Here is a 57,671-nt window from a genome sequence, read left to right on the forward strand (position 1 = left end):
GAATTGCCCATTTTATTGTTTTTTTATGGGGTAAAATTATTTTTTGCATGCCATCAAACCATTATATAGTCTGGGCCTTGGAACAAAGCAATTAACTCAATTATAGGCAAATAGATAATTTTTTTAGAGTTAAGGTGTGAGCATTCCACTGGAAAATTTTTAGAAAATAGTATAAACTAGTATAAATAGTATAAGTAATATAAAAATAATGGGGGTAAAATTTAATGAAATTTTTTCTTGACACTGCTAATGTTGATGAAATTCGTGAAGCGGCCGCTACGGGGATTATTTGTGGCATTACCACAAACCCGACTTTAATAGCCAAAGAAGGCAGGGATTTTAAAGAAACTATTATAGAAATCACTTCAATAGTTGACGGTCCTATCAGTGCTGAAGTAGTAAGCCTTGAAGCAGAGGGTATGGTCAAGGAAGCTGAGGAGATAGCTGCTTGGCATCCTAATATTGTTATAAAAATACCCATGACATGGGAGGGACTCAAAGCAGTAAGCATACTTAGCAAAAAAAACATCAAGACAAATGTAACACTGGTGTTTAATCCAAACCAGGCTCTAGCAGCGGCACGAGCTGGAGCTACATATGTAAGCCCTTTTGTAGGAAGATTTACCGATATAACTCAAGACGGAATTGCTTTGGTTTCAGATATTGCCGAGATATTCAGCTTGCACGATATTTCAACACAAATTATAGCGGCTAGCATCAGAACACCTATGGATGTATTTGAGTCAGCCAGAGCCGGTGCAGACATTGCTACTGTTCCGTATAAAGTGCTTATGCAGATGATAAAACATCCACTGACAGATATCGGCATTGAGAGATTTTTAGCTGATTGGGAAAGTGTTCCAAAGAAATAAAATTATTTTAATACATTGTAAGAGGAACGGTCCAAAACATTATATATTTGTGTTGGACTGTTTCTTTAATTTATTTAACTCTCGCTTTCTAATTCTGAACGTTTAGTATTATTTTACTATCATATAATAACTTAATATGGTATAATAATTCACGTAGTACGAGCTGTAATACGGTGATAAATACAAGTTAGCTGAAGCTATTAACGGGATTTTAATAATATATTAAAACTGATTTAGATATGTTTAACTCATAAGAAAAGAAGGAGGCAATCTATGAAAAAATATGAAGTTACGGTAACAGCTATCGGTGAAATGGCGCAAAAGTTCTTTAGTCAAAAGATAATTGTGTTGTTTTCAAAAAAAGAGATGCCGTTGGAAATGCAAGATATTTCTATAATGCATAGCGGCGGAGAGCTATCAGAGGATGTTAAAACAGGTGACAGGCTTTACCTTGGAAAGAGGGCCTACATTGTTACAGCTGTTGGAGAAAAAGTTAATAATAATTTAAGGTTAATGGGTCATGCATGCCTTAAATTTGACGGCAAGTCAGTATCGGAAATGCCGGGAGATATCCATTTAAAGGGTGATGGACCACTGGCTATCGATATAGGCGAGAAAATCATCATTGAAAATGCACAGTAATCCGTATAAGACATAAGGAGTATATAACTATGTTAAATATAAATACAAGACTTAGAAAGCTTGATGAAAGCGGAGAAAAAATCAATGTCGGCCTTGTTGGTGTTGGTCAAATGGGTCGTGGAATCGTAACTCAGGTATTAAAAATGAAAGGCATGAATATACCTATTATAGCAAACAGAACCGTAGACAAAGCAAAAGAAGCTTTTTGCGCCGCAGGTATTGATTGTAAAGATATCTGCGTGACAAACACTGTGTCTGAAGCTGAAAAAGCTATAAAAGGCGGTAAATATGTGGTAACTGAGGATTTTGAAGTTGTGGCAAAGGTTTTACCGGTGGATGTAGTGATTGAAGCTACAGGTGTGCCGGAGATAGGCGCTCATGCCGCTTTAAAAGCAATATATAACGGGAAACACGTTGTTATGCTAAATGTCGAAACAGATGTGACAGTGGGACCATTGCTTAAGCAAATGGCAGATAGTGCAGGGGTTGTATACACTGTGTCTGCAGGAGATGAACCCGGTGCTATCAAAGAGCTTTATGACTTTGCGGATGCTGTGGGTTTTAATATAGTTGCCGTAGGCAAAGGTAAAAACAATCCGATAAATAGAGAGGCAAACCCTGATACAATGAGGCAAAAAGCCGATGCAAAGGGTATAAATCCGCGAATGCTCACGTCTTTTGTTGATGCCACAAATACAATGATTGAGTTGACTGCGGTATCTAATTCTACGGGTTTTGTTCCATCTCAGAGAGGCTTAATCGGGCCTTGTGCTACCTTAAAAGATATTCCAAAACTTTTTAGTTTAAAGGAGCAAGGCGGATTACTAGACAAGTATGGTGTAGTAGATTATGCATTGGGTATAGCTCCCGGAGTTTTTGTAGTTATTAATTCAGACTATCCGGTAACAAAGGAGATTATGTCTTATATTTCAATGGGGGAAGGGCCAAATTATGTTTTATACAGGCCATACCATTTAGTGTGTATTGAAACACCGCTTTCGGCGGCTAGGGCATTTTTGTATGGTGAACCAACAATTGCTCCGGCAGGTGCACCGATTTCGGAAACGGTTGCGGTAGCCAAGAAGGATTTAAAAGCAGGAGAGTCTTTGGACGGAATTGGCGGATACACGGTTTATGGTATTATTGATACGGCAGAAAATGCGCGCAAGCAAAATGCTCTTCCTATTGGCTTGATAAACGATAAGACAGTTCTTAAAACCGATGTAAAAAAGGGAGAAACCATATGTTATGATATGGTAAATTTAGATGATGACTCAATTGTTTTGCAGTTAAGAAGGATACAGGATAAATTTTTCAAAAATTAAGTTACAACTATAAAGATCAAAAAAGCAGTGAAACGAGGTGTATAAAATGACCTCAAAAATGAAAGCCGAACTTTTTTGTCTGCATTGCAACAAGGATACTCCACATACGGTTATATATGCAGGAAATACCTTAAAAAGTATAAAATGTTCAAACTGCGGCAGCGAAATTGAAATAAGGCGAGATAAACTCATTGAAAATTATGCTGTAGATTTTATAGAGCGTATTTTTACAAAACCGTACCGAATGACTCGAGAACTGGAACAAGACTTGACCAAGTTCATATTGTCGCTACCCATTAGGATAATAACAAAACCTTATCGAATTGCAAAAGAGATGGGTGAAATAATTAAAGAAGAGCAGGATTGACAATAGGAGGTTAATATATGATAAAAGGAATTGCAGCATCACCTGGAATCGAAATAGGAAAGGCGCATGTCATAAAACCTCAAGAGGTTGTGATAAATACCGCATCCATTATAAAAGAAGCTGTAGATGAGGAAATAAAGAAGCTAGAAGAGGCTATTTGCGCTTCAAAGTTGCAGCTTGAGCAAATTAAGCAAAAGACGGAAAAAGAATTGAGTCAAGATAAGGCTGAAATTTTTGATGCTCACCTTATGATACTTGAAGATCCGGTTTTTTTAGATGAGATAAAATCTAAAATAAAAACTGAGTTGATTACTGCAGACAATGCAACAGCCCAAGTTGTAAAAAAGTATATAGAGACTTTTGAAGATATGGAAAATGCATATATGAAAGAAAGGTCCGTTGATATCAAGGATGTTGGATCAAGAATAATAAGAAATGTTTTAGGTGTTACTGCCGACAGTTTTAGTTTTACTGAAAAGGTTATTATTATAGCAAAAGACTTAACGCCTTCTGATACGGCTCAAATGGACAAGGATAAGGTTTTAGCTTTTGCAACTGACATGGGTGGCCGCACATCTCATACGGCTATAATGGCAAGATCCCTTGAAATACCTGCGGTAGTCGGCTTGAAAAATATAACGGACAAAGTTAAAGAAGGAGATATTGTTGTTATAGACGGCAATTACGGAATTGTCTATATAAATCCTGATGATTCTATTTTACAGAAATATAAAAAGCTAAAACAGGATTACTTGGAGTATCGTAAGCAATTAAAAGAGCTGAAAGAGCTTCCTGCCGAAACCAGCGATAAATTGCGGAGGGTGGAAATTTCGGCAAATATTGGAACACCGAAAGATGTCAAAAGTGCCATTGAAAATGGAGCAGAAGGTGTTGGCCTTTATCGTACGGAGTTTTTATACATGGATCGTGAAACACTTCCGACAGAGGAAGAACAATTTAACGCATATAGAGAAGTAATTGAAAAAATGGCTCCAAGGCCAATTATTATAAGAACACTGGACATTGGCGGAGACAAGAAACTAACATATCTTGACATGCCTGAAGAACTCAATCCATTTTTAGGCTGGCGAGCTATTCGCATGTGTTTGGATAGACCTAGCATACTTAAGACTCAGCTTAGAGCAATTCTAAGGGCTAGCGCTTATGGAAATGCTAAAATTATGTATCCCATGGTATCTGGCACCGAAGAAGTCCGTAGGGCTAATGCGATTTTAAATGAAGCAAAGCAAGAACTGAAAGCCGAAGGAATACCTTTTGATGAAAATCTAGAAGTCGGTATAATGGTAGAAATACCATCAGCGGCGATTACGGCTGATATTCTGGCCAAGGAAGTGGATTTTTTCAGTATCGGAACTAATGATTTAATCCAGTATACCCTGGCAGTAGACCGCATGAATGAACATATATCATATTTATATGAGCCTCTTCATCCGGCAGTGCTAAGACTTATTAAAAATGTCATTGATGCTTCACATAAAGCAGGTAAATGGACCGGCATGTGCGGGGAAATGGCGGGGGACACCTCGGCAACTGCTATTCTTTTAGGCATGGGATTGGATGAGTTCTCTATGAGTGCATCCTCAATACCGCAAGTTAAGAAAATAATTCGATCTCTCACGTATGATGAGGCCAAACAAATTGCTGAAAAGGCATTATCGATGAATGAAGCGGACGAGATAAGGAACATGGTGAATAAAGCCTTAGAAAAGATTATATAATAAAAAAGTAAAGGTTCATCATAAAACTAATTGGAAAGTATTTTACGATGAACCTTTTTATGTTTATACATAATTTAAAACGAGCATGTATAATGGTATAACTAAGAGAATTGCCAAAGTTGTGAGTGTAATCATTATTGCTACATATTCACTATCGGCTCCATATGCTTTTGAAATTATAGCCGTATTTGTCATAACTGGCATAGCTGCCTGTATAACAAAAACATCTCTCATAAGCTTTGGGATATGAAATACATTAGATAAAAGAAGAATGGTGAACGGTGCAATTATAAAACGCCCTATTAGCAGTGCGGCCATTTCTTTATCAAATCTTATATTGCGTATATTTACGGCGCTGATTGTGATTCCTATAAAAATCATAGACAGAGGCGTTGTAAGGTTACCTAAATTTTTAAGAGTATCCATAAGAAAATCGGGAAGATTAATATTTAATAAAATCAACATTAGAGCTGTTAACAAACCTATAAGCGGTGGTGAAAGAATTTTTCTTACTGTGTCTATAGAAAAAACAATCTTAGTAGGTGTATTCGTGCTGTTTACTGTTCCGTCTTTTTTTATTTCAGAAACACCCAGTGTCCAAAAAAAGAAAGAGTTAACCACATAATAAAAAAGTACATATGGCAGGCTTTTTTCACCAAATAAGGCCATATTTATTGGCAGCCCCATAAATATGGTATTTGAATTAAAAAACATGGAACGAAAGGCCCCGCGCCTGCTAGGATTAATATTGAGGATATGTGCAATCAAAATACTCATTAAATAACACAAAAGCATAGATAATGAAGGGACTATAAGTGCATTACCTGCCGTTAAAATATCATCTTTTCCAAAGTTGCTCATCATATTATATATCATAAGAGCGGGTAAGGATATATTGACAACCAGCTTTACCAAAAGGTTGGGACAGTCCCCCTCAAACCAGTGCCTAGAGTTTAAAAAAGCTCCCAGCAAAACCATAAGCATTATACTTAAAATACTTTCACTTGCTTTTATTATAGCCAAAAAACATCCTCCTATAAGTTTCTTCTTTTTAACCACATAACAAAGCCGATGATGAGCATTAGGAGTGGTATAAATATTACAGTAGTGTAGAAAATCTTATTCACCATTTCTCCTGTCAAATTTACAAAGGGCGGTTCAGTGGTTTTGGCGGGAATACTTAGTACATTCGAAGTTTGAAGCAGCCAATTTACACTGCTTGCGGCAAAATCTAGGTTTCCAGCAAGACCTATTGATTGAGAACCTAAAAAAGCAATATTTCCAACCACAACGGCTACAGGTTCACCGAGTTCTAAATCGGGAGCTGTTATCATATTTGGTTCTAAAGGTGCTTGCCTTGCTGCCTCTGTTGTTTTAGATATTGCATAAGCCAAATGTAGCGGCCCGGGAATATCATTTTCATCTAATGAAGCTTGAACTTTTTCAAGCTCTGTTTCTCCAAAAGCTTTTTGGCTAGTAATTAAGAGTGAATTTACTTGAAGCTTTTCAGGAACTTGCTGTAAAACCTCAAAGCTGCGGGCATATGGAAACACAACCGAAAGTTTCTTTTCTAAAAGCACATCTGTTACATCATGCTTTTCCACCATAGGCACTGGTGTAAGGGGATCCGAATAAAAAGATCTTTCTGAATCAGCGACTATATCATCATGCATTTTTAAGCCTAAAGTGGCCAGCAAACTCTTCCAACCATCCAGTGGCACTTTTGGGTCAGTCGGGCTGAAAAAGATTAACATCTTACCGCCGGATTTTATATAATCCTCAAGCAAATCCCTCTCTTTAGCTATCAGGTCTTTTTGTGGACCGGCTGCGATGATTAGGTTCGCATCTTCCGGAATTCTGCCTTCCACAGGTAATTCAAGTTGCTTGGAGGTGTATCCCTCGCCTTTCAAAAACGAATTAAACCTGTCCAGAACAGATATAGGACTAGCTTCACCATGACCTGAAAGAAAGTAAATTACGGCGTGTGTTTGTTCTTTAAGGTTAAGGATAGCTCGAGTTACAGCTTGCTCGCCGTTAAAGTCCATTGAATATTGATTTGTACCTGGCGAATAAAGGTTGTATTGACTTATGACTTGCTTGTGCTTTGCATCTTCAACAACAATAGTGTTATATTCTTGGATATTATATTTTTTTGCAAGTGCAGGTTCTTTTTGTGGATCAAAAAAACTAACGTCAATTTTTGAAGAAGCAAAATCATATCCTTTTAAAAGATTTTTTATATCACTACCCGTACTGCTATTTTCGGCGATAAAAGCGGTAATTTTTATCTTCTCATTTAACTGATCTATAACTTCCATAGTCTTTTGGGAAAGCGTAAATCGACGTGATTGTGTAAGATCCCAACGATAGTGGTATTGAGCTGCTGCGATATTGATGCCGACCAATGCAGCTATCAGAAAAACTACAACAAATGTATATGAAAACCTTTTATATGTCATCTAATCTTTCCTCCTAGGACCATACTCGACTTGATACGCTATACATGGATAAAATCAGCGATACCAGTATTATGCTCATAAAATACACGATGTGCGTTGTATCGATAACGCCTCGTAAAAAATCCATATAGTGTTCAGAAATTGAAAGCGTTTTAAAAAATGAACCCAGCGGTCCGGAGATACTGTCGGAAAGCCAGCTTGATATCCATAAAAGCAGTAAAATACCGAAACCGGATATACTTGCTATTACTTGACTTTTGGTAAAAGAAGAACATAAAATGCCAATTGAAAGGTATGCGGCAACAAGTAAAAAGAAGCCTAAATAGGTAGCAAGAATAACACCCTTGTCAGGAGTTGAAAGAGTAAGTAAAATTCCGGGATAGATAAAAGTCAGTGCTGTTATAAAAAGAAAAAAGCCTAATGCAGCCAAATACTTACCTATAATTAACTGCGGTACAGTGATAGGTGATGTTAATAAAAACTCCATCGTGCCATCCTGTTCTTCTCCGGCTAAAAGTTTCATTGTAAGGGCGGGAGCTGCAAATATTAAGATTACTGCAAGATTCATAAAGACACCGGAAATATCTGCTATTCGAGTCGTAAAAAGCGTTACTGAAAAGAAATAACCACCTAAAGCAAGGATGACAGCACTGATAACATATGCTAGAGGTGAATAAAAAAAACCTTTTATTTCTTTTTTGAAAATAGATATTACCGCGTTCATTTTAGTTTGCCTCCTTTTGTGATGCAGCAGTGGGTTCTTCGGTTACAAGTTCTAAGAAGATTTCTTCAAGAGACATAAAAGATGATTTCATTTCCAATATAGGAAAATTACCTTCTGACATTGCATAAAAAAGCGATTCCCTTATATCTTTATCTAATTCGGACTGAACAGTATATTCGCATAAATTTTCTTTTAAAACTTTGCTTACTGTAATGTTTTTAATACCTGAAAGACTCTCCAATGTGGTACAAATTTTATCTTGAGGGCCTTTTATTTGCAGTACGATTTCCTGATGTCCCATTAAAGATTTACCTAAATTTTGTGGCGTATTTTCTACTATTAAATTTCCCTTATTGATTATTGCAACTCTGTGACACAGACTGCTTACTTCCGGCAGTATATGAGAACTTAAAATCACTGTTCGTTTTCCGGAAAGCTCTTGTATAAGCTGCCGTATTTCTATTATTTGCTGAGGGTCAAGACCTACTGTGGGTTCATCCAGTATCAAAACCTGAGGATTGGCTACTAAGGCCTGAGCTAAACCCACTCGCTGACGATATCCGCGGGACAGATGACCTATGAGGCGTTTTTTAACATCGGAAATTCCGACTTCTTCAATGACTCTATTGACATGATGAGCTTTATCTTTGCCCTTTAAGCCTCTTAATTCCGCAGCAAAATTAATATAATCATAAACCGTCATATCTTTATAAAGCGGAGGATTTTCAGGCAAATATCCTATATACCTTTTTGCGGTAACAGGTTCTTTTACTACATCAAACCCGGCCACTTTTACAGACCCCGATGTGGGTAGCAGGTATCCGGCAATTATTCTCATGGTTGTAGATTTGCCGGCTCCGTTCGGACCTAGCAGGCCAAGAACCTCTCCACTTCTTACAAATAGGGATATATTATTAATTGCGGTTTTATTGCCATACTTTTTTGTTACATTAAAAAGTTCAATCAAATCAATGGCACCTCACTCTAATGATTTGGAATAATATTTTCCTGCCAGGACAATCTAAAACCGAGGTGAGTTTATGACTAAAAAAAATGAAATTCCTAACCTTACTGAGAAACTTAAAATAGAAGCAGCTATGGAGTTGGGTCTTTTAGAAAAAGCTCAGCTTTTAGGCTGGGACAAATTAACTGCTCAAGAAACTGGTAAAATTGGAGCATTAGTTAAAAAAATGCTAAAACACAATCTAAATTATACCACAGAATGAATCAATTTCAAACCTTGTACATCAAGGTTTGGTGCATTATTAAAGCGTTTTGATTAAAACCACGGGAAAAACTTTAACCGCAATTAATCTCGTGGTTTTTATCTTTGCATAATGCCCACGACATTATTGTGTTAAAAGTTAAGCAACAGGGAGCGATAGTAAGCTATCTTAAGATTATCGTTTGTACAGTATTAATCGAAGGTTATAAAAGATTATGTTAAAATGCCACCATGTGATATAATTAATAATTATAAAATTTTATGCATAATAATTCATTAGCATTGAGCATGTTTCACATTAAATGTGGGATTATTTAATGCCTGCGCTTGCATAAAAATACATTTTTAAGAATACATACGAGGAGTGACAAATTTGGCTAAAAGAAAACCGTACTTTTATGAAGCTTTTATTTCTATTGCAGGATTGATTGTTATCATGGGCATATCTTTGGTTAAATTTAGCGCAGATCCGCATATCCCGATGCTGCTAGGTTCTGCCATAGCCGGTATCGTAGCTGTTAAGGTGGGGTATGATTGGAAGTATATTGAGCAGGGAATGATTGAAGGCATAACACAGGCGCTGCAATCTATTATTATTTTAACCATTATAGGTGTGCTAATAGGTATATGGATTCAGGCAGGTGTGGTTCCCTCCATGATTTACTATGGTTTTAATATTTTATCACCAAAAATATTCCTATTAGCCGCGTTATTGATATGCTCTATTACGTCTTTGGCTACAGGTACTTCATGGGGAACGGTAGGTACCGTGGGGATAGCTTTGATGGGAATAGGCCAAGGCCTTGGCATTCCTGCTCCTGTAGCTGCAGGTGCTATTATTTCCGGAGCTTATTTTGGCGATAAGATGTCGCCGCTTTCAGATACTACAAATTTAGCGCCGGCGGTGGCAGGCACCGATGTTTTTACACATGTCAGGCATATGTTATATACAACTGGCGTAACTTACGTCATCGTTATTATATTATATCTGGTGCTCGGCTTTAAATTTGGAAGCGGTGAAATGACTTTTTCTACCATAAATGAAATCAAAGAAGGCTTGGAAGCACAGTTCTTTATTAGTCCATTACTTTTAATTCCGCCATTAGTTGTTATAACCTGTGTTGCACTGAAAGCTCCTGCTATTCCAAGCATAACCTTTGGTGTGATATTAGGTGCTGTGGAAGCGGCAATATTTCAAAAAGCTGATTTGGGAATGATTATAACTGCCGGTTACTCCGGATATGTAAGCGAAACTGGCAGTCAGTTAATTGATGAGCTTTTGACTGCAGGCGGTATGACAGCTATGATGTACTCAGTTTCGTTAACTATTGCTGCTATGATGTTCGGAGGAATTCTGGAAAAAACCGGGCAAATGGAAGCTCTAATGAAACCTGTACTCAAACGACTGAAAAGTGATGGGAGTTTAATAGCCGCAACCATAGCATCATGTATAGCAACTAACATGATGCTGCCGGAACAATATATCTCCATAGTGGTTCCGGGCAGAATGTATGCAGATGCCTATAGAGAGCGAGGCTTGCACCCCAAAAACCTGTCAAGAGCTTTAGAAGATGGAGGAACAATAACATCAGTATTAGTGCCGTGGAATACTTGCGGAGCTTTCATGAAGAGCATCTTGGGAATTTCGGCAGTAGCCTATGGACCATGGGCATTTTTAAATTATATTAATCCTATTGTTTCAATTATTTATGGATTTACCGGATTTACCATAGAAAAAATTGATAAAGCTTAATAAGTAACAGTATAGCAAGCAAAATTCTTAATATTTAGCGTATAAAAAGATATAAAAGTGAATCATAAAGTGAAATAGCAGTCAATAATTGCCAGCAACATTGACTGCTATTTGTTTTGATAAGTAAAATAAAGTATAATTAGGTAGGTGATATACATATGCACATTTCACAGTATGCAAATCAAATGATATATTCTTACGGCTACTTTGGCCTTTTTATTATCCTCCTACTTGAGGGTTTAGGCCTTCCCTTGCCTATCCAATTTGCATTTATGGCGACTGCTTACCTTATCCATATCAATATTATGTCTACATTACCGGTAATTGCTACTGCTACCATGGGCAATTTGACAGGTAATATTTTAGCATATTTTTTAGGTCAGTATGGTGGAAAACCAATTTTTAAAAGTATAAATCGCTTTCTCGGGATAAATGATGAAGATATTAGCAAGATTAAAAAGTGGTTTGATAAATATGGAAGCATCACAAATATGGTTAGTCGCTGGATAGGGATTACAAGAACTCCTGCAATATGGGCGGCCGGCCTTTTTAGAATAAATTTTTTTTCATATACTTTATTTTCATTTATTGGCGATTTGCTGTGGACAATTTTTTGGGTGTTATTATTTGACAAGATTCAATCAAACTTAAATCGGTTTTTGAATTTAAGGTTAGAATATAAGGTCTTAGGAATATTATTGATTTTTTCCGTTTTCTATATGTCTTGGCATTGGTTTTTAAGAGCATTTAGGAGTAAAAGAGAAAAAGCATGAACATTTAATAGGCTTGAGTTTACACAAAAATAAAATCGCATGAGTTTATGAACTATATTAACTGTAACTTTTTATTAACTATTTATATAATAAGGCTAAAGCCATTGAAACTTAAGGAGTTCGCAAAAAAATGCGGAACATCAAGTTCATAATACCTTGTGAAAACAAATTATTGAGTATATAATAATACTAATTAAGGGATAGAAATAAAATATATAAATATATGTTTTGACAGGTGCCGCGAGGTTAAAAGGGAATCAGGTGAAAGCCCTGAACGGTCCCGCCACTGTAATCGGGGATAAACTGCTATACCACTGAGAAATTGGGAAGGTGCAGGGAATATGAACCGAGAGTCAGGAAACCTGCCTGTTGATGAAGTACAAGCCTTCGGAAGAAAGGGTGGGTGTACTGCGTGATGAAATAACAGCCCGGTCTTTTAAAAAAAGAAGGCCAGGCTATTTTAATTGTATAAAAAAAAGGAAAGGATAAAAAGGATGAAAAATCAGTTTAAAATTATAACAAAAACTTTGATTATTATACTTATTACCTTATGCATAGTAGGCTGCAAAAATGAATCAAAAATATCGGAATCTAATCCCCAAAACCATAAAACAAATACAGCATTTCCTATTACTTTGACAGACCAGATGGGAAGAGAGGTAACAATTGAAAAACTGCCTGAAAGAATAATATCGCTTGCACCAAGCAATACAGAAATATTATTTACTTTGGGCCTTGAAGATAGAATTGTAGGTGTTACCGATTTTTGTGATTATCCGGAGGCAGCAAAAAGCAAAGAAAAGATTGGCGGTTTTTCAGAGCCTAATATCGAGAAAATAATATCACTACAACCCGATTTGATACTTGCTACCAGTATGCACCAAAAACCTGTAGAAGAATTGGAGAAATTGAATGTTCCATCGGTAGTTCTTGACCCAAAAGACTTTGAAGATGTATTTACCAGTATAGAAATCATCGGAAAGGCCACAGGTCAAGATGATAAAGCAGCGGCTATAGTTGGTGATTTGAAGGCGAGAGTGAAAGATGTAGATGATAAGGTTATAAAACTTACAGAAGATGAGCGGCCGAAGGTTTATTATGAGATATGGCCGTCGCCAATTACTACCGCGGGGCCTGGAACATTTGTCAATGATATAATACAAAGAGCTGGCGGCGAAAATATAGCAAAAGATGCAAAAAAAGCTTACCCACAATACAGCCAAGAGATGATTGTAGCAAAAAATCCTGATATAATCATTTTCTCTCACCACGGTTCCAGTAATCAGTCTGCAGAAGATATACTCAATCGTCAAGGCTGGGAAAGTATTGAAGCGATAAAAAATAATAAAGTCTTTTATGTTGAAGAAAATTTAGTTCAAAGAGCTACTCCAAGGCTTGTAGATGGTTTGGAACAGCTTGCTATGATGATGCATCCGGAGCTGTTTAAATGATGATTAAAACAGCATTTAAAGCTGTTGACTATTCTACTTTGTCAGCTCTATTTATTTCAGGGGAGAGAATGTTGTGAACAACCACTCTTTAAAAAACACTAAACCCTATACAATATTTATTTTCGTAGCAGCAGCAACGGTATTAGGAGCTATATTTGCTTTGGGGGTAGGGACCGTAAGCATTTCGCCGAGTAAAGTTTTTAAGATAATTGCTAATCGATTGCCATTCTTGGCAGGTTATGTATCTAAAAATTGGACTGTTACCGATGAAACAATTATATTACAACTCCGTCTTCCTAGAATTATTTTGGCTTTTCTGGTAGGAGCTGAACTTTCTGCAGCTGGTGTAATATATCAAGGTGTTTTCCGAAATCCCATGGCAGATCCTTATATTATAGGTGCTTCATCAGGAGCTTCATTAGGGGCTTCACTGGGCATATTATTCTTTCCGGGCATGAAAATCCTAGGGATAGGGTCAATACCATTTTTTGCTTTTGTTGGTGCGGCAGGGACAATATTCTTAGTTTACAGTCTTGCCAGTGTTGGTGGCCGCACTTATTCTTTTACGCTATTACTTTCCGGCGTAGCTGTAAGCAGTTTTATTTCTGCGATAGTTTCTTTTTTTATGTATTTTAGTAATGAAAAACTTCACCAGATATATTTTTGGCTAATGGGAAGCTTTTCTTCCCAAGGATGGAGCGAAGTTTATCTGAATTTCCCCTACGGCATTATCGGATTTGCTTTGGCATATTGGAACTTAAGAGAATTAAACATACTGCAGTTAGGAGAGGAAACTGCATTTTTTACCGGTGTAGATACGGAAAGGGTCAAAAAAATGGCTCTGGCCTCAGCTTCACTACTTACGGCATCAGCAGTAGCTGTCAGTGGTGTAATAGGATTCGTGGGGCTGATTATTCCACATATAACCCGGGTTATCATCGGACCGGATTATAAGCACTTATTTCCTCTTTCGGCTCTTGTAGGCGGTATGTATTTAATGTTGGCAGATACCTTATCCAGGGTTATAATCGCACCGACGGAGTTGCCGGTGGGGATATTGACAGCACTGTTTGGCGGACCATTTTTCATTTATTTGCTTTTTCAGAAGAAAAACAAGGATTATAGGATTTAAAAAAGATAAGGAGAAAAAAGATGAAATCTATTTTTATAACAGGAGGAGCCAGAAGTGGGAAAAGCAGATTTGCTGAAAAAGAGGCTTTAAAGAGAGGTAATAAAGTTATATATATAGCCACAGCTCAAGCTCTAGACGAAGAAATGGCTCACAGGATAAGTATTCATAAAAAACGAAGACCTGACAACTGGTTGACTGTTGAGGAACCTCTATACTTGTCCAAGGTGCTTGATGAAATAGGAACTGACAAAAAATATAATGATTATGATACAATTTTAATCGACTGCATGGCTCTTTTGGTTTCAAACTGGCTTCCTTTAGAAAGTGCAGAGGATACAAAGTCTTGGGATAGGCTTAGGGCTAACCTTTTAGACGAAATCAAAGCCATGATTGAAAAGATGAGGGCAATACATAAGAACATTATTATTGTATCCAACGAAGTCGGTCTTGGTTTAGTGCCTGAATACCCATTAGGCCGATTGTACAGGGATTTGCTTGGGGAAGTAAATCAAATAGTGGCGGCTGCAGTTGATGAAGCAGTGTTTATGGTTTCCGGATTGCCGATAAAATTGAAATAGGGATTTGTAAAGGGGTGAAACGTTTGTGGGGTAAAGCTATCTGTCCTGCCAGTTGTGGGGAAATTGTAGAGGGAACAATAGATGAACGTGATTTTTTAGTAACTTGCCCCATAGCACTTTATACTGAGGTATCGGTTCACTTGGATAGAAATATGATTAAACATATTGATTGCAGCGAGTTTGAACATACCAAAGCAATTCAAGCCGTGGAAAAAACTCTGACATATTTTGGGATTAAAAAATTAAAAGCCGAAATATTGATAAATACCGATATACCTTGTGGGGTAGGACTTTCATCAAGCACAGCGGATATTACGGCTGCCTGCATTGCAACGGCTCAAGCTTTGGGCAAGAGTATATCCGATGATGCTATAGCCAATATAGCACTTTCTATTGAGCCCAGTGATGGAATAATGTACCCAGGTGTAATGATGTTTGACCATATACATGGGACGGTTAGGAAAAGATTGGGTCATATGCCGGAAATGGATGTATATATAATTGATACTGGAGAACAGGTGGATACCCAGCAATTTAACAATATAAAAGATTTAAAACAAAAAAACAAGCAGAAAGAACCGATGGTCAAGCAGGCTCTGGAACTTACTTTTAAAGCTTTTGAAGAAGGCAATCTAAAGCTTTTGGGAGAGGCCATGAAAATTAGCGCTTTTGCGCACCAGTCAATACTCTTTAAGCCTCATTTATCTGATATTGTTCAGCTTGGAGACAGATATGGTGCAATTGGAGTTAATATAGCACACAGCGGATCTATTGTAGGCATTTTTTTTGAAAAAGGTTATATTATATGCCGAGATTTTTGGAAAGAAATAGGCGATATAATGCTTAAATATAATAAAACATATCGAATCATACGAACTTGCACGGATAATAATGGACCTAGAATTAGTGAAAATTGTTTCAGTGCTTAACAACTTAGTTTTAGGAGAGAAGAAAATGCAGGAAAAACCGATACACGGAGGAAATGTATATAAGGCAGCGAAGGAACTTAATATACCTTATGAGCAGATACTGGACTTTAGCGCCAATATCAACCCGTTGGGGTTTGCACCAATAGTGGAAGAAATTATTATGGAGCATATAAAGGATATCATATATTATCCGGATGTAGAGCAAAATGAATTAAAGGAAGCAGCAGCGAGCTACTATAATACCAGCCCCAAAAATCTGATGCCGGGCAACGGTTCTGTGGAAATTATAAATATAGTTCTTGAAGCCTTAAGACCATCTAAAACAATAATTCCTTCACCTACCTTTTCAGAATATGCCCTATCGTGTGAGAGCAGAAATATTGAAACGGTATTTGTAAATATGAGAACAAATGACTTCAGGTTTGACCTAGAATTATTTGATAATATAAAAGGCAAGATAACCCAAAATTCCTTGTTTATTATATGCAATCCTAATAATCCCACAGGCAAACTCGTTCGAAAAGAAGATTTAGCGGTAATACTGCGGGAATTACAAAATAAAAAATCTTACCTTATGCTTGATGAGGCTTTTATGGATTTTGTCGATAAAGATGAGAGTATGGTAAGTTATATTGAAGAACATGATAACTTAATTATCCTAAAATCTGTCACTAAGTTCTTTGCATTGGCCGGCCTGCGTTTGGGTTTTGTATTAGCAAATCAAAAACTTATAAAAAGATTTTATGATTTAAAAGATCCATGGAATATTAATACTTTTGCAGGATTTGTTGGAAGCAAAGTAATGAGCGATAAACCATACATAGATAGGACCCGCCAATATATTTTGCTAGAAAAAAGAAGGCTTTGGGGAAATTTAAAAGACATACCAGGCCTTGAACCATTATTTCCTGAAGCAAACTTTGTTTTTGTTAAAATAACCAAAGATGAAAAAGTATCCACATTAGCTGAAAAACTTAAGAAAAAAGGGATTTTAATACGTGACTGCTCAAATTACATGTTTTTAGATGACAGTTTTTTCAGGGTGGCAGTAAAAAGCCGAGAAGATAACGATGTTCTTATTTCAGCATTGAAAGAAATAATGAATCCGTAAATTAAGAAGGGTAAATTCATGAGTATGAGTATAATTATTTTATTAGCATTTTTATTAGATATGATTCTTGGTGATCCGGTAAGGCCGACACATCCGGTAGTAATAATAGGAAAACTAATAGATAGTTTTGAAAAAAACCTTAGAAAATTGTTTAAGACTTCAAGAGGTCTTAAAACTGCAGGAGTAATCCTCTGGTTTGCTACTGTTTTGTTGGTATATATAGCAACTTACTGTATAATTAAAACAACCTACAAATTTAATCCATGGTTTGGGTATGTGACTAACATATGGCTTATATATACCACTTTATCCGTTCGCAACTTAGCAGACGAGGCTATGGGCATATACCATGAAATAAGGAAAAGCAATATAGGCAGTGCCCGTAAACGTCTTTCATTCATAGTTGGCAGAGATACAGCCGATATGCCTGTAAATGAAATATGTCGTGCAACCATTGAGACAGTGGCAGAAAATACAATAGATGGGATTATATCTCCATTGCTATATGCATTTATTGGAGGAGCACCTTTAGCTATGGCTTATAAAGCTGTAAACACGCTAGATTCCATGGTTGGATATAAGAATGAAAAATATGAATTCTTAGGATGGTTTTCGGCCCATATGGATGATTTAGCAAACTTTATCCCCGCCAGAATAGGTGGTATTTTAATGCTGATGGCCGCAACTGTGATAAGGCTCGATATTAAGAGGGGAATAAAAACTGTTCTTGCAGATGCAAAAAAACATAAAAGTCCTAACAGCGGTATTCCTGAAGCCATAACTGCAGGGGTGCTCGGAATTCGGCTCGGTGGGTGGAATTCCTATGGCGGTGAGATGAGTTTTAGGGAATACATGGGTGAAAAACTAAGAGAAATTGAGGCTGAGGATATAAAAACCACAGTGAAGTTAAGTTTTATTACGGCAATTATTGCATTGATTATAGGGGAAATAATACTTGATATTATTTAACAGTTCTGAGATTAATTTATGCATATGCAAGACATTTATTATAACGAAAGCATTTTTCGCCATTCCGAGGGAGCAAAGCGACAGAGGAATCTTAACAAGATCTTTTAAGCAAAGCCTTCAGGATGACAATAAAATGGAGCTTTCATAACAATGACAAGAACTAATAAAAAATGCATTTTCACACAGCCTGGCGGGCACTTGACAAGATGCAGAATTATTTGTAAACACCATATAAATGCCAGCTGATATTAGGCGCAAAAAGGAAGAAGTCAGATTATTTGAAAGGAGAGCCGTTTTACAGATATGGGATTTTATGTAGCAATTTTATTTCTAACACGCATACCCTTTCCACAGATAGAATTGGATGAAGGCAAGATTGGATCATCCTTACCCTTTTTTCCATGTGCAGGTGCGGTCATCGGAGGAATTTTGAGTTTGATATACATATTAGGGCAAAAGGTATTACCACATGAAGTTGTAGCAGGGCTTATAGTGGTTATAAGTATTATTATAACCGGTGGTATGCACTTAGACGGATTTGCCGATACGATGGATGCGCTTTTTTGCTATGGTGATCGCGAAAAGAAGCTTGCTGTGATGAAAGACAGTCGTATTGGAGCTTACGGAGTTATAGGCATTGTTTCGGTAATATTGCTAAAATATGTCTTTGTTGCTTCTTTGCCTCAGGCTTATTTGATGCAATCGCTAATTGGTTTTCCGGTTTTAAGTCGTTGGATGATGACTTTTTCTATTGTTTTTTATCCCTATATACGGGAAAAAGGTTTGGGAAAAGCATTTACAAGCCAAAAAAATTCGGCATTTATAATAGCAAGCATTGCAACAATAACCATTATGTACATAATGTTGGGCTTGAAGAGCCTGATTGTGATTATAGGAGTCTTTATGGCAGGCTTGCTTTTTATTTTATATCTTACAAGGCAGTTTGGAGGTATGACCGGAGATACATATGGTGCGACAAATGAGTTTTGTGAGATAATAGCTTTACTAATGTTTATCATACTATCTTATGGAATTAGGTGATATTTTGGCGAGATTTTTTCTGGTAAGACATGGTGAAACCATTTGGAATAAGCAGCGCAAATATCAAGGACAATCAGATATTCCGCTGACTGATGAAGGTAAGATTCAAGCAGAGTTACTTTCGGACAGACTTAAGCATGAGAAATTGGATGTGGCATATGCCAGCGACCTTGGCAGAACAATGGAAACCGCTAAAATCATAGCAGAGCAACACAATATTGAAGTGATACCGACCGAACTAATGCGAGAACTGAGCTTTGGAATTTGGGAAGGCCTTACCTATGAGGATATATTGCAGAAATGGCCGCAGGAATATCGAAGCTGGATTGATAATCCCTATTATGAGAAACCCCCGGAAGGAGAAACATTATCACAGCTATGTGAAAGGGTTTCAAGGTTTTTAATGAAAGCAGCAAAGGCTTATCCTGATGGCCGGATACTTGTAGTAAGCCACGCAGGTCCAATCAGAGCAGTACTTTCAGTTCTATTAAATCTCAAGCAGAGTTTTTTCTGGAAATTTAAAATAAGCAATACCTCGCTTACCGTCATCGAGTATGACGGTCTAAAAGAGCTTTCGGACAGCGATGCCTTTATCGTTACTGTAAATGACACATACCACTTGGATAATAAAAGAAATTAAAGGGGTTGTCGTAAGACCTATATATAAATAAAAGCCATGCATATAAGATAGTTTTTCGCTATATTAATTGCATGGCTTTAGGTTTTATTCGGGCTTTTATGCATTATGCAATGGCCACTTTAACTTTCCCTGTTTAATGCGAGTAAATTGCAAAAGGTTTATCAGCATTGCTAACAAATCAATAAAACTTAAACCTGCTGCACTTCTTTGACTTCCGGTATTTCTTCTTTTAATGCCTCTTCAATACCGTTTTTCAAGGTCATGGTTGCAAACGGGCATCCGCCGCATGCACCGGTAAGCCTTACTTTAACTATACCGGCAACTTCATCTACATCGACCAATTCTACATCTCCGCCATCAGCCTGCAAGGACGGACGAATTTTATTTAAAACAACTTCTACCTTTTCTTTCAAAAGATACAACTCCCTTCAACTTCATCTTATTTAAAATCATTCCCATTATATCAGATAATATTTTAGTATTCAATGAAAAAATACAACTTCCAATTTGTTTTATCAATATCACATGTTTTTTGTGATTGCAGAGAATAAACACAATATATTCCTTTAGCATGATAAAAGGCCTTTCCACTGTGAGTTGATAAATGATATAATTAATTATAAAAGTTTTGGCATATGTTTATGGAGGATTATCATGAAGGCAGTTATTTTTGGTGGTGGAGATATTGAAAACTATGAAAAAGTCAAGAAATATTTAAGCTGTTGTAGTATAGTTATATGTGCCGACAGTGGTGCCCGCCATGCTTTTAACATGGGGGTTGTACCGGATTTATTGGTAGGAGATATGGACTCAATTAGTCCCGCTGATATGGAAAAAGTGCAAAAATGGGGCGTTAAAAAGCAAAACTTTCCTTCGGAAAAAGACTTTACTGATACAGAATTAGCTGTATGTGAGGCTTTAAAACTTGGCGCCGATGAAGCTTTACTCTTGGGCGGCCTTGGCAATCGGCCGGATCACAGCCTTGCCAATATATTTTTGATGGTAAGCTTTAAGCAACAGGGGCTTGAGCTGAAACTGGCAGACGGAAACTGGGAAATGTTTTTAATAGATGAACCTGTTGAAATAGAGGGAAAAGAGGGGGATATCTTATCCCTTGTTCCGATAACTCCTAAAGTAACGGGTGTTACGACCGAGGGATTATACTACCCGCTAAAAGGCGAAACACTTCTCATGGGACCGGCACGCGGAATCAGCAATGTATTTTTGGGAAGTGCCGCCAAAGTTGAAATAGAGCAGGGGTTGCTGTTGGCAGTGAAGTGTACAAAAGACGATCTTTAGAACGGAGGAGAAATATGGCTAAGTCTAGGGTAGTTGAATTGGACTTTATGCGAGCAGCAGCTATCTTAATGGTATTAGTGCTCCATGTTACGGCGGCTTATGTGGCATACAGTCCGGTAAACAGCAATGCTTTTCATCTGGGGCTTATATTAAATCAATGGTCGCGAATTTGTCTGCCTTTATTTGTTTTTGTTTCGGGTTTTGGGCTTTTCTACGGATACGGTCAGAAGAAACTTGACTTGAAGGATTTTTACTTAAGGAGATTTAAAACTGTATTTGTTCCATATCTTGTCTGGAGTTTCGTGTACATGATTTTAAGGGATGTGTTCAATCCATCCTTTTCTTTTATCGGTTTACCCTTTAAAGAAGCACTTTTATCATATATCAATTGGACATTTAAAGAAAATATACATACACCAATATGGTTTGTATTGATGATCGTACAATTATATTTTATATTTCCTGTTCTTCTAAGTCTGATGGCAAGAATAAGGAAACCCCTGCAATTTATAGCGGTAAATTTCTTGCTATATTTTTCTATAATTACATATTGCCGTTTTTTTATGACCATGAGCGGAATACACATAATCGACTGGCTTCAGAAATACTATTCTGTAAATTTTGTAGGGTGGTATTTTTATTTTATTCTTGGCGGGGTTGTAGCTCAAAACTGGAGTATTGCAAAAGAAATACATTTGAATAAATTACTAACCGCATTATTATATGTCATAACCACATTCTTAGTCATAATAGAAGCATACCTTGGATTTATAAAATACGGACAATCACATCTTGAAGCATATACTTCTATGAGGCCTACAGTTTTGATTAATTCAATGGCGGCGATACCCGCAATATATCTTCTTGCCCAAAAATTAATGAAGCAGGATAAACTTGCAACGCTTTTTAACAGCATATCACGGTATTCATATGGTATTTTCTTTGTACATCCTCAAATTTTAACAGTAGTAAAAAAAGTTGTCGGTAAATTTTATGGAACATATACAACGCGCGTTTTTCAGCTGATTTTAGTATTTGTTCTTACAACAGTATGTTCATATATCTTCTGCTATATTGTAGATAGGACGCCATTTAGAATGCTTCTATTAGGTTTAAGCAAGAAGAAATAAATTTACCATGCTCTATACCGCTTGCCTGCATTATACGCAAGGCTGCCATTTTTATATACGAGCCAATTACCGGTGGTTACGAATACACCTGTTTCTCGATTGCCCCAAATTTCAGGGTAAGTGCCTCCATCAGCACCTACCACGATACCTCCGGTAACAGAAGAAAGTTTTTGAGAAAAACTTCCTAAATCACATCCAAATAATAAAATTTGTGAATCGGTAATAAATCGGATTTCTCCTTTATAGATTCTATCGGCTAAGTCGCTTAAATAAGCGGCTCTTTTTGTATCACTAGGTCCTGGTTCGTCATAAAACCCGCTCCAGTTAGACATGATAATACCGCGAGGATAAGAATGGCTGAAGATTTTTAGCAAATATATGGATTTCTGATATTGGCATAAATCAGCCAGCATATTTAGAAACTCGTGCCCTGTACTGGGCTTAATTATTAAATGGCCTGTCATTTCTGCCCGGTAGTCAAAAGCTGCTTCGTTTCCATATCCTTGTGCCGACACAGATACGGCAATATTCATACTTTTGATCCTCCCTGAGAAAAACTTTAGATACATTCAGTATATTCGAGTAGGTAATTAATGGTTCAAGAATGGTTAAAACTTTTTACTTGATGTAGCCGTCTATATAGTGTAGACCAAAACGAGATACGTATCTTGAAAAAAAGAGAGGAGAAACTCGCGCGAATGAGTAAAACCGACTTGGAAGAACAAATTGCAGAACATGTAATTGAATTTAAAGACAGGTATTACAGACTGGCTTATAGTTATGTTAGAAACGCTGACGATGCGTTAGATATTATTCAAGAGTCCATATATAAAGCTTTTTCATCGTTAGACTCATTGAAAAATCCAAGTTACATAAAGACTTGGTTTTATAGGATTGTAGTAAACACTTCGCTAGACTTTTTGCGAAAGAGAAAGAAGGAGATTGTAGTTAGTGAAGTCTTTTTATCTGCCAATGATGAAAGCGAATATGACAGTTACGAAGATTTTGATTTAAAGGCTGCATTAGATGATTTACCGCCAAATTACCGCAGCATAATCATTTTGCGATATTTTGAAGACTTAAAGCTGCAAGAGATTGCCGAAATCTTAAATGAAAATGTAAACACTGTAAAAACTCGCTTGTATGCAGGTCTTAAAAAACTGCGCATTAAAATGAATGATGAAAATTGGGAGGTTTCAAAATGAAAAACAATAGTTTAGAGAAACTAAAAAAAGAATATATGGATATTCCTATTCCACAAGAGCTTGACTTTGTAGTTAAAAAAGCCTTAAAGGAGAGCCGTTCAAATAGTACTACTATGGCGGCAAAAGGGAGATTGAGGAAAGCCGCTGTCGTGGCAGCATCTACAGCAGCTTGTGTAGCTGTGCTTACAATTGGTGTTAATATGAGTCCTGCTTTTGCCAAAACCCTTTCAAAAGTCCCTATTGTCAGCAGTATTGTGAAGGTGCTTACTTTTAGGGAGTATACCGTAGATGATGGCACATTTAATGCCAACATAAAGGTGCCTGAAATCAGTGGTTTAAAAGATGGAAAATTGCAAAGCAGCTTAAATGAGAAGTATCTTAAGGAAAATGAAAAATTATATGAGCAATTTATAGCTGATATGGAAGATATGAAGCAAAATGGTGGAGGGCATCTAGGTGTAGACAGCGGATATGTTGTAAAAACAGATACTGACAGGATTCTATCCATAGGCCGTTATGTTGTAAACATAGTAGGATCGTCATCAACAACCTTTAAATACGATACCATAGATAAGAAAAATGAAGTTTTAATAACCCTGCCAAGTTTATTTAAAGATGATAGCTATGTCGATATTATAAGCGAGAATATCAAGGAGCAAATGAAGAGTCGGCATGAGGCTGATGATAGTATGATTTACTGGGTCGAAGGTGTTGAAGATGAAGGCCTTGTAGAATTGTTTGAAAAAATATCAAAGGAACAAAATTTCTATATCAACAGTGATGGCAAACTCGTTATTTGCTTTGACAAATATGATGTAGCCCCCGGATGTATGGGAATTCAAGAATTTGTTATACCAACAGAGATAATATCAGATATCTTGGTAAGCAATGAGTATATTAAATAGCCGGTATTAAGTAAAAATATAATGTGGTTACAAATAGGTTTAGGACTGTAAAAGCCTAAAATAATTTCGGCTATGCCATTTAAAAAAACAAGAGCTTTTCACCTGTCAAGATATTCTCGGACAAAGAGCCTATTTTATATATAATTGTGCAAGGCTCTTGTTTTTTATTATATTTTTTAAACAAAGAGAGCACTAAATTATCTCAAATAAATTGTACACATTCATAATGGTTTATGTATAAGAATGTTTACCTGCTTTTTCTAGTGTGGTATTATTAATGTAATTAAGGCTGACGAGGAGTGATTTTGTGAAATATGAGCTTCGAGGAGATACATTACCTGTAGTGATTTTTACTCTAGATGAAGGTGAAAGCATCTTTACCGAATCCGGTGGTATGTCGTGGATGAGTGACGGGTTTGAAATGAAAACAAATATGGAAGGTGGACTTTTTGGAGGAATAGCAAGGAAACTGGCAGGAGAGAGCCTTTTTATGACCACATATACTCTCAATAAAAGTTCAGGAACCATAGCTTTTTCATCGTCCTTTCCCGGAAAAATCGTCCCAATTCATCTTGATACAGGAGAATCCCTGATATGTCAAAAAACCTCTTTTCTTTGTGCCGAGCGAAGTGTAAAACTGGAAATACATTTAAAGAAGAAATTAGGTGCCGGCCTCTTTGGAGGCGAAGGTTTTATACTGCAAAGAGTGACAGGGCCGGGATGGGTTTTTCTTGAAATAGACGGCGAAGCGGTGGAATACCAACTAGATCCCGGCGAAAAAATGAAAGTAGATACAGGGCATGTAGCCATATTTGAACCCAGTGTAAATTTTGACATTGAAACGGTTAAGGGCTTTACAAATGTAGTTTTTGGAGGAGAAGGCCTGTTTTTAACGACTCTAAAAGGTCCCGGAAAGATATGGCTGCAATCCATGCCCATTGGTAATTTGGCATCAAGGATTATACCTTTTATTCCCAGTTCGGATAAATAACCGCATAATTTAACCCCTTAAATCAGCCGCCAGTTTGTGAGCGTAGAGTCCTTCGAGCTCGGCAAGTTTTGATGCTACCGGTGCCAGTTCTTGGGCTCCTTCCTTCGTGATTTTCTGGTAGCTTACTACCTTTAAGAAGGTGCCCACCCATACACCGCCGGTATACCTGGCTGCTCTCATAGTAGGAAGAATATGATTAGTTCCTGAAACATAATCTCCAAAGACTTCTGCAGCCCAATTACCGATGAATAAAGACCCGTAATTGCTAAGTTGTGGAATTATGGTATCGGGATTCGACATATGTAATTCCAGATGTTCCGGCGCTATTTTGTTGGATAAATGAGCAGCTTCCTCAAAACAATCCACAAGGAAAATTTCTCCATTATCTTCCCAAGCCTTGCGGGCTACTGAGGCAGTGGGAAGTTGTCCTAAAAAACCTTCTAAGTATTTTAAAACACTTTGAATAAGCTTCTCATCAGTGGATACTAGGATACCTCTGGCTTGCGGATCATGTTCTGACTGTGCCAACAGGTCAGCCGCTATGAATTCGGGATTTGCCGTATCATCGGCTATTATCAGTACTTCACTAGGCCCTGCGATGAAATCTATTCCGACATTGCCGCTGACCTGGCGTTTTGCTTCGGTTACCCATTGATTTCCGGGGCCTACGATAATATCGGCAGGAGCAACGCTTTCCGTACCAAATGCCAATGCTCCGATGGCATGGGCACCACCCATGCAGTATATCTCACAAGCTCCGGCTATATCCATGGCTACTAGTGTAGCAGGGTGAATAGTGCCACTGGAACGATCAGGCGGCGAGCAAGCTACAATCCTTTTTACTCCGGCTACACGGGCAGGTATAATCGACATCAATGCCGAAGATGGAAGAGGGTATCTTCCGCCGGGCACATAAGAGGCTGATGAAGAAATAGGAAGAATATGATGACCGAGAGTGACACCCGGAGATAATTCAACTTCGCGAGGTAATATTGACTCCTTTTGAAACTGAGCGAATTGTTCAATCCGTTCTGCAGCTTTTTTCATAGCTTGAATGTCTTTAGGGTCGAGATTTTTATAGGCGGATTGAATCTGTTCGGATGATATTTTAAGATTGCCGCCTTCAAATCCGTCAAATTTTTGACAGAAGTTAAATAAGGCTATATCACCCTTTTTTCGTATTTCAGAAAGGATGTTTGATACCTTTTCCCTAACTTGCAGATTATCTTCAAAATTGGTTTGAGAATTTGACTGTTTTATCGGTTTTATGCTCATGTGCTTTCCTCCTAGAAACTTCTTATACATAGAATCCCTGCCGCAAACTTGGCTTGGTTGGTATTACAGCACTATATATCTAAGCTCATTTATTTTATATGAAAAGAATATCATGTGTGCACAATATTTTCAATTATATTTAGGAGTTTGTGTAGGAGAATCACCTGCAAAATATCGATTAATGCCGTTTTCAATACATTGCGCAATCTTTTTCTGGTATGTAGAATCTTGTAATCTTTCACGGTCTCGAGGGTTTGATAAAAAACCGACTTCAACCAAAACAGCAGGCATGGGGCTTTCTCTTAGTATAAATAAATCTTTAGGAAGGGCTTCTCTAATATTTTCCGAATCTAATTTTTTTAACTCTTCCTGAATGAGCAAAGCCAGTAACTTGCTTTCAGGTTTTCTGGGATTGTAAAAACACTGGGCACCAAAATATTGAGGTTCGGGAAATTTGTTTACATGGATGCTCACCAAAATATCCGCATTGGCTTTTACTGCAAGGTCTATCCGACGCTGAAGGTCTTTGCTATTAGTCTGGTTCTCCATAGTTTCTTTGTCACGAGTTAAAACCACATTAAAATTTTGTTTTTTCAAGAGTTCTTTAAGCTGCAGAGCAATTGCCAGATTTATGGGGCTTTCAGTAACTCCAGTTTCCTCATGGACCGCACCTTTATCTATGGTGCCATGTCCCGGGTCAATGGCTACAGTCTGACCTGCAATGAACAATTTAAATGCAGGCAATGATCGTGTTATAAAAATATTGTAGCTAAGCCCCATGATAATAATGACAAAAATAAGTGTTGCGACACGAAACTTTTGGTTTGCAAACAAGTGATTCACCCACCTTTATTTCTTTGTTATCTATTTTTTAAAAACAACTATTTAGCTTATTCCCGATTATACTATAAAAACCCTACCGTTAAATTTTTATTCAAATATTATAAATTTAGAAGTATTGAATAGCTGCTGAAAGAAATATTTAAAATAATAGCAAAGCTAATTTTAAATATATATAAATTGCAGTCAAATATTATGAAAATTTAGATGTGTATTAAAACAGAAAAATGAGGTATTGTTATATTTGCCAATAATGGGTAAAATATAGACAAACCTGTTCAATAGAATTTCAAATAGAATAGGGGAGATGTATGTGCCTTTAAATGAACAATTGTTGGAATTTATGAAGGAAAAAGCGTATAAACCTATGACCGAAGGGGAACTTATTTCAGCATTGAATATTGATAGAAGTGAAATAGACCTCCTTATAAAAACCCTTGATTATATGGAAAAAACCGGAATGGTGGTAAAAAACCGCAGGGGAAGATATGGTGTTCCGGAAAAAATGAATTTGATAGTAGGTCAATTGGAATGCCATCCTGGAGGATTCGCTTTTTTAGTGCCTAATAACACAGAACAGGAAGATATTTATATCAGTCGCGAAGATATGAATGGTGCAATGCACGGTGACTTGGTCTTGGTTCGGCCTAAAATACCGGCAGACAGGACTTTGAAAACACAGGGCGAGGTCATCCGCATCTTAAAACGAGCTAATAAAAAAATTGTTGGGACTGTAGAAAAAGGTAAGCAATTTTCTTTTGTAATACCAGATGATAAAAGATTATTCTACGATGTATTTATTCCAAAAGAAAAAGCGAAAGGTGCAAAAACAGGGCATAAGGTTGTTGCCCAGATTACGGAGTGGCCGGGTAAGCGTAGAAATCCAGCAGGAGAGATAGTAGAAATATTAGGTCATCAAGACGAACCCGGTATTGATGTTTTATCTATAATAAAGAAGTACGACCTTCCTCTAGAATTTCCGCCAAAGGTTATGAAACAGTTAGAACAAATTCCTGATGAAGTAAGAGAGCAAGATTTAAGAGGCAGAAAGGATTTTAGAAACTTAAAAACTGTGACCATTGATGGTGAAGATGCTAAAGATTTGGATGATGCGGTTTCTATTGAAAAAACTAATGATGGTTATAGACTGGGAGTTCACATTGCTGATGTGAGTTATTACGTAAAGGAAAAAAGCCCTTTGGATACAGAGGCTTTGAAAAGAGGTTGCAGCGTTTATTTGGTAGATAGAGTAATTCCTATGCTGCCACCAAAACTTTCCAATGGTATATGTAGTCTTAATCCTCAAGTAGACCGACTTACCATGAGTGTAATAATTGATTTTGACGAAAATGCCGATGTTAAGAGTTACAAAATAACGCCAGGAGTTATTAAAACCTGTGAAAGAATGACATATACTCAAGTAAATAAAATTTTGGAAGAAAAAGATCCGGAAGTTGTGAAACGATTTGATTACTTGGTAGATGACTTAACTTTAATGGAGCAGTTAGCAGAAAAATTAACACAGAAACGATTTGCAAGAGGAAGTCTAGATTTTGATTTAGATGAAACTAAGGTTATTCTTGATGATCAGGGGCGGCCAATCGATGTAGTAAAAGAAGAGAGACGAATATCAAACCGCATTATAGAAGAATTTATGATTGCAGCTAATGAAATAGTGGCAGAGCATATGTTCTGGCTGAAAGTACCTTTTATTTACAGAGTTCATGAAGTACCGGATGATGAAAAAATTATTGCTCTACGAGAATTTCTCTACAATCTCGGCTACACCATAAAAGGAACGAACAACATAAAACCCAAATCTCTACAGCAAATCTTGGAAAAGGCAAAAGGTAAGCCTGAACAACGTTTGATAAATACAATGCTGCTGAGATCTTTGAAACGAGCCCAATATAGTGAGATGAATTTAGGCCATTTTGGTCTTGCATCACCTTATTATACTCATTTTACTGCTCCCATACGGCGCTACCCGGATCTTGCAATACACAGGATTTTACGGGAACAACAAGAAAATAAACTTGATTTAAAGCGTCAGAAAAAGCTAGGTAAACTTGTAGAAAAAATAGCTAAAATATCTTCTGAGCGTGAGCGTATCGCTGAGGAAGCAGAAAGAGAATCCGTTAATTTGAAAATTGCTGAATATATGTCTACAAAAATTGGACAGGTGTATGATGATGCTATTATTTCCGGAGTTACACCTTTTGGTATTTTCGTTGAACTGGACAACACCATAGAAGGCCTTGTGCACGTAAGCAATATTGAAGACGATTACTATCATTTTAATGAAAAAACCATGATATTATACGGTGAACGGACAGGCAGAACTTTTCGAATAGGTGATATTGTGAAAGTCAAGGTGTACAAAGTAAATGTCGCTGAAAGGCAAATAGATTTTGTGCTAGCAGACTGATAAGAGAAAGGGAAATTATAACAGAAAGATATATAAATGCAATAGTAGCAAGTGACATATTTAGTGCAATATAATAAGCAATTGTGTAAAGAAATCAGACAGGCAGAAGGTTTGGGTCCTGCCGTTTCAGCTAAAAACTTACAGCATCGGGAAACCGGTGCTTTTATTATACAAAAAGACAGGCTTTTGATTACGGCCTGTCTTGAATGCCGACTTTTTTTTAAGCGTTGTTTGCGATACTCAAACTTTTTTATAATTAATTAAGTCTTAACAAGCTTTTTTTATTTACAAAGCTAAGATATAAAACAAACTCAATTCAGAAGTAGATGGTGGTATGGATGAAGTAAAGGTAAAAGCAAAACAAGATTATATAGATTAGTCAACCCAGAAGTTAAATAATGGCCAACTAAACCATAAAAGCATTTCATTTTATACCGAAGTTGATGCTCTTTTATTGTGAAAAATAGGTGACAAAAAATTACACCAGCCTAGAAAGGGGTATCTTTGTCTTAAAATGTAAAAATAAGGGTACACGCATTTAAGAATCAACCGGCAGGATTTGTCAATTTCTTTGTTGTATTATAAAATAAGAGCGAAAAAACAAGGGAGGACAATCTTATGTTAAAAAGATCAATCAATTTGGCATTTGTTGTCATACTTTTGTCAATCTTTGTCATGACCGTAGCCGATATACGACGAGCTTTTAAAATGGGAGCTTCCCTTTAAAGGATACAGTGATGACAGGATAAAGGACAGCGCTATTACCAGAGGACAGGTTGCAAGAGTTGCTGCGGCAAAGAATGGATTTAACCTTAACGAACGTCAGGCAATTTACTACATGTATGAAAACGACCTGTCAAGCGGCATGATACCCGGCAGGCTCACCTTTGAGTCCTATGAAGTGGATAAACCTCTCCAGCGTGATCAGGTAACCCAGTTCATAAAACTTTTAAACAACAAGGGTATAACCACCTTCATGGGCAAGCCTTCCGAAAAAGGGGGTACTGCGGCAAACGAGATAGTTGGAATAGTAGATGTTCCCCCATCCAACGTCGTCATAACCGATGATATGTTCGATGAGCTTGCAAAGGATAAGGGCACAGAAAATCCCACTAAAAGCGAAATTGTAATTTTAAACAAAGACGAAATCAGGGAAATTATAGATTTACAAAAAACATCTATTACAGTAAGCCGGAAAAAGCATGAACGGGCGTTTAGAATTTCTGTTGGCGGAGGCAGAGATAACGCTATGCAAATCAAGACAAATCGTTTCGACGAATTATTCCTAAAGCGGTAATAATCGATGAGGACTAAAATAAAAAGAAGGACAACGATATTCCTAGTAAAACTTTTAAATAAGTATGATAGGTAGCAAATGTCCCAACTAAGTTCTCACATTAATTCTACTTTACATAATAAAATGTGCAGCGTCATTGAAGATTTTATGGAATTTAAAAGTGCTAGGAAAGTATTTTACATTTAACATCAATCTTTTCGTACAAGATTGATTTTGTATCTAAATACGATTTCTATGGATCTTTAGCCCAATCTGCTTTAGATTATTTGAGAGGTGGAGAAAAAACGGAAGACGTTAAAGGCCTATTACTTCATGTGCTGAACACATCGAAAGAAATAGCGAAACTGCCAGAAGATATCTCGTTACCCTTTTTTGCGTACGGGATATTTAAGCCAGGCCAGCTTTGTTTTTCGCGTATAAGAGGACTTGTATCAGATGTCGCTAAGGCATCGTTTCACGGCTTATTGAAAGAGAGATGGGATTCCACCTTTGATTGAATCCAATTATTCAAATAACTGACTTCCTGAGGAGGTTATATTATGGATAAAGAATACCGAATCAAAAAAATGACGGAAGCATGGGAGATTTTAATAAAGGAGTTTTCAGTGGCTGATAAAAAACAATTTTTTAAGCGAAGAAGCAATTTCTATATTAAGGGAATGGGAGAAATACCCGAATGCTGATTTATGGATATGATGTGTATAATGGGTAAACGTGGAAATTGCTGATTAGAGGAATTATGTGAGTACCAGAACCCACGTGAGCTAGCCTCAAAGCAACTATAGTTAAGTAAGAAAATATCGAAAGGTGATGATAAATGTGTTGCGTCAAGCATTATATCCCATCTTCATTCTTGAAAGAGCATCACTTTTCAGCTGAATCTATTGCGACAAAATATAGTATGTCCCTTGCTGCAATCTATAGCTGGAAAAAAGCTGCAAAGAATAGGGAGTTATTGAGGTTTAAACCAGGCATTTATTATAGATGGTCGTATGCTTGGCATCCTGTGGTTGTTAGGCAGTGATGATGGAGATAGGTTTATCGCAAGACAGTATCCTTGTGGCCACATTGACCATAGGGAGTTGGTGAACTGCTAGGAGGTTTTAAAAATGCTTTGGCATACACATGTTGTTATAGGAGCGGTAGCAGGCATAATTACTGCTCCGACAACAGGTAAGGAAATGATAATTGCTACTTGTATCAGCAGTGTAGCAGCTCTTTTCCCGGATATTGATGCACCATACTCTAAGATAGGAAGAAAATGGCCAGTTGCATCAAGGGCGGTTAATCTTTTTTTTGGACATAGAGGAGTAATGCACTCATTAATAGGATGTGTAGCAGTGCTGTTTTCATTTAAAGCAGTGTTACCTGTTTCCATGCAGTACCTAAGTCGTTATATAGGTGCAGGGTATATCTCGCACATATTGGCAGATATGCTTAATCCTGCAGGAGTTCCGCTTTTATGGCCTATTAAAAAAAGGTTTAGGGTTCCTTTAATAAGAACTGGGAGCTTTGCGGAAAAGATGCTGTTTGCTGTTATGGCTATTTTTATTTTTGCAAAAATAGAACAAATATTCGCTTTTTAATGCATACAAGGGGAATAACAATAAATATTTCAAAAAAAGGAAATAATACGTCTACAACTATTTGTACTATTTTGTAGTTCCCTCGGAGGTCCAAGAAGTGTACGAACCTAACAAGGGAACTAGATATTCTCATTACAAATGAAGACATAGACTCTTTCTTCTCAGCCCACTTAAAAAGTTGAGAGCAATCAACCAAGCTGAACTAGTAACACCGCCAAAAGTGACGAAAAAAGAAGAGCAGTCGATAAACTCGACACGCTCCCATATAATAAAATAAACCCGTTGCAGTACGGGTTGCATTACAAGACTAAAATTGACAATTGACGATTATTAAAAAGACTTTTTTGACTAATTTTTGGTAGCCATAGGGGGATTCGAACCCCCGTTACCGCCGTGAGAGGGCGGCGTCCTGAACCCCTAGACGATATGGCCATGGCTGCGGGACCAGGATTCGAACCTGGACAACATGATCCAGAGTCATGGGTGCTACCGTTACACAATCCCGCATCATTGCTAAGCCCAGATTAGCTTATTATATTTTTGCCAAGTGATTAAAACCACTTGTTTTCTGTATTCATCGGCTTTGCAATTATAGATTATAAAGGATTAGTCATTATATGTCAAGTGCGAGAAATGCATGAGTTTAAAATACTTTATCATGTGTTAAGTCATTAAATTGCTGCATCAAAATCAATGCCCACATGTGCTGCAATTGCCTCCGCTGCAAGAACTGCAGGATGTGCCTGTGCTGCTCGCATTACTTTTCCTCGTAAAAAGGAAACCGGTGAAAAGCTGCTTTACCTCACCATTACATTCTGGACAGCAAACATTATCCTTATCTTTAATGCTGACAAATTCACTAAAACGATTACCACATTTTCGGCATTCAAAATCAAATGTTGGCATTTTTCTTCCCTTCCTCAAACATGTTATCATTAAAAAATAGTAGCATTATAACTATGATTTACTGCAAATTTAAGGAAAGCACATCTCTCCTGCAGCTAAATCATAGTTTATGCTTTATTAAACTCTTTGAAGGCCTTTTCTATTTCTCTTGCAGCATCTCTATGCTTTGCATCTTCACGTTTATCATATAGAGCCTTACCTTTAGCCAAGGCTAATTCAACCTTAACAAGTCCCCGCTCGTTTAAGTATAATCTAAGTGGGATGAGAGTCAGGCCTTTTTCTTTAACCTGCCCAAAAAGTCGGTTAATTTGTTTTTTATGCATTAACAGCTTTCGTGTTCTTAAAGGGTCTTTGTTAAAAATATTACCCTTTTCATATGGGCTTATATGCATATTATATAGATATATTTCGCCATTTTCAATTCTTGCAAAACTATCTTTGAGATTGCATTTTCCCTCACGCACAGATTTTACTTCAGTACCTGTAAGAGCAATGCCTGCTTCAAAAGTTTCTAATATATGATAGTCATGCCTTGCTTTTCGATTCACGACAAGGTCTCGAGATTTTTTTTCCAATATCCAAACCCCCGTTTGTTGGAAATTCTAAACTCTAAAGTTGTACTATACTAATTATATCATATATCATTAAAAGCTCATATACTAGATATTTCCTAAAATCGAGGGCCAAAGTATTGATAATAATAACACTTTATCATGCCATTATATAATTTTCGGTTTTTATCTGCAATTTTTCCGAAGTGGTTTTGGAAGTCTTCATGTGGTGTGAGTATGTATTTTGACCATGTATCAAATTGTTTGAAGGCTTTTCCCATTTGCTTGTAGATTTGCTCTACTTCATGTTTTTCACCCATACGCTCACCATACGGTGGATTGCATATAATACAACCATAGTCTCCAAAGGGCTTGATGTCCTTTACAGCCACATTTTCAAAAGTAATATATTCATCAACATTTGCCTTATAGGCATTTTCCTTAGAAAGCTTTACTGATTCTTTATCAATATCCGAACCCCTAATTTCCAGCTTTTCTTTCTTTATCAGTGAATGAGCCTCATTTCTTGCATCCCACCACATTTTCTTAGGTATTTGCGGCCAGCCCTGTGATACAAATTCACGATCCAAACCCGGTGCGATATTTGCTCCAATAAGTGCGGCTTCAATGGGGATTGTTCCCGAACCGCAAAACGGGTCAAGCAGCGGCCTATCACTTCTCCATCTGCTTAGCAGTATCATTGCGGCTGCCAGAGTCTCCCGAAGTGGTGCTATGTTGGCCTTTTCCCTATAGCCTCTTTTATGCAGCCCCGGACCGCTAGTATCTATCATGAGCGTAACTTTGTCTTTCATTAGAGAAAATTGTATCTGATAAAGGGGTCCGGTTTCATCAAACCAACTTTTCTTATATTTATTTTTTAATTTTTCTACAACAGCTTTCTTTATTATTGACTGGCAGTCAGGAACGCTGTAAAGTTTTGATTTTAAGGAGTAGCCCTTTACGGGGAAAGCTCCATCTTCCGGTATCCACTCATCCCATGGAAGAGATTTTGTATTCTCAAAGAGTTCGTCATAAGTTGTGGCAGAAAACTCGCCTATCTTTACTAAAATTCTTTCGGCAGAGCGTATCCAAAGGTTTGAACGGCAAATCGCCTGCTTGTCACCTATAAAGGTAACCCTGCCGTCTTCCACTGTTACATTACTATATCCCAATCTCCTTAATTCATTTGCAGTGACTGATTCTATACCGAAGAGGGTAGGAGCTATAAGTTTAATCGGTGTCATTTTAAACCTCCGTCTATTACTTAAATTATAATGTATGATAAACTTATTATACCAAATTAAAGACTTTAAGCTACATATTGCTGTTCGATTCGATATATAATACTGAAAAATCAAACCTCTTCTGATATAATAGTTTTGTTAAAGAATAAAAAACAACAGATTAATTATAAATACTAATAAAATTGGAGGTAAAAACTTGAAGTTAATATTTTGTGGTGGAGCACAAGAAGTAGGAGCTTCCTGCTATCTTGTGACAATAGACGGAAAAAATATTTTATTGGACTGCGGTATACGGCTTACTTCATCAAAGGATACCCTTCCGGATTTTAGGCTAATTCAAGAAAACGGTGGTATTGATGCTATTATAATAAGCCATGCCCATACAGATCATACAGGTGCTCTCCCGGCCATAAGCCGTCAATTTCCTAACGCACTTATATACATGACTCATATGTCTAAAGACCTTACAAGAGTTCTTTTATATGACAGTCTAAAAATAATGGAAAGAGAACCAGAAATTCCCATATATGCAGAAAATCATGTACAGGAAATGCTGGGTAGGACCGTTTGTTTTTCACCAAATTTTAGCTTTAAATTGTTTAGTGACAGTAATATTACTGCTACCTTTTACAGTGCAGGCCATATAGCAGGTGCGGCGTCTATTTATATAGTTGGTTCTGAAGGCAGTTTGTTTTATTCTGGAGATATTTCTGGATTTAGGCAAAATACGATAGAAGGGGCTACCGTTCCTAAACTTAGGCCTGATGTGGCTATTTTTGAATCTACATACGGAGACAAGCTTCATGCTAACCGCCAAGTAGAAGAACAAAGACTTATTGAATCTATAAATGAAGTGATAATCAACGGAGGGAAGGTTTTGGTTCCTGCCTTTGCATTGGGAAGGGCGCAGGAAGTGATTCTGATATTAAAAAAAGCTATGAACAGAGGGCAGTTGCTTTCGTGTCCAATTTACGTCGATGGTATGGTGAAGGATATTTGTCGGATTTATAAGCTTAACCCAAATTATTTAAGATCAAATTTGGCAAAAAAAGTATTTAGAGGAGTGGATATCTTTTATGATGACAATGTATCCCCTGTGGCCAACCCTGAATTTCGTAAAGAAATCTTAGAATCAAAAAATCCATGTGTTATTATTGCCAGTTCAGGTATGTTAACCGGCGGACCTAGTCAAATGTATGCCCAAAGTTTAGCAACTAATGAAAACAATTTAATTGCCGTAACCGGGTATCAGGATGAAGAATCACCGGGAAGAGATTTGTTAAAAATCATTGAAACTGATGATGATGCTGATAAAAAGCAGGACAGAACTATTAAATTAGGAGAGCGAGAGATTAGTGTAAAATGCCGTGTAGGCAAGTTTGGTCTTTCAGCTCATGCCGATAAGATGGAAATATTAAATATTGCTAATAACTTATACCCGCGGAGGATATTTTTAGTCCACGGCAATCCTGAAGCTATAAACAGTCTTGGCAAGGAAATACAAAAGGATATTAACGGATTTATATATGCGCCCCGGAACGGAGAACAATATGAAATAAATATAAAAAAACCTCGAAAACAAAGAGGTATGGCGAAATACCCTAATATGAAACGTAATGAACCTCTAAATCAGGAAAGTATAAAAGAATTATGGGAATTCATAAAAGACAATTTAGGCACAGAAACTGCTCTTTCCGCAGAAGAACTTATGGAAATTTGGGGGTATGAGCAGGACGTATTAGAAGTAAAGGAAATACTAAACAACTCTCCGTACTTTGAACCGAACCCACGTCGTATGTTTCTATATCATGCTGTAAAGGAAAGCGAAATAGAGAAGCTGAGCGAGCCTAAAGTGATGGAAGTCAATGAAATGCTGCAATTGGCAGATGAGTTTTTCGGCTACGAATCAGGTCTGTATAAAAAAGGTGCAAGATTTGATGATAAAATCGCATTACTATATTTTAACTTTCCGGATATTGCCAAGACAAAGTATTATAGTAAGATTAAAGAATTTGAGGTGCATACGGGTTGGCGTGTTGAAATAAATGAAAATGTAAACAAATCTGCCATTGATGAGATTGTTTATAATTTATTTCCTGCAGATGTGACAATAAATAAAATATCGTATATGCCTCACTCTGGCAAAGTAAAAGTTTTTGCAGAAGGCGAATTGCCTGATGGCAAAATGCTGTCTGATAAATTTAAAGAAATAACAGGCTTATCCTTAGCAGTAAATGAGGAAGATGAAACCAATCTTAATATACTTGCTGACACAAATATAAACCAAATGGAGCAAAATGAGGCTCTAAGGCATATAGATGAAAAATTTTATGCGCAACCACACAGACCTTATAAAAAAAGCATAAAAGTAACAAGCAATGGTGTGAAATACATCGAACTTTCATTTATATCAAAACCCATTGGTGAAAAATATAGTAATGTAATTAAAGAGTTGGAAAGAGAAACCGGCTATTCAATAACCGTAAGCGACTCCTGCAACCAAATAGAAATAATCAATATTACAAAACGCCTCATAAATGAAAAAGGTATTAAAGCAAAGAGAAATCCGAGTGTATTTCTCGATAAAATGTCTGTACAATTGGTAGTAGCTCAAGATATAGATGACTTAATAAAAAAAGAAATTGAAAAACAGTTTTTAGATATGACAGGATTAATTCTGGAAATTAAATAAAAGTAAGATGAAGCCTTAAAAAATATTAAGGAAGTAATAGAACTGTGTATTGATGATGAGGAAAATCTGGTTGGCGTATAATTATATAAATTTTCCAAGGTTAAAGCTAATAAACTCTTAAATGATGGTACAAACCGTCATTTTTTTTTATAAATTTGGGAACTAATATACTTAGAATTAAAATGAAAGGAAGGTAGATTGTAGTGGGACCAGCTTTGGATATCAGAAATCTTGTAATTCACAATCTTTCAGGAAGTAGTCGGGAGGAGATTGAAGGCTATATCCAAGAAACTATTGATACAAGAGAGGAAGAGGCACTGCCTGGGATGGGAATTCTTTTTGAGATTGTATGGGACAAATCCGATGCAACTGAGAAAAACACCATGATGGATAAAATAATGCAAGGCATACAAACTACTGAGATGTAGTAAACTGAAAAATCGGGGCTTTCCCCGATTTTTCAGTTTACTAAGCTTGAAAACCAACTTTTAATAAGATAAGCTATTGGTAGATATTATCAGAATTAGAAAGTTGGAGACTGAAGTTGAAAAAGGAATTAAAAGAAGTTTCAAAAAATTGTTATATTTTATCTTCCGGAAAAGACAAAGTCGATATTCATGTGTATTTAAATCGACAACTTTTTGAAGAATTTGTTGAAGATGAAGCCCTTAACCAGCTGTACAATGCCTCTCTTTTGCCAGGTGTAGTAAGCCCTATTATTGGCATGCCTGATATACATACAGGATATGGATTACCTATCGGTGGTGTTATGGCGACTGATTATGAAGTGGGTGTAGTATCGGCAGGAGCAGTCGGTATGGATATAAACTGTGGTGTTCGCTTAATTACTTCAAAGATACCGGCCGAAGAAATAAACAAAAGTATTTTAACAAAGTTATTAAAGGCAATTTCAAAGAGAGTGCCTTTGGGAGTAGGCAAATCCAGTGAATTAAAAGTCTTAAAAAAACCAAACCTTGAAGGTATTGCTTATGAAGGGGTTGAACATTATATAAAAAAAGGTTTTGGTAGAATTGCTGATTTAGACAGAATTGAAGACCACGGCTGTATAAAAGGGGCAAACCTTTCGGCTGTTCCCAATTCTGCATTAAAACGTACAGACCAGTTAGCAACCATAGGAGGTGGTAACCACTTTATAGAAATAGGGAGAATAGGAAGTGTCTTTGATGAAGAATTGGCATCAAAATGGGGTTTAAATAAGCAACATATATATGTAATGATTCATACTGGCAGTCGAGGCTTTGGACATCAAATTTGTTGCGATTACTCCACAATTATGTGGGAAAACTCGGATAAAAATAAAACAAGAGCCCCACAAAAAGGCTTGGCATGTGCGCCGATTTCATCGAGAGATGGTCAGAATTACTTACAGGCCATGGCCTGCGCAGCGAATTATGCTTTTACCAACAGGCAGATAATAACCCATTTTGTTAGGGAAGCATTTGTTGAGGTAATAAAAAAACCAGAAGCAGATTTGGGATTGGATTTGTTATATGATGTGGCCCACAATATTGCCAAGAAGGAAAAATATAATAAATGGCTTTTAGTACATAGAAAAGGGGCAACAAGGGCTCTACCGGCCGGGCATGAGGACAACCCTGCTTGTTATAGAGAAACCGGTCATCCTGCTATCATTCCTGGCAGCATGGGAACCGGGTCTTATGTTGTAATAGGGACTCCTGAGATAGAAAAGACTTTTTGTTCTGTGAATCATGGTGCAGGAAGGGTAATGTCAAGAAAACAAGCCAGATCGGAATTTACTAGGGAAGGTTTACTGAATCAGATGGGCCATGTGGTCGTCATTGCCAAGGATATTAAATCTTTACTTGATGAAGCACCTTTGGCATACAAGGACATTGATAATGTTGTATATACTCTGGTAGAGGCTGGCCTCACTAAACCCATAGTAAAACTTAAACCAATGGGGGTACTTAAGGGTGAAGGAAATGAAGCCTAATAAAGCCTTAGACTGTTAAACGAATTTTGTATTTTTTAGGCGGCTATTTTAAAGGCCAAGTCGGTAAAAGAAAATAGGTGCTCCAAATGTTAACCATAATCCAATACTGAAATATCTTAGCATACGACAAAAATTATAAGGCGGCAAAATTAACTGCAAACCCTCATATATCAATAAAAAACCAATAATACCTATCAGGTATTTTATAAATGTTTTAATCCTGGTTTTACATTTTGGCTCAAAACCTATAAAGTAATTTTCCCAAACATATCCTAACCAGCTACCCGATAGCATTCCTGTGTAAATAAAATTATCTTCATAAGGAAATAAACAAACTAGTATAATTGGCACAATAATGGAGAGCACTGTATTGTAAATCAGCGGTATGGGCTTACATATTCTTGATATCCACACGAAAACGGAAGATATGGATAAGCCCAAAATTATGCCTATTAAAACATCTAAAGGCCAATGGACACCAAGATACAGTCTCGAAAGGCTGACCAAAAAAATAACCGTAGTTCCAAGTATATAAACCCATCGACGGTGGTAGCATTTCATAATAACTCCCCAAAATGTGGATGTTCCTTGCGCATGTCCGCTGGGGAAAGAAAAGCCCCCGGCAGAGATAACGAATAAACTTCTTATACCCGGATATCCTATTGGTCGTGCAAGAGTGACAACTTCTTTTAATGATACATTAATGTACATTGAAAATAGCAATGATGCAATTAAGGTTATTCCGGTTTTTTTATTAATATTCCAGTAAAATATAGGAATCATAAGATAATAGAATAGACTGCTTCCCAGGTTCGTGACTGCAATAAAAAAGGTATCAAGTATTGGATTGCTAAAGGACTGAATAATTTTAATAATTTCGGCTTGCAGTTCCATGACTTACCTCCGCCTTTTGTTATTTCTTATAACTTCTCTTTTTTAGCAAGAGTTCCTTCTTTACAATAATATAAAATATCTTGCCGAAGAAATCATTTGAAGATATAATCATAATTAAAAAATCAATTAATTTAATTTATGGGAGGAGATTTTTTGGACTATCAGAAATATGTAACACAGCGAGCAAAGGATATTGAAATTTCAACAATACGTTATTTTTTTAATATGGTAAACGAAGTAGAAGGAGCAATTTCTCTATGTATTGGTGAACCTGATTTTACAACACCAGCTCATATAAATCAAGCTGCTGTCGAGGCTCTTAAACAGGGTCATACCTTCTATACTCCTAATGCAGGTTTGCTTGAACTCAGACAAGAAATATCAAAGTACTTAGAAAATCGATACAAAATAGGCTATAACCCCGAAACGGAAATTATTGTTACCATAGGAGCAAGTCAAGCCATCGATGTTGTTATAAGAACATTGGTAGAGCAAGGTGATGAAGTATTAATTCCCCAGCCTTCTTTTGTGGCTTATAAACCTTGTACTATTTTAGCCGGGGGTAAACCGGTTTATGTGCCTACATATCAAGAAGATGATTTTGCGCTAAGAGCCGATATACTGGAAAAGTATATTACCGACAGAACAAAATTGTTAATTCTGCCATACCCGAACAATCCTACCGGAGCAGTAATGACTAAAGAAGCATTGGAAGAGTTAGCTCCGATTATAAAGAAATATGATTTAATTGTGGCTGCAGATGAAATTTATTCAGAACTTACTTATGGCGTGAATCATACGCCTTTTGCAGGGATTCCCGATATGTGGGAGAGAACGGTTACTATAAACGGATTTTCTAAATCCTATGCTATGACGGGATGGAGGTTGGGGTATGTTGCAGCGCCGGAGGGCCTGACTAAGGAGATGCTGAAGGTTCATCAGTATAATGTAACCTGTGCGGCAACCATGGGTCAGTATGCTGCAATAGAGGCCTTGAGGAACGGTGATGCAGATATTGTAAATATGCGAATGGAATATGATAAAAGGAGAAAATTTTTATATGAAAGCTTGAGCAATATGGGACTTGATTGCTTTGAACCCAAAGGAGCATTTTATGTATTCCCTTCAATTAAAAAAACAGGTCTTTCTTCAGAGGAATTTGCCCAAAGACTTTTATGGGAAGGCAAAGTTGCAGTTGTCCCAGGCAGTTCATTTGGCGAAAACGGTCAAGGTTTTGTGAGGATGGCTTATGCTACTTCGATGGAAAACCTAGAAGAGGCAGTACAAAGGATAAGAGCTTTTTTAAATAAACTCTAATATTCCGGCGGACTGCCCAATCTAATACGACCTAAAACCGCACGATATTATAAATATTTATAAAAATGTTCGTAAAAAGTATTGCTAAATAAAGTGGCCTATGTTAATATGTAATTATCAAAATTCAATGATACTGCAAAGTTTTACAATGCTGTAACAGAGAATACCTAAAAAACCAATGGTATTGTCTGCTGCAAAATACAAATAAAATGATAAAAGGAGAGTCGGGCGTATGTTTTTGGCAAAAGTATTTACTTTCCCCAAGACTGGAGTGCTGGATCCGCAAGGCAGCGCAATAAAAGCAACTGTTTCAAATATTGGATTTAAGGATATTCAAGATATACAAACGGGCAAGTATTATGAGGTAAGAATTAATGCTTGTGATGTAGCTAAAGCAAAGGAAATAATGAAGGAATTATGTGAAAAAGTTTTAGTAAATCCTGTAGTTGAAGATTACAAATTTGAAATAATGGAGGTTTGAACATGAATTGTGCGGTGATACAGTTTGCCGGAAGTGGTGGCGATGGTGATTGTTATCATGTTTGTAAAAATATTTTAGGCCAACCTGTGGAATACATTTTTCACAAAGAAACTTTTGCCGCTCAAGACTTTGATCTAATCATTCTTCCAGGCGGAGCATCTCATGGTGATTATCTGCGCCCGGGAGCGCTGGCAGCTCGTTCAAAAGTCATTAAATCCGTAATAGATGCTGCCAATGCCGGAAAGTACATATTGGGTATAGGCAATGGATTTCAAATATTATTAGAAGCTGGCCTTTTGCCCGGAACAATGCTAATCAATAAAGACCTGAAATTTTATTCTGAGGATATTTTTGTCCGGGTTGAAAATAACGCTACTCCTTTTACTAATCTTTACAAAAATGGCGAAGTAATTCGCTTAACTGTTGCATGCAAATATGGCAACTATTATGCTGATAAAAAGACAATGGAACAACTAAAGACACAAAATAAAATAGTTTTGACGTACTGTGATATAAACGGAAACGCAGCGGAGGCGTCGAATCCTTTGGGTTCAATGGAAAACATAGCAGCTATAGCAAACCAAGAAGGTAATATATTGGGTCTGATGCCTCATCCGGAGAGATGTGCCGAAGAAATTCTCGGTAACACCGATGGAATAAGAATGTTTCAGTCTATTCTGCAGTATGTAGAAGGAGGTAAAATCCATGACTGCTCGAGAAGAAGCTAAGAAGTTAGGCTTGACTGATTTAGAATTTGACGAAATATTAAAAATTCTGGGCAGGGAACCTAATTATTTGGAACTGAGTCTTTACAGTGTTATGTGGTCAGAACACTGCAGTTATAAGAATTCAAAGCCTGTATTGAAGCGGTTTCCGACTCAAGGTCCACAGGTACTGCAAGGTCCTGGTGAAAACGCTGGAATAGTTGACATTGGAGATAATTTAGCAGTTGCTATGAAGGTTGAAAGCCACAATCATCCTTCAGCGGTTGACCCTTATCAGGGAGCAGCTACAGGTGCAGGAGGTATGATTCGGGATATTTTTACTATGGGTGCAAGACCGATTGCTCTCTTAAATTCTCTTCGCTTTGGATGTCTTTGCGATGATCGGACACAGTATTTATTTGAAGAAGCAGTTGCTGGAATTGGCGATTACGGAAATGCTATGGGTATTCCAACGGTCGGCGGTGAGGTCTACTTTGACGATTCATATAAAGAGAATCCCTTGGTTAATGCCATGTGTGTTGGAATAATTAAACATGACAAGATTGTTCGTGGAAAAGCAGCAGGAGTAGGCAATTCTGTAATGGTGGTTGGTGCTGCTACAGGACGTGATGGCATGCACGGAGCAAGTTTTGCCTCAGGGGAGCTCTCGGATGACAATCCGGATCAGGGTTCTCCGATGCAAGTTGGTGACCCGTTTAAGGAAAAACAACTGATGGAAGCCTGTCTTGAACTGCTACAAAATGATTGGGTAGTCGGCGTTCAGGATATGGGAGCCGCAGGAGTAGTTTCCTCTACATGCGAAACTGCTGCCCGAGCAGGAAGCGGAATAGAACTCGATGTTGCTTTGGTTCCTCAAAGAGATAAGGACATGAAACCTCATGAAATTATGATATCTGAATCTCAGGAACGAATGTTGGTAATTGTGGAGAAAGGCCATGAGGATGATGTAAAGAAAATCTTTAAAAAATGGGATTTAGATGCTGTAAAATTTGGAACGGTTACCGATGATGGAATGCTGAGAATATTAGAAAACGGGAAGGTTGTAGGTGAAGTCCCAGCCGCATCACTGGCTGAAGGTGTACCTATTGTCAAACGAGAAAGTAAAAGGCCGGTATATATGGATAAACTTCAAATTGATTTTTCGAAAATCCCGGTAACTGATGATTTAAATGAAGTATTGTTTAAACTGCTTGATTCACCTAATATTGCCAGTAAAGCTATAGTATACCGCCAATTTGACCAGACTATAGGTACGAATACCGTAGTTGCACCAGGGTCAGATGCTGCAGTTATTAGAATAAAAGGGACAAAAAAGGGAATCGCAGTTTCTGTTGACGGTAACGGTTATTATTGCTACCTTGACCCATATGAGGGAGGTAAACAGATAGTAGCAGAAGCTGCCAGAAATCTGGTGGTAAGTGGCGCAAAACCTTTAGCACTTACTGATGGTCTCAACTTTGGCAATCCTGAAAAACCAGAGGTTTATTACCAATTTGAAAAATGTGTCGATGGCATATCAGAAGTTTCCAAGAAGTTGAATATTCCAGTTATAAGCGGTAATGTCAGCTTTTATAATGAAGGAAAGTTCAGTGCCGTATATCCCACACCAATAGTAGGAATGGTGGGAGTTTTAGATGATGTAAATAAACATTGCACGATGAATTTTAAGAAACAGGGTGATTTGGTAGTCCTTCTTGGTGAGAATACTGATGAATTAGGAGGATCTACTTATTTGCAGGAAGTATTAAACATTACTGCAGGTCCTGCACCCAGGCTTGATATTGAATTAGAGAAGAAAGTGCAAACCTGTTGTTTAAAAGCCATTGAATTAGGGCTTGTCAATTCTGCCCATGATGTTGTTCAAGGCGGTTTGGCTGTTGCATTGGCCGAATGCTGCATAGCAGGGAATCTCGGCTTTTCCGGAGAGATTGAAACCGATTTAAGACCGGATACGCTGCTCTTTGGAGAAGGTCAATCTAGAATAATATTAAGTTTACCAGAAGAAAATCTTTCTGTCTTAAATAAGCTTGCCAAAGAAATCGGTGTCAAAACAAGTGTGCTGGGATTTGTAAAATCCGGTGGTTTAAACATACAAGTGAAACAAAAAGAGCAAGTTGTTGGCAAGATAGAAGTATCAACAGAGAGAATAGCTGAAATATGGAATAATGCTATTAAACGGAGAATAGAAAAATGAGCGATAAACTAAAAGAAGCCTGCGGTGTTTTTGGTATATACAATCCACAAAAAGATGTTACTCTCGGGCGCAATATATTTTACGGTCTTTATGCACTGCAGCATCGAGGCCAGGAAAGCGCTGGAATTGCAGTAACTTCAGGCAGCGGTATAAAATATCATAAAGCAATGGGCTTAGTTTCTGAAGTGTTTAATGATGAGATACTAGACGAACTGTCTGGGCACATAGGTGTAGGTCATGTGAGATACTCAACCACGGAAGCCAACACTCTTATTAATTCTCAACCTCTTGTAGTTCGGTACAAAAAAGGTTCTTTAGCTGTAGCTCATAATGGCAATCTGGTAAATTCCCAGGAACTGCGTAGAGAGCTGGAAGAACGTGGAGTGGCTTTCCAGACTGAAATAGACAGTGAAGTAGTAGCTTTTTTAATTGCGCAGGAACATTCTGAAGATATTATAAAGGCAGCAGAAATCTGTATGGAGAAAATAAAAGGCTCCTATGCATTGGTTATTATGACAGAAGATACCTTAATAGGCATGCGGGATCCGCATGGTATCAGACCGCTGTGCCTGGGTAAGCAAGACGATTCATATATTCTTACATCAGAAAGCTGTGCATTGGATACTATTGATGCTAAATTTATCAGAGATGTAGAGCCCGGAGAAATAATTGTTATAAATAAGGATGGAGTAAAGAGTATCAAAAAGGATAAAGATAATTCAAGTTCGGCACTGTGTATTTTTGAATTTGTGTACTTTGCACGACCTGATAGTACCATTGATGGGAGCAATGTTCATATGGCTCGTTGGGAAGCGGGGAAGCTACTTGCAAAGGAGCATCCAGTTGAGGCTGATTTGGTCATAGGTGTGCCGGATTCAGGAACGGTATCTGCCATGGGCTATGCCGAAGCCGCCGGGATTCCATTTGGCATCGGGCTTATTAAAAATCGCTATGTTGGTAGGACTTTTATTAAAGCTACTCAGAGCTCAAGGGAAATTGGAGTTAAACTCAAGCTAAATGCTGTAAAGGAAGCCGTTCGCGGTAAACGCCTTATAATGGTCGATGATTCTATCGTGCGTGGCACCACCAGCGGTCTCATAGTTAAGGTTTTAAAAGAAGCTGGAGCTAAAGAAGTACATGTTCGCGTCAGTTCACCGCCGGTTATGCACTCTTGTTATTTTGGCATTGATACTTCCACTCGCAAAGAACTTATAGGCGCTCAACGGAAGATAGAAGAAATCAGGCAGTATATAGGAGCCGATAGCCTCGGATATTTGAGCTTAGACGGTCTGATGAAGGCTACAGGTTTTTCAGGTGAGAGATTTTGCACGGGATGTTTTTCGGGAGCATATCCGATTGAGGTTCCTCGTGAAGGAAAACGTTATGTATTTGAAAAACGTTAAATCTGAAAAAGGATGTGAGTTAAAATAAAAAGAGCCACTTATAAAGATGCCGGAGTGGATGTGGACGCGGGTAATCGAGCAGTCGAGCTCATAAAAGGCCATGTGCGTTCTACCTTCAGGCCTGGCGTGTTAGGAAATTTAGGAAGTTTTGGCGGCTTTTTTCAACTTGATGTCAAGAAATACCGAGAACCTGTGCTGGTTTCCGGCACTGATGGAGTCGGTACAAAGCTCAAGATAGCTTTTATGATGGACAAGCACGATACGATAGGTATCGACGGTGTAGCAATGTGTGTAAATGATATATTAGTTCACGGTGCGGAACCCTTATTTTTCCTGGATTACATTGCACTTGGAAAACTTGTTCCCGAAAAGGTTGCCGATATAGTTAAAGGTGTAGCTGATGGCTGTAAGATGGCCGGATGTGCACTTCTTGGCGGCGAAACAGCGGAGATGCCAGGAATGTATGATGAAGATGAGTATGATATTGCAGGCTTTGCTGTGGGAGTTGTGGATAAAACTAAAATCATTGATGGTTTATCTATAAAAAAAGATGATGTTGTTATTGGAATTGCATCATCAGGTCTTCACAGCAATGGTTATTCCTTAGCAAGGAAAGTATTGTTTGAGTTAGGTGGGCTTTCGCCGGAAGATTATATTGAAGATTTTGGGGAAACGCTAGGAGAAGAACTATTAAAACCTACAAAAATATATTCAAAAACGGTTAAATCTCTTGAAGATTTCAATGTCCATGGTATGGCACATATTACTGGTGGGGGATTGATAGAAAACCTACCGCGCATATTACCGGAAGGCATGGAGTTTATAATCAATAAGGGGTCTTGGGAAATTCCGCCGGTATTTCACTTGATTCAAAAAATAGGGCAGATTGAAGATAAAGAAATGTATAGGACTTTTAATATGGGCATAGGGTATGTAATTGTTGCGCCGGAAGAAAATGCCGATACTATTTTAAATACTGTAAGAGAGCAAGGAGAAAACGCTTGGATTATAGGACAGGTATCTATGGGGAAAGGCGGGGTGGTATTTTGCCAAAGCTGAGGCTTGGTATTTTGGTATCCGGCGGAGGTTCCAACCTGCAATCCATCATTGACAAAGCGGAAGCAGGCTACCTTCCGGCAGAAGTTGTTGTAGTCATTTCCAGCAAGCAAGATGTTTATGCCCTGGAAAGGGCAAAGAAACACAATATTCCTGCAGCGGTAGTGCTGCCGAAGAATTATAAAACTAGGGAAGAATACGAAAATGAACTCATAAAAATCCTTAATGCCTATAATGTGGATTTAGTCATACTGGCAGGATATATCAGAGTCCTATCTCCACATTTTGTCCGGGCTTTTCAAGGTAAAATCATGAATATTCATCCATCTCTCATACCGGCTTTTTGCGGTGAAGGATTTTATGGCGAAAAAGTGCATAAAGCCGTGCTGGATTACGGTGTAAAGCTAACCGGAGTAACAGTTCATTTTGTAGATGAAGGGGCTGATACAGGTCCTATCATTTTACAAAGGGCTGTACCCGTTAAGGATGATGATACTGTTGAAACTTTGGCAGCACGGGTGTTAGAAGAGGAGCACAGAATATACCCAGAAGCAATAAAACTATTTGCCGAAGGTAGATTAGAAATTAATGGCCGTAGGGTCAAAATAATCAGCAAGGAGGATTCGCAATGATTAAGCGAGCTCTAATATCAGTTTCAAATAAAGAGGGCCTAGTAGAATTTGCAAGAGGCCTTCTTGAATTAGGAGTGGAGATACTCTCTACAGGAGGCACAGCTAAGGCCTTACAAGAAGCAGGTATAAAAGTTACCGCTGTGTCCGATGTTACCGGATTTCCGGAAATCCTCGATGGTCGGGTTAAAACCCTCCATCCCAAGATCCATGGCGGAATACTGGCTAGAAGGGACAATGATGAACATATGCAGCAAATATCAAAGCTGGGCATAGAACCTATTGACCTTGTAGCTATAAATCTTTATCCATTTAAACAAACCATCGAAAAGCCAGGCGTAACTTTGGAGGAGGCTATCGAAAATATAGATATCGGTGGTCCGTCGATGCTGCGTTCTGCAGCCAAAAACCATAAGGACGTGGTTGTCGTTGTGGACCCTGAAGATTATCCACTTATACTGGATGAACTGAAAAAGAAAGGTAATATCGACGGTAAGCAGCGAATTAAGCTGGCTTGCAAGGTTTTTGAGCATACAGCCCATTATGATGCTTTGATTTCAGGGTATTTGGAAAAACAGATTTTAGCTGATGAACCTGCTGATTTAGCAATTACAGAGTTTCCAGAGAATCTTACTTTGGCGTACGAAAAAATTCAAGATCTGCGCTATGGGGAAAATCCTCATCAAAAGGCGGCTTTTTATGGTGAAATAGGAAGGCATTCTGGCACATTAGCCGGTGCTAAACAGCTTGGAGGTAAGGAATTATCATTCAACAACATAAATGATGCAGATGCTGCACTTAAGGCAGTTAGGGAGTTTGATATGCCGGCAGCGGTAGGCTTAAAGCACACAAATCCTTGCGGTGTGGCATGCAGTGATAATATTTATGATGCTTATGTTAAGGCATATGCAGCTGATCCTGTATCAATTTTTGGTGGGATTGTGGCATTAAATAGACCTGTGGATGCCCGGACGGCTGAAGAATTGGTTAAGATATTCTTGGAAATTGTAATTGCACCGGGATATGAACCTGAAGCTCTGGAAATATTGAAGACAAAGAAAAATCTACGGATATTGGAAGTAGATTTTGATAATAAATCCGATTTCGGCTTAGATATGAAAAAAGTGTCAGGAGGTTTGTTAGTTCAAGAGCTGGATATAAAAGATTTTGATGAAAGTGATTTAAAAGTTGTGACAAAGCGTGCTCCATCTGATAAGGAGATGAAAGACCTGCTCTTTGGTTGGAAGGTTGTAAAGCATGTAAAATCTAATGCCATAGTTTTAGCAAAAGACCTTATTACTGTCGGTGTCGGTGCAGGGCAGGTTAACAGGATTTGGCCGACAGAGCAAAGTATTGCTCATGCAGGTGACAAGGCCAAAGGTGCAGTGTTAGCCTCAGATGCATTCTTCCCCTTCTCTGATGTGGTAGAGGCAGCAGCAGATGCTGGAATAACGGCTATTATTCAGCCGGGAGGCTCATTGCGCGATGAAGATTCTATTAAAGCAGCAGATGCCAACGACATTGCCATGGTCTTTACAGGAATGCGGCATTTCAAACATTAATTCAGTAGCATATGTATGGGCGGCCTTTCTTTGACCGCCCGCTTATACGCATATTAATAAACTGCTTAGTAAAAGGAGGTAGCACGCTTGAAAGTCCTTGTAGTTGGAGGCGGGGGTCGAGAACACACGTTGGTATGGAAGCTTGCTCAAAGTCCTAGGGTTGACCGGGTATACTCTGCTCCAGGTAATCCAGGCATTAAAAATCTTGCAACTTGTGTTGATATATCGGTAAACGATATAAATAGATTGGCAGATTTTGCAAAAGAAAATAATATTGATTTGACAATAGTGGGTCCGGAAGCACCATTGGTGGCAGGTATAGTCGATGAATTTGAAAGCAGGGGACTGGGTATTTTCGGTCCCAGTAAAGCAGCAGCTCAAATAGAAGGTAGTAAAGTATTTTCAAAGGACTTAATGAAAAAGTATAAAATCCCGACAGCTGACTATCGAGTCTTTGAAAGGGCTCAGGATGCTGCGGATTATATAAATACTGCCCAAATGCCTCTAGTTGTTAAAGCCGAGGGTCTAGCGGCAGGTAAGGGAGTTATTATTGCACATGATAGGGATACTGCCAAAGAAGCAGTTAAGAGCATAATGATCGATAGAGCCTTTGGGGAATCCGGATCGCGTGTAGTTATCGAAGAGTATTTAGAAGGTCCTGAAGTGACAGTGCTTGCTTTTTGTGATGGCAAAGTGGCTGTTCCAATGGTGAGCAGTCGCGACCACAAGAGAGTTTTTGATAATAATGAAGGCCCGAATACCGGGGGTATGGGAGCAGTTTCGCCTGCCCCGGCTTATACCTTAGAATTAGCAAAAACTGTAGAACATGACATTATTCAGCGGACTGTTGATGCTATGGCTAGTGAAGGTATACCATTTAAAGGAATTTTATATACCGGGCTTATTCTTACAAAGTCTGGCCCCAAAGTCTTGGAATATAACTGCCGGTTTGGTGACCCTGAGACTCAAGTGGTAATTCCTCGACTTAAAACGGATCTGGTAGATATTGTAGAATCCGTAATAAATGGAAATTTACTAAATACTAAAATAGAGTGGAAGCAAGAAGCTGCAGTATGCGTGGTTATAGCATCCGGAGGCTATCCGGGTTCCTATGAAACAGGTAAACCCATAAGAGGTCTAGCAGATGCCGAAAAAAACGGAAGTATAGTATTTCATGCAGGTACAGCCTTGAAAAATGGTGAAATTGTTACGGCAGGCGGGAGAGTTCTAGGAGTAACAGCTTTGGGGAAAGACGTACAAGATGCTCGTGAATTAGTTTATAAATCTGTTTCAAAGATATATTTTGATGGCATGCATTACAGAAAAGACATTGGTCTCTAAGAGTAAATAATTAATTTAATAATGATTTCTAAATTTATTTGTAAATATTTACAATAAACCGTGCATGAAATTTAAAAGCCTCCGATCGGAGGCTTTTAAATTTAATAATTAAATGCTGCAGGCTCGTAAAACGCCTTTGGATGTGCACAAGCAGGACATATTTCAGGCGGCTCAGTACCTTCATAAATGTAACCGCAATTGCGGCAGCGCCATTTGATAGGTTCGGAACGCTTAAAGACAGTTCCATCTTGTAATCTAGAAAGCAGTTTTAAATATCTTTTCTCATGTTCTGCTTCAACTTCCGCAACTTTTTCAAAATGTGCTGCTATATCATTAAACCCCTCTTCTCTAGCTGTTTCGGCAAATTCTTTGTACATATCCGACCACTCATAGTTTTCACCTTTTGCTGCCTCTTCAAGATTTTTTTTGGTGTCGCCGATTAATCCCAGATATTTAGCCCACATTTTGGCGTGTTCCTTTTCATTGTCAGCGGTTTCCTGAAAAACACCCATTATTTGTTCATAGCCCTCTTTTTTTGCTATTGAAGCAAAAAAATTATATTTGTTGCGGGCCATGGATTCACCTGCAAAGGCTTCTAGAAGATTTTTTTCGGTTTTAGAACCTTTTAATTCCATCATTGTTTGCCTCCCTTTTTGATAATAGTTATAGTTTCTATTAATATATTATTCGACAAAAAACCAGTAATTCCTTCTTCTAGGTAATAAAAAATATGAGCATAAAATTATAAAAAATATAATTGAATAACTTGAAGCCAAATGGTATTATTACACATAATATATACTATTAATCTATAAATATGTAGATCGGAGGTTTTTTTAGCATGATAAAAGTAGTTGTAAGCGGTGCTCAAGGTAAAATGGGAAAAACTGTAATTCAATTGATGAGAAATGATAATGATATGAAAGCAATAGCCGGTTTTGATATAGCATACAATGAAGGAGATTTAGTCATTTATGATGACCTGTTTAAAATTCCGGAAATTCCGGATGTAATAATAGATTTCTCCAATCCTTCTGCTATAAAACAACTTACTGATTATGTTACCGCTAAAGGTGTTGCTTTGGCGGTAGGTACCACAGGTCTTGAAGAAGAGCATAAAGAATTGCTTTATAATGCTGCAAGGACTGTGCCTGTATTTGTTTCACATAATATGTGTTTAGGTATTTCTCTGCTTTTGAGCTTAGCTAAGCAGGCCGCAGAGATTTTGTCGGACCATGATATTGAAATTATCGAAAAGCATCACAATCAGAAAATAGATGCACCCAGTGGAACTGCACTTATGATTGCCAATGGCATTAAAGAAGTTCGTAAGGATGTATACTATGTATATAACAGAGCTGATATAAGAAAAAAGCGCGATAAAAATGAAATTGGTATTCATGCAATTCGGGGCGGCAATTTAGTAGGAGAACATACGGTGTTTTTTATAGGTGAAGATGAAACCGTAGAAATTTCTCATAAGCTGACATCAAGAAAAGTTTTGGCAAATGGAGCTATAAAAGTTATTAGATTTATTGCTCAACAAAAACCGGGTTACTACACAATGCAAGATTTGATAAGCAGCTTGAGTCACTAAGAAAGCTTTTGTCCGCAAAAAGGGCAATAAGCAAAATTCGGATTTATGAAACTTCCACAGTGAGGACAAATATTGTTTGGCATTTGCATTTTTTGTAACCGGTCAAAATCTACACTATCGCCATGCTGAAGTTCTCTTACATAGTCCTGATTTACAGTATATATACTGCCGCAGCATCTAAGCTGAAGAAAATATTGTTTATTCCATTTGAATATTGGTATAAAAAAGAAGTGAAAATATGTAAATGATTCTCTAAGTTCTGCCCGGGTAAGCCTTCCGCATTCAGGACAAATTATATTATCGAATTCTTTTACAGGACGGTCCTTTTGCTGAATTCCAAAGATGCCGAAGAAAAACATAGACATTCCCCCGTAAAAAAGTTTTTGATTTATTATTGTAAATTATATAATACTCAATAAGGAAAATAAAGAGCTGCTCAAAAAAAGAATCACCAGAGTTATTTTATCCACATTTAAAAGTAATATTGGTTTTTGTAAAGTAAAAAGTAATCCCTTGCCAAGCAGCTTAGCGCAGGGATTACTTAACAATTTAACATAATTATATGCTGTTATTTCATTTACAGTTTGCTTGAAACGCCAGCTTCACTAAATGTTGCCATTTCCTTTAATATTTTTAGGCTTGCATCTACTATGTTCATTGCAAGAGCTGCACCGGTGCCCTCTCCTAATCGCATGTTCAACATTAGTATTGGCTTGATACCTAAAAAATCCAGAATTACCTTATGCCCAGGTTCTTCGGAGAGATGTGAGCCTAACATGTAGTTTGCAGCTAATGGTGACATTTCTTTTGCTATAACTGCGGCAGCTCCTGAAATAAATCCGTCAATTATAACTGGAACTCGGTTTGCAGCACAAGCAAGTATTACTCCGGTCAGCCCGGCGATTTCTAAACCGCCTACCTTTGATAGGACATCCAGGGGGTTTTTAGGATTTGGTTTATTTACCATTAAAGCTTTTTCGATAGCAGCTATTTTTATTTTTAATCTTTCATCATCTACTCCAGTGCCTCTCCCTACTACATCTTCAACCGGAAGATTACTATAAGTAGCAATAATGGCAGAGCTGGGACTGGTGTTTCCAATACCCATTTCGCCAATAGCTATTATTCCGGCACCTTCCTTAATAGCCATTTCAGCAATATCAATTCCTACTTCGATAGCTTGAGTTGCTTCTTCGTAAGTCATAGCAGGTCCTTCGGCCATGTTTTTCGTTCCATATGCTACTTTTCTATTGATTATGTTTGGCACATCAGGTAAATCTGAAGCCACACCAATGTCAACTACATATAATTTAGCATTTTCATGTCGTGTTAGTACGCTCATGGCAGCTCCGCCATTTACAAAATTAAGCACCATTTGAGGTGTTACCTCCTGTGGGAAAGGCGCTACCCCTTCTTTAAGTATACCATGGTCTCCTGCCATTAAAATTGCAGCCTTTTTTGGCAATTCAGGAACCACATTGCCTGTTATACCGGCAATTTGCTTTGCGATATTTTCTAACATACCCAAGCTCCCGGCAGGTTTTGTCAGATCATCCAGGCGTGCCTGAGTTTTTTTCATAACCTCTTCATCTAGAGGTTTAATTTGTTGTAAGGTCTGTTCAAATTTGGTCATAAAACTTCCTCCTCAATAAGATAAATTATGGATTAAATTTAATTAAGTATTTGGATGAACAAAAAAGTTCTAAGATTGAATAAAAAACTCAATCTTAGAACTTTACCATCATCCTGAAGACATTTTATAAACATTTTAGGCAGGTCTCCTGGCTTGCAGTTCAGTGCTTATCCACGCCTTCCCAAAAGCTTATAACTTTCAGTGGCAATTGTGGGAAACTTACTGCTTACAGTGGCGGGTCCGCTGCAGGATTTTCACCTGATTCCCTATTCTCCCTAATGGGCACCTAAAAAGTTTAATATTATATTTATAATATAGTATTCTCTAAAAATTTGATTTTTCCTTCTTTAAGTTTGTAAATTATTTTTACATTTAATGCTGAATGAATTTAAAAGCAGGATTTTCCTAACAAATCCAGAAATAACTATTGTTAAAATAAAGCTTAAGGAGTCATAAAATGTACCGACCCTTTCTGTTTTTTGTGATGTTTTTCATTCCCGGTATAGTACTAGGTAATTCTGTAAAGGCGGCTGGGATGTTTATTGTTATATCTATTATAAATTTTGCAGGGAGTATATTAATTAAAAATAAAAAAGCAAGAATGGCACTATTAGCCATGGCTATAGTATTTTTTGGAGCATTTTATTATAACTTCAGATTGGATAAAATGGTAGGAACAGTAGCTGATTTTGCAGAACAGCAGCAGACCTTGATAGGTATGGTAATTAACGTTCCTACAGTGAAACAAGATAAAGTGGTATATGATGTAAAAGTTTTATATTTGTTAGATGATGAAAAGTATGAAGTTGTAACTGGGAAAGTAAGACTTTCTTCGCTCTTAGATGACGAAAGTATAGTATATCGATACGGCGATGTTATAAAGTTTTCTGGTAAGTTGAAACTTCCACAAGGCCGGCGAAATCCAAACGGCATTGATTATAAAGCATATCTTTTGCAAAAAGGCATCTCGGCCTCCATATTTTCCCGGGAAATAGCTAAAATTGGGAGATGTAGAACAAACCCCTTTATATCAACTGCTTTTCGCTTGAGAGAGAATTTAACGTCTTTTTATGAATCCTGCCTTCCTCCGAATTTGTCATCACTGATGGTTGGTATTGCTCTTGGAATAAAGGACAACATCCCTGCCGAAACTATGAAAGCTGTAAAAAATGGCGGAGTGGCACATGTCTTGGCAGTGTCCGGCCTTCATACGGGAATCATATATGCAGCTCTTGAGATGGTTTTTTCCAGATTGGGTTTATCAAACATTCTTTCTTTTATCATAGGAAGTACTGCCATCATTTTTTATAGTTTTATGGCAGGGCTATCTCCGTCGGTCATAAGAGCGGCTATAATGATAATAGTATTTATGTTAGCCAAGGTCGTAGGGAGAAAAAACGACCCTATAAATACTCTTTGCCTTTCGGCAACGTTTTTATTATTTATGAACCCGCTAACTCTGTTCTCCATCAGTTTTCAGCTTTCTTATGCTGCAGTGCTTGGAATAATGCTTTTTTTCGATCCTTTAAAGTTAATTCTTGAAAAGCTTCCAGGGTATCTTAGGGACTCAATCACAGTCATGGTATCGGCTCAACTTACTGTATGGCCTTTTTTGGCTTATTATTTTAACAGCATATCACTAATCGGATTTATAACTAATATCTTGGTAATACCTTTAGTAAGTATAATATTAATCAGCGGACTTATTTCAGGTGTTATTGGGCTCTTATTTACCTTTATGGGATCACTTTTTATTACAGTCCCTGGCTTTTTATTAAAAATTGTAGAAAAAATTATCCTTGTAAGTTCGCAACTGCCTTTTTCAACAATAATAGTTCCCGCAATACCTCCAATAAGTATAGTTCTGTATTTTATGTTTTTGGTTTTGATGTTTGATTTTGTACCGTCCTTTGGTAAAATTGAATCAAGACATAAAAGGCTTTGTGCAGTTATTCTAATGTTTCTTGCGCTTATACCTGTCATTATACCTCTAAAAGTTTTGGAGGTGACTTTTATAGATGTGGGACAAGGGGATTCTATTCTCATTCAAACTAAAAGCAAAAAAGTTGTGTTAATCGATGGTGGTGGCACACCTGTATATTATAATGGCGATTTTGACACGGGTGAAGATATAATCATGCCCTTGCTTTATTCAAAAGGAATAAATAAAATTGACGTATTAGTTTTTACTCATTTTGATGATGACCATGCAAAAGGTCTTTTATCCATATTAAATTCTATGAAAGTTAAAAGTATTGTATATGGTGTGCCTGAAGATTGTGCTATTTTCAAAGAAATGCTTAGAATTGCACAGCAAAAGCAAATTAAAACCGTACAGGTTGGTAGAGGAGATCAGTTTATTATTGATGATGCTATTTTTGATGTGCTAAATCCTGTAAAAAATGAAAAAACGAATTACTCGAGCAATAATGGTTCGGTTGTGCTTAAGATGAATTATAAAGGTATAAGCTTTTTATTCACAGGTGATTTAGAATACGAAGGAGAGCAAAGCCTGATAAGTTCTGAGATAGATATAAGCTCAGATGTACTAAAAATTGGCCACCATGGGAGTCAATCATCCACATCTGAAGAATTCTTATTAAAAGCTAAACCTTCATATGGCATAATTTCCGTGGGCAAAGATAACAATTTTGGCCATCCGTCACCACAAGTAATAGAACTACTGAAAAACCTTGGTGTAACAGTGCTTAGAACGGATTTTAGCGGTGCAGTCAGCTTTAAAATTTCCAACAGCAGTGTTAAAATATATACAACAATTCCTGAG

At 37.5% G+C, this 57,671-nt stretch carries 54 protein-coding genes, 2 tRNA genes and 2 riboswitches (1 of these 58 running past the window's edge); of the genes, 39 read left to right on the forward strand and 17 right to left on the reverse strand.

Going from position 1 to position 57,671, the window contains the following annotated elements:
• Nucleotides 1-224: 224 nt before the first annotated feature.
• The 5 genes from fsa (at nt 225) to ptsP (ending at nt 4,945) form a co-directional block, all read left to right on the forward strand.
• Nucleotides 225-872 carry a fructose-6-phosphate aldolase gene (fsa, locus tag BUC45_RS06890; RefSeq protein ID WP_213974744.1) on the forward strand — a complete coding sequence of 216 codons (648 nt, stop codon included), beginning with the start codon at nt 225-227 and terminating at the stop codon, nt 870-872.
• Between the two features lie 273 nt (nt 873-1,145).
• The gene (locus BUC45_RS06895) at nt 1,146-1,514 is read left to right on the forward strand and encodes a PTS glucitol/sorbitol transporter subunit IIA (protein WP_296971181.1); all 369 of its coding nucleotides are present in this window, start codon (nt 1,146-1,148) and stop codon (nt 1,512-1,514) included.
• A gap of 29 nt (nt 1,515-1,543) precedes the next feature.
• Nucleotides 1,544-2,839: an NAD(P)-binding domain-containing protein gene (locus BUC45_RS06900; protein ID WP_296971182.1), complete on the forward strand. Its 1,296-nt coding sequence runs from the start codon at nt 1,544-1,546 to the stop codon at nt 2,837-2,839.
• 58 nt (nt 2,840-2,897) lie between these two features.
• Nucleotides 2,898-3,206, forward strand: a complete 309-nt coding sequence (locus BUC45_RS06905; protein WP_276793185.1) for a bh protein — start codon at nt 2,898-2,900, stop codon at nt 3,204-3,206.
• Between the two features lie 17 nt (nt 3,207-3,223).
• On the forward strand, nt 3,224-4,945 hold the full coding sequence (gene ptsP, locus BUC45_RS06910) for a phosphoenolpyruvate--protein phosphotransferase (RefSeq protein WP_296971183.1): 1,722 nt from the start codon (nt 3,224-3,226) through the stop codon (nt 4,943-4,945).
• A 63-nt stretch (nt 4,946-5,008) separates the two neighbouring features.
• Here the strand turns inward: ptsP and BUC45_RS06915 are convergent, their stop codons facing one another.
• The 4 genes from BUC45_RS06915 to BUC45_RS06930 are packed head-to-tail and all read right to left on the reverse strand — an operon-like array spanning nt 5,009 to nt 9,095.
• Nucleotides 5,009-5,968 (reverse strand): AEC family transporter, encoded by a 960-nt coding sequence (locus BUC45_RS06915; protein WP_296971184.1) that lies wholly within the window; start codon nt 5,966-5,968, stop codon nt 5,009-5,011.
• Between the two features lie 11 nt (nt 5,969-5,979).
• Nucleotides 5,980-7,404 carry a GldG family protein gene (locus BUC45_RS06920; protein WP_296971185.1) on the reverse strand — a complete coding sequence of 475 codons (1,425 nt, stop codon included), beginning with the start codon at nt 7,402-7,404 and terminating at the stop codon, nt 5,980-5,982.
• Between the two features lie 13 nt (nt 7,405-7,417).
• Nucleotides 7,418-8,128: an ABC transporter permease gene (locus BUC45_RS06925; protein ID WP_296971186.1), complete on the reverse strand. Its 711-nt coding sequence runs from the start codon at nt 8,126-8,128 to the stop codon at nt 7,418-7,420.
• A gap of 1 nt (nt 8,129) precedes the next feature.
• Nucleotides 8,130-9,095, reverse strand: coding sequence for an ABC transporter ATP-binding protein (locus BUC45_RS06930; RefSeq protein ID WP_296971187.1), 966 nt, complete (start codon nt 9,093-9,095; stop codon nt 8,130-8,132).
• A 73-nt stretch (nt 9,096-9,168) separates the two neighbouring features.
• Here BUC45_RS06930 and BUC45_RS06935 point away from each other — a divergent pair, with 73 nt between their 5' ends.
• The 11 genes from BUC45_RS06935 (at nt 9,169) to cobC (ending at nt 19,730) form a co-directional block, all read left to right on the forward strand.
• Nucleotides 9,169-9,354 carry a small, acid-soluble spore protein, alpha/beta type gene (locus BUC45_RS06935; RefSeq protein ID WP_296971188.1) on the forward strand — a complete coding sequence of 62 codons (186 nt, stop codon included), beginning with the start codon at nt 9,169-9,171 and terminating at the stop codon, nt 9,352-9,354.
• Nucleotides 9,355-9,726: 372 nt separating this feature from the next.
• Nucleotides 9,727-11,106 (forward strand): Na+/H+ antiporter NhaC, encoded by a 1,380-nt coding sequence (gene nhaC / locus BUC45_RS06940; RefSeq protein WP_296971189.1) that lies wholly within the window; start codon nt 9,727-9,729, stop codon nt 11,104-11,106.
• 272 nt (nt 11,107-11,378) lie between these two features.
• Entirely contained in the window at nt 11,379-11,879 is a 501-nt protein-coding gene (locus tag BUC45_RS06945) for a VTT domain-containing protein (protein WP_296971190.1), read from the forward strand.
• A gap of 216 nt (nt 11,880-12,095) precedes the next feature.
• Nucleotides 12,096-12,264: riboswitch (cobalamin riboswitch) on the forward strand.
• Between the two features lie 142 nt (nt 12,265-12,406).
• Nucleotides 12,407-13,330, forward strand: coding sequence for an ABC transporter substrate-binding protein (locus BUC45_RS06950; RefSeq protein ID WP_296971191.1), 924 nt, complete (start codon nt 12,407-12,409; stop codon nt 13,328-13,330).
• 73 nt (nt 13,331-13,403) lie between these two features.
• Complete coding sequence (locus BUC45_RS06955) at nt 13,404-14,462, forward strand: iron ABC transporter permease (protein ID WP_296971192.1); 1,059 nt, start codon at nt 13,404-13,406, stop codon at nt 14,460-14,462.
• 20 nt (nt 14,463-14,482) lie between these two features.
• A complete protein-coding gene (gene cobU / locus BUC45_RS06960; protein WP_296971193.1) occupies nt 14,483-15,040 on the forward strand; it encodes a bifunctional adenosylcobinamide kinase/adenosylcobinamide-phosphate guanylyltransferase in 558 nt (185 codons plus the stop codon).
• A 14-nt stretch (nt 15,041-15,054) separates the two neighbouring features.
• A complete protein-coding gene (locus BUC45_RS06965; RefSeq protein ID WP_296971195.1) occupies nt 15,055-15,969 on the forward strand; it encodes a GHMP kinase in 915 nt (304 codons plus the stop codon).
• A gap of 25 nt (nt 15,970-15,994) precedes the next feature.
• Nucleotides 15,995-17,080 carry a threonine-phosphate decarboxylase CobD gene (gene cobD / locus BUC45_RS06970; RefSeq protein ID WP_296971196.1) on the forward strand — a complete coding sequence of 362 codons (1,086 nt, stop codon included), beginning with the start codon at nt 15,995-15,997 and terminating at the stop codon, nt 17,078-17,080.
• Nucleotides 17,081-17,098: 18 nt separating this feature from the next.
• Nucleotides 17,099-18,049: an adenosylcobinamide-phosphate synthase CbiB gene (gene cbiB / locus BUC45_RS06975; RefSeq protein ID WP_013778075.1), complete on the forward strand. Its 951-nt coding sequence runs from the start codon at nt 17,099-17,101 to the stop codon at nt 18,047-18,049.
• A gap of 303 nt (nt 18,050-18,352) precedes the next feature.
• Nucleotides 18,353-19,090, forward strand: coding sequence for an adenosylcobinamide-GDP ribazoletransferase (gene cobS / locus BUC45_RS06980; RefSeq protein ID WP_296971197.1), 738 nt, complete (start codon nt 18,353-18,355; stop codon nt 19,088-19,090).
• Complete coding sequence (gene cobC / locus BUC45_RS06985; RefSeq protein WP_296971199.1) at nt 19,077-19,730, forward strand: alpha-ribazole phosphatase; 654 nt, start codon at nt 19,077-19,079, stop codon at nt 19,728-19,730. The genes cobS and cobC overlap by 14 nt, the downstream gene beginning before the upstream one ends.
• A gap of 188 nt (nt 19,731-19,918) precedes the next feature.
• Here the strand turns inward: cobC and BUC45_RS06990 are convergent, their stop codons facing one another.
• Entirely contained in the window at nt 19,919-20,143 is a 225-nt protein-coding gene (locus tag BUC45_RS06990) for a NifU family protein (RefSeq protein WP_013778078.1), read from the reverse strand.
• Between the two features lie 241 nt (nt 20,144-20,384).
• Between BUC45_RS06990 and BUC45_RS06995 the strand changes: the two genes are divergently transcribed.
• Nucleotides 20,385-21,029, forward strand: a complete 645-nt coding sequence (locus BUC45_RS06995) for a thiamine diphosphokinase (protein WP_296971200.1) — start codon at nt 20,385-20,387, stop codon at nt 21,027-21,029.
• 14 nt (nt 21,030-21,043) lie between these two features.
• A complete protein-coding gene (locus tag BUC45_RS07000) occupies nt 21,044-22,159 on the forward strand; it encodes an acyltransferase (RefSeq protein WP_296971201.1) in 1,116 nt (371 codons plus the stop codon).
• A gap of 2 nt (nt 22,160-22,161) precedes the next feature.
• On the opposite strand, the gene BUC45_RS07005 is transcribed toward BUC45_RS07000, so the two are convergent.
• Nucleotides 22,162-22,692: a hypothetical protein gene (locus BUC45_RS07005; protein WP_296971202.1), complete on the reverse strand. Its 531-nt coding sequence runs from the start codon at nt 22,690-22,692 to the stop codon at nt 22,162-22,164.
• Nucleotides 22,693-22,857: 165 nt separating this feature from the next.
• Between BUC45_RS07005 and BUC45_RS07010 the strand changes: the two genes are divergently transcribed.
• The 3 genes from BUC45_RS07010 to BUC45_RS07020 all read left to right on the forward strand — a co-directional run bounded on the left by BUC45_RS07010 (nt 22,858) and on the right by BUC45_RS07020 (nt 25,260).
• Nucleotides 22,858-23,364, forward strand: a complete 507-nt coding sequence (locus BUC45_RS07010) for a sigma-70 family RNA polymerase sigma factor (protein WP_366749913.1) — start codon at nt 22,858-22,860, stop codon at nt 23,362-23,364.
• Nucleotides 23,361-24,269 carry an RsiV family protein gene (locus tag BUC45_RS07015; protein ID WP_296971204.1) on the forward strand — a complete coding sequence of 303 codons (909 nt, stop codon included), beginning with the start codon at nt 23,361-23,363 and terminating at the stop codon, nt 24,267-24,269. The genes BUC45_RS07010 and BUC45_RS07015 overlap by 4 nt, the downstream gene beginning before the upstream one ends.
• A gap of 307 nt (nt 24,270-24,576) precedes the next feature.
• Complete coding sequence (locus BUC45_RS07020) at nt 24,577-25,260, forward strand: TIGR00266 family protein (protein ID WP_296971205.1); 684 nt, start codon at nt 24,577-24,579, stop codon at nt 25,258-25,260.
• A gap of 9 nt (nt 25,261-25,269) precedes the next feature.
• Here the strand turns inward: BUC45_RS07020 and hisD are convergent, their stop codons facing one another.
• Together hisD and BUC45_RS07030 are read right to left on the reverse strand one after the other, a co-directional pair.
• Nucleotides 25,270-26,535: a histidinol dehydrogenase gene (gene hisD / locus BUC45_RS07025; protein ID WP_296971206.1), complete on the reverse strand. Its 1,266-nt coding sequence runs from the start codon at nt 26,533-26,535 to the stop codon at nt 25,270-25,272.
• A gap of 129 nt (nt 26,536-26,664) precedes the next feature.
• Nucleotides 26,665-27,369 carry an N-acetylmuramoyl-L-alanine amidase gene (locus tag BUC45_RS07030; RefSeq protein ID WP_296971207.1) on the reverse strand — a complete coding sequence of 235 codons (705 nt, stop codon included), beginning with the start codon at nt 27,367-27,369 and terminating at the stop codon, nt 26,665-26,667.
• 313 nt (nt 27,370-27,682) lie between these two features.
• Here BUC45_RS07030 and rnr point away from each other — a divergent pair, with 313 nt between their 5' ends.
• From rnr to BUC45_RS07050, 4 genes are all read left to right on the forward strand, one after another.
• A complete protein-coding gene (gene rnr / locus BUC45_RS07035) occupies nt 27,683-29,803 on the forward strand; it encodes a ribonuclease R (protein WP_296971208.1) in 2,121 nt (706 codons plus the stop codon).
• A gap of 838 nt (nt 29,804-30,641) precedes the next feature.
• Nucleotides 30,642-31,100 (forward strand): hypothetical protein, encoded by a 459-nt coding sequence (locus BUC45_RS07040; RefSeq protein ID WP_296971209.1) that lies wholly within the window; start codon nt 30,642-30,644, stop codon nt 31,098-31,100.
• 539 nt (nt 31,101-31,639) lie between these two features.
• On the forward strand, nt 31,640-31,783 hold the full coding sequence (locus BUC45_RS07045) for a hypothetical protein (protein ID WP_296971210.1): 144 nt from the start codon (nt 31,640-31,642) through the stop codon (nt 31,781-31,783).
• Nucleotides 31,784-32,209: 426 nt separating this feature from the next.
• Nucleotides 32,210-32,686 carry a metal-dependent hydrolase gene (locus BUC45_RS07050; RefSeq protein WP_296971211.1) on the forward strand — a complete coding sequence of 159 codons (477 nt, stop codon included), beginning with the start codon at nt 32,210-32,212 and terminating at the stop codon, nt 32,684-32,686.
• Between the two features lie 356 nt (nt 32,687-33,042).
• Here BUC45_RS07050 and BUC45_RS07055 read toward each other — a convergent pair.
• From BUC45_RS07055 to BUC45_RS07075, 5 genes are all read right to left on the reverse strand, one after another.
• Nucleotides 33,043-33,118: transfer RNA gene (locus BUC45_RS07055), tRNA-Glu, on the reverse strand.
• Between the two features lies 1 nt (nt 33,119).
• Nucleotides 33,120-33,193 (reverse strand) — tRNA-Gln (locus tag BUC45_RS07060).
• Between the two features lie 183 nt (nt 33,194-33,376).
• A complete protein-coding gene (locus tag BUC45_RS07065) occupies nt 33,377-33,592 on the reverse strand; it encodes a zinc ribbon domain-containing protein (protein WP_296971212.1) in 216 nt (71 codons plus the stop codon).
• A gap of 107 nt (nt 33,593-33,699) precedes the next feature.
• On the reverse strand, nt 33,700-34,170 hold the full coding sequence (gene smpB, locus BUC45_RS07070; protein WP_041591424.1) for an SsrA-binding protein SmpB: 471 nt from the start codon (nt 34,168-34,170) through the stop codon (nt 33,700-33,702).
• Between the two features lie 92 nt (nt 34,171-34,262).
• Nucleotides 34,263-35,387, reverse strand: a complete 1,125-nt coding sequence (locus BUC45_RS07075; protein WP_296971214.1) for a class I SAM-dependent RNA methyltransferase — start codon at nt 35,385-35,387, stop codon at nt 34,263-34,265.
• A gap of 196 nt (nt 35,388-35,583) precedes the next feature.
• Between BUC45_RS07075 and BUC45_RS07080 the strand changes: the two genes are divergently transcribed.
• The 3 genes from BUC45_RS07080 to BUC45_RS07090 all read left to right on the forward strand — a co-directional run bounded on the left by BUC45_RS07080 (nt 35,584) and on the right by BUC45_RS07090 (nt 40,054).
• Complete coding sequence (locus BUC45_RS07080) at nt 35,584-38,079, forward strand: MBL fold metallo-hydrolase (protein WP_296971215.1); 2,496 nt, start codon at nt 35,584-35,586, stop codon at nt 38,077-38,079.
• A 203-nt stretch (nt 38,080-38,282) separates the two neighbouring features.
• Nucleotides 38,283-38,507 carry a small acid-soluble spore protein SspI gene (sspI, locus tag BUC45_RS07085; RefSeq protein WP_296971216.1) on the forward strand — a complete coding sequence of 75 codons (225 nt, stop codon included), beginning with the start codon at nt 38,283-38,285 and terminating at the stop codon, nt 38,505-38,507.
• 116 nt (nt 38,508-38,623) lie between these two features.
• Nucleotides 38,624-40,054 (forward strand): RtcB family protein, encoded by a 1,431-nt coding sequence (locus BUC45_RS07090; RefSeq protein ID WP_296971217.1) that lies wholly within the window; start codon nt 38,624-38,626, stop codon nt 40,052-40,054.
• Between the two features lie 48 nt (nt 40,055-40,102).
• Here the strand turns inward: BUC45_RS07090 and BUC45_RS07095 are convergent, their stop codons facing one another.
• On the reverse strand, nt 40,103-40,948 hold the full coding sequence (locus tag BUC45_RS07095) for a phosphatase PAP2 family protein (RefSeq protein WP_296971218.1): 846 nt from the start codon (nt 40,946-40,948) through the stop codon (nt 40,103-40,105).
• 153 nt (nt 40,949-41,101) lie between these two features.
• Between BUC45_RS07095 and BUC45_RS07100 the strand changes: the two genes are divergently transcribed.
• The 9 genes from BUC45_RS07100 (at nt 41,102) to purD (ending at nt 51,656) form a co-directional block, all read left to right on the forward strand.
• Nucleotides 41,102-42,265, forward strand: a complete 1,164-nt coding sequence (locus tag BUC45_RS07100) for an aminotransferase class I/II-fold pyridoxal phosphate-dependent enzyme (RefSeq protein WP_296971219.1) — start codon at nt 41,102-41,104, stop codon at nt 42,263-42,265.
• 232 nt (nt 42,266-42,497) lie between these two features.
• Complete coding sequence (purS, locus tag BUC45_RS07105; RefSeq protein WP_296971220.1) at nt 42,498-42,746, forward strand: phosphoribosylformylglycinamidine synthase subunit PurS; 249 nt, start codon at nt 42,498-42,500, stop codon at nt 42,744-42,746.
• Nucleotides 42,747-42,748: 2 nt separating this feature from the next.
• Complete coding sequence (gene purQ / locus BUC45_RS07110; RefSeq protein WP_296971221.1) at nt 42,749-43,474, forward strand: phosphoribosylformylglycinamidine synthase subunit PurQ; 726 nt, start codon at nt 42,749-42,751, stop codon at nt 43,472-43,474.
• Nucleotides 43,452-45,665 carry a phosphoribosylformylglycinamidine synthase subunit PurL gene (gene purL, locus BUC45_RS07115; protein WP_296971222.1) on the forward strand — a complete coding sequence of 738 codons (2,214 nt, stop codon included), beginning with the start codon at nt 43,452-43,454 and terminating at the stop codon, nt 45,663-45,665. Before purQ ends, purL begins: the two co-directional genes overlap by 23 nt.
• Nucleotides 45,662-47,068 (forward strand): amidophosphoribosyltransferase, encoded by a 1,407-nt coding sequence (gene purF / locus BUC45_RS07120; RefSeq protein WP_276791339.1) that lies wholly within the window; start codon nt 45,662-45,664, stop codon nt 47,066-47,068. Before purL ends, purF begins: the two co-directional genes overlap by 4 nt.
• A 54-nt stretch (nt 47,069-47,122) precedes the next feature.
• Complete coding sequence (gene purM, locus BUC45_RS07125; protein ID WP_296971223.1) at nt 47,123-48,127, forward strand: phosphoribosylformylglycinamidine cyclo-ligase; 1,005 nt, start codon at nt 47,123-47,125, stop codon at nt 48,125-48,127.
• Nucleotides 48,070-48,756 carry a phosphoribosylglycinamide formyltransferase gene (gene purN, locus BUC45_RS07130; RefSeq protein ID WP_296971224.1) on the forward strand — a complete coding sequence of 229 codons (687 nt, stop codon included), beginning with the start codon at nt 48,070-48,072 and terminating at the stop codon, nt 48,754-48,756. The genes purM and purN overlap by 58 nt, the downstream gene beginning before the upstream one ends.
• Nucleotides 48,753-50,315, forward strand: a complete 1,563-nt coding sequence (purH, locus tag BUC45_RS07135) for a bifunctional phosphoribosylaminoimidazolecarboxamide formyltransferase/IMP cyclohydrolase (RefSeq protein ID WP_276791332.1) — start codon at nt 48,753-48,755, stop codon at nt 50,313-50,315. The genes purN and purH overlap by 4 nt, the downstream gene beginning before the upstream one ends.
• 87 nt (nt 50,316-50,402) lie before the next feature.
• Entirely contained in the window at nt 50,403-51,656 is a 1,254-nt protein-coding gene (gene purD / locus BUC45_RS07140; protein WP_276791330.1) for a phosphoribosylamine--glycine ligase, read from the forward strand.
• 101 nt (nt 51,657-51,757) lie between these two features.
• Here the strand turns inward: purD and rbr are convergent, their stop codons facing one another.
• Entirely contained in the window at nt 51,758-52,291 is a 534-nt protein-coding gene (gene rbr / locus BUC45_RS07145) for a rubrerythrin (RefSeq protein WP_366749916.1), read from the reverse strand.
• 206 nt (nt 52,292-52,497) lie between these two features.
• Here rbr and dapB point away from each other — a divergent pair, with 206 nt between their 5' ends.
• Nucleotides 52,498-53,253, forward strand: coding sequence for a 4-hydroxy-tetrahydrodipicolinate reductase (dapB, locus tag BUC45_RS07150; protein WP_296971226.1), 756 nt, complete (start codon nt 52,498-52,500; stop codon nt 53,251-53,253).
• Here the strand turns inward: dapB and BUC45_RS07155 are convergent.
• Both BUC45_RS07155 and cobT read right to left on the reverse strand, forming a co-directional pair.
• Entirely contained in the window at nt 53,250-53,612 is a 363-nt protein-coding gene (locus BUC45_RS07155) for a zinc ribbon domain-containing protein (protein ID WP_296971227.1), read from the reverse strand. The two genes, dapB and BUC45_RS07155, sit on opposite strands and share 4 nt — an antisense overlap.
• Nucleotides 53,613-53,830: 218 nt before the next feature.
• Entirely contained in the window at nt 53,831-54,886 is a 1,056-nt protein-coding gene (gene cobT, locus BUC45_RS07160; RefSeq protein WP_296971228.1) for a nicotinate-nucleotide--dimethylbenzimidazole phosphoribosyltransferase, read from the reverse strand.
• A gap of 120 nt (nt 54,887-55,006) precedes the next feature.
• Nucleotides 55,007-55,191, reverse strand: a riboswitch (cobalamin riboswitch).
• A 152-nt stretch (nt 55,192-55,343) separates the two neighbouring features.
• On the opposite strand from cobT, the gene BUC45_RS07165 reads away from it, so the two are divergent.
• Nucleotides 55,344-57,671 carry the 5' portion of a DNA internalization-related competence protein ComEC/Rec2 gene (locus tag BUC45_RS07165; RefSeq protein WP_296971229.1) on the forward strand. The gene runs 18 nt beyond the window's last position, so the window shows 2,328 of its 2,346 coding nt (coding positions 1-2,328); the start codon lies at nt 55,344-55,346; the stop codon falls past the right edge of the window.

The sequence above is a fragment of the Tepidanaerobacter sp. EBM-38 genome, assembly GCA_001896545.1.
GTDB lineage: Bacteria > Bacillota > Thermosediminibacteria > Thermosediminibacterales > Tepidanaerobacteraceae > Tepidanaerobacter.

What these genes read in the sequence shown, in the direction of transcription:
- fsa (WP_213974744.1), top strand. Translation starts at nt 225, where the DNA reads ATGAAATTTTTTCTTGACACTGCTAATGTTGATGAAATTCGTGAAGCG.
- BUC45_RS06895 (WP_296971181.1), top strand. Translation starts at nt 1,146, where the DNA reads ATGAAAAAATATGAAGTTACGGTAACAGCTATCGGTGAAATGGCGCAA.
- BUC45_RS06900 (WP_296971182.1), top strand. Translation starts at nt 1,544, where the DNA reads ATGTTAAATATAAATACAAGACTTAGAAAGCTTGATGAAAGCGGAGAA.
- BUC45_RS06905 (WP_276793185.1), top strand. Translation starts at nt 2,898, where the DNA reads ATGAAAGCCGAACTTTTTTGTCTGCATTGCAACAAGGATACTCCACAT.
- ptsP (WP_296971183.1), top strand. Translation starts at nt 3,224, where the DNA reads ATGATAAAAGGAATTGCAGCATCACCTGGAATCGAAATAGGAAAGGCG.
- BUC45_RS06920 (WP_296971185.1), bottom strand. Translation starts at nt 7,404, where the DNA reads ATGACATATAAAAGGTTTTCATATACATTTGTTGTAGTTTTTCTGATA.
- BUC45_RS06925 (WP_296971186.1), bottom strand. Translation starts at nt 8,128, where the DNA reads ATGAACGCGGTAATATCTATTTTCAAAAAAGAAATAAAAGGTTTTTTT.
- BUC45_RS06935 (WP_296971188.1), top strand. Translation starts at nt 9,169, where the DNA reads ATGACTAAAAAAAATGAAATTCCTAACCTTACTGAGAAACTTAAAATA.
- BUC45_RS06945 (WP_296971190.1), top strand. Translation starts at nt 11,379, where the DNA reads ATGGCGACTGCTTACCTTATCCATATCAATATTATGTCTACATTACCG.
- cobU (WP_296971193.1), top strand. Translation starts at nt 14,483, where the DNA reads ATGAAATCTATTTTTATAACAGGAGGAGCCAGAAGTGGGAAAAGCAGA.
- cobD (WP_296971196.1), top strand. Translation starts at nt 15,995, where the DNA reads ATGCAGGAAAAACCGATACACGGAGGAAATGTATATAAGGCAGCGAAG.
- cbiB (WP_013778075.1), top strand. Translation starts at nt 17,099, where the DNA reads ATGAGTATGAGTATAATTATTTTATTAGCATTTTTATTAGATATGATT.
- cobS (WP_296971197.1), top strand. Translation starts at nt 18,353, where the DNA reads ATGGGATTTTATGTAGCAATTTTATTTCTAACACGCATACCCTTTCCA.
- cobC (WP_296971199.1), top strand. Translation starts at nt 19,077, where the DNA reads ATGGAATTAGGTGATATTTTGGCGAGATTTTTTCTGGTAAGACATGGT.
- BUC45_RS06995 (WP_296971200.1), top strand. Translation starts at nt 20,385, where the DNA reads ATGAAGGCAGTTATTTTTGGTGGTGGAGATATTGAAAACTATGAAAAA.
- BUC45_RS07000 (WP_296971201.1), top strand. Translation starts at nt 21,044, where the DNA reads ATGGCTAAGTCTAGGGTAGTTGAATTGGACTTTATGCGAGCAGCAGCT.
- BUC45_RS07005 (WP_296971202.1), bottom strand. Translation starts at nt 22,692, where the DNA reads ATGAATATTGCCGTATCTGTGTCGGCACAAGGATATGGAAACGAAGCA.
- BUC45_RS07010 (WP_366749913.1), top strand. Translation starts at nt 22,858, where the DNA reads ATGAGTAAAACCGACTTGGAAGAACAAATTGCAGAACATGTAATTGAA.
- BUC45_RS07015 (WP_296971204.1), top strand. Translation starts at nt 23,361, where the DNA reads ATGAAAAACAATAGTTTAGAGAAACTAAAAAAAGAATATATGGATATT.
- hisD (WP_296971206.1), bottom strand. Translation starts at nt 26,535, where the DNA reads ATGAGCATAAAACCGATAAAACAGTCAAATTCTCAAACCAATTTTGAA.
- rnr (WP_296971208.1), top strand. Translation starts at nt 27,683, where the DNA reads ATGTATGTGCCTTTAAATGAACAATTGTTGGAATTTATGAAGGAAAAA.
- BUC45_RS07040 (WP_296971209.1), top strand. Translation starts at nt 30,642, where the DNA reads ATGTATGAAAACGACCTGTCAAGCGGCATGATACCCGGCAGGCTCACC.
- BUC45_RS07045 (WP_296971210.1), top strand. Translation starts at nt 31,640, where the DNA reads ATGGATAAAGAATACCGAATCAAAAAAATGACGGAAGCATGGGAGATT.
- BUC45_RS07050 (WP_296971211.1), top strand. Translation starts at nt 32,210, where the DNA reads ATGCTTTGGCATACACATGTTGTTATAGGAGCGGTAGCAGGCATAATT.
- BUC45_RS07065 (WP_296971212.1), bottom strand. Translation starts at nt 33,592, where the DNA reads ATGCCAACATTTGATTTTGAATGCCGAAAATGTGGTAATCGTTTTAGT.
- BUC45_RS07075 (WP_296971214.1), bottom strand. Translation starts at nt 35,387, where the DNA reads ATGACACCGATTAAACTTATAGCTCCTACCCTCTTCGGTATAGAATCA.
- BUC45_RS07095 (WP_296971218.1), bottom strand. Translation starts at nt 40,948, where the DNA reads ATGGAACTGCAAGCCGAAATTATTAAAATTATTCAGTCCTTTAGCAAT.
- purS (WP_296971220.1), top strand. Translation starts at nt 42,498, where the DNA reads ATGTTTTTGGCAAAAGTATTTACTTTCCCCAAGACTGGAGTGCTGGAT.
- purQ (WP_296971221.1), top strand. Translation starts at nt 42,749, where the DNA reads ATGAATTGTGCGGTGATACAGTTTGCCGGAAGTGGTGGCGATGGTGAT.
- purL (WP_296971222.1), top strand. Translation starts at nt 43,452, where the DNA reads ATGACTGCTCGAGAAGAAGCTAAGAAGTTAGGCTTGACTGATTTAGAA.
- purF (WP_276791339.1), top strand. Translation starts at nt 45,662, where the DNA reads ATGAGCGATAAACTAAAAGAAGCCTGCGGTGTTTTTGGTATATACAAT.
- purH (WP_276791332.1), top strand. Translation starts at nt 48,753, where the DNA reads ATGATTAAGCGAGCTCTAATATCAGTTTCAAATAAAGAGGGCCTAGTA.
- rbr (WP_366749916.1), bottom strand. Translation starts at nt 52,291, where the DNA reads ATGGAATTAAAAGGTTCTAAAACCGAAAAAAATCTTCTAGAAGCCTTT.
- dapB (WP_296971226.1), top strand. Translation starts at nt 52,498, where the DNA reads ATGATAAAAGTAGTTGTAAGCGGTGCTCAAGGTAAAATGGGAAAAACT.
- BUC45_RS07155 (WP_296971227.1), bottom strand. Translation starts at nt 53,612, where the DNA reads ATGTTTTTCTTCGGCATCTTTGGAATTCAGCAAAAGGACCGTCCTGTA.
- cobT (WP_296971228.1), bottom strand. Translation starts at nt 54,886, where the DNA reads ATGACCAAATTTGAACAGACCTTACAACAAATTAAACCTCTAGATGAA.